Raw genomic sequence first — 54,465 nt, forward strand, 5'->3', positions numbered from 1 at the left:
GACCACGCGTGTCTCGCCGAACAGCCCGCGAAGGTCGTCGAGGTCGCGTTCGCGGCCCACGAACCGATTGGGCTCTGCTGGAAGGTTGTGCCGGGGGGCCTCTGGCATGTGTTCACCCTGCGTCGCCGAAGGATCACACTCTTCCACAGTGTCGCACTTTTCACAGGCCAAGCGAGCTGACGATCGCCCTTTCGTCCACAACGCGCAGAATGGGGTTGCCCAGCAGCCGCCTGGCGACGTCGTACGGCGCCACGACCATGGTGGCCCTGCGCTCGGCGGCCAGCACGCGGCAGCCGATGACGGTCGGCTCGTTGGCGGCGATCACCACGTGGGCGCCGGACATCAGGGCCAGGTCGAGCACCCGCAGCCCTTTGAGCAGGTCACCGGCCGCGTTGACGACGACGTCGTCCTTGCCGATCACCAGGCGGGCGGCCAGGTTGCGCAGGTCGGCGGCGAGCTCGTCGTGGTCGAGGACGCGTCCTTCGCCCAGCGCCAGCGCCGCGCCCGCCAGCGGGCCGAACTCCACCGGGTTCGCGTTGAGCAGCCCGGCGAACGGGAGCGTGCCGGGCGAGGGACGGAAGGCGTAGACCCGGTCGGCGGCGACCGCGCCGAGGTCGCGAGGGCCGCGGGTGATCATCATGCGGGCCGGGCCCGAGCCGTTCAGCACGGCGACGCCGCCCGCCCAGGACACCGCGTGGACCGCCACCGTCAGGGACACGCCGAGCGGGAGATCGATGAGGACGCGGTCGCCGTAGGTCAGGCCGTCGCGCCGCAACCCGCCCGCCGCCCGGGTGACCCGCCTGGCGAACTGCGCGTACGACAGCACCTCGCCGGTCCTGACGTCGCTCACCGCCGGCTGGTCGCCCTTGCTCGGGGCCGAGCTCATCACCAGCTCTGTCCACGTCATGACGACAATGTAGGGATCGCTGCGGCTCCTGCCATGCACACAAATGTGCAACCTGCTATGTACGTCCCGGCTCGCGCTCGTACAGCTCGGTGAGGGGGGCGAGCCGGTCGGCGGGCACGTTCAGGCGCAGGCCGGCGGCGGACTCCTCCTGCCAGGTGCCGTGTTCCCAGGCGATCTGGTCCCAGGCCACCAGCCTGCCGCCCTTGAGCGTCGTGGTCGTCCCAGGCGGGGCTCACGCAACCGGCCACGAGCAGTGCGAGCAACACGAGGACGGCCGCGGCCCGCTTCACGTACGCCCTCGGAGCAGGAAGTAGGCCAGCAGCCCGAGAAGCGCGGCGAACTGCCCCCACGCGGCGAGCAGCACCAGTCCCTCGTCCCTCACGGTCGCTCACTGCCCGGCCGCCCGTGATCCATGCGGGAGGGCGGGAATCAGACACCCCGGGCGGAACGTTCACCCGTACAGCGCCGCAGACGCGTTGTCCCGCTCTTGCCACGAGAGGGGATCAACTAGACTTGGTGGGTCGCGACTTCGCGCGGCCGCCCCCACGACACAGAGCGAGAAGTCATCATGCCTTTGAACAGCCGCGACGACCTGCGGAACATCGCGATCATCGCGCACGTCGACCATGGCAAGACCACACTGGTCGACGCCATGCTCTGGCAGTCCGGGGCCTTCCGCGCGAACCAGGACGTCGACGACCGGGTCATGGACTCCAACGACCTGGAGCGCGAGAAGGGCATCACCATTCTCGCCAAGAACACCGCCGTCCAGCACGGCGGCATGACCCTGAACATCATCGACACCCCCGGCCACGCCGACTTCGGCGGCGAGGTCGAGCGCGGCCTCTCCATGGTCGACGGTGTGGTGCTGCTGGTCGACGCCTCCGAGGGCCCGCTGCCGCAGACCCGGTTCGTGCTGCGCAAGGCCTTCGCCGCCAAGATGCCGGTCATCCTGTGCATCAACAAGGTCGACCGCCCCGACGCCCGCATCAAGGAGGTCGTCGACGAGGTCTACGAGCTGTTCATGGACCTCGACGCCACCGAGGAGCAGATCGACTTCCCGATCGTCTACGCCTCGGCCAAGGCCGGCCGCGCCTCCATGAACCGTCCCGACGACGGCGGCATGCCCGACTCGGAGGACCTGGAGCCGCTGTTCGACATCATCAAGTCGACGATCCCGGCCCCCACGTACGACCCCAACGCGCCGCTGCAGGCGCACGTCACCAACCTCGACGCCTCCTCCTACCTGGGCCGCATCGCGCTGTGCCGGATCCACCAGGGCGTCATCCACAAGGGCCAGCAGGTCGCCTGGTGCCGCACCGACGGCACGATCCAGAAGGTGAAGATCACCGAGCTGCTGATGACGGAGGCGCTGGAGCGCAAGCCGGCCGAGCAGGCCGGTCCCGGCGACATCATCGCCATCGCGGGCATCCCCGAGATCATGATCGGCGAGACGCTGGCCGACCCGGAGGACCCGCGCCCGCTGCCGCTGATCACGGTCGACGAGCCGGCGATCTCGATGACGATTGGCACCAACACCTCGCCGCTGGTCGGCAAGGTGAAGGGCTCCAAGGTCACCGCCCGCATGGTCAAGGACCGGCTCGAGAAGGAGCTGGTCGGCAACGTGTCGCTGCGCGTGCTGCCCACCGACCGTCCCGACGCCTGGGAGGTGCAGGGCCGTGGTGAGCTGGCGCTGGCCATCCTGGTCGAGCAGATGCGCCGCGAGGGCTACGAGCTGACCGTGGGCAAGCCGCAGGTGGTCACCAAGACCATCGACGGCAAGGTGCACGAGCCGGTCGAGCGCCTGACGGTCGACTGCCCGGAGGAGTACCTCGGCGCGGTCACCCAGCTCCTGGCCGTCCGCAAGGGCCGCATGGAGCACATGACCAACCACGGCACCGGCTGGATCCGCATGGAGTTCGTGGTCCCGGCCCGCGGCCTGATCGGCTTCCGCACCGAGTTCCTGACCGAGACCCGCGGCACCGGCCTGGTCCACCACGTGTTCGACTCCTACGAGCCCTGGTTCGGCGAGCTGCGTACCCGCAACAACGGTTCGCTGGTGGCCGACAGGTCGGGCCCGGTCACCGCGTTCGCCATGCTCAACCTCCAGGAGCGCGGCACGCTGTTCGTCTCGCCGACCACCGAGGTCTACGAGGGCATGATCATCGGTGAGAACTCGCGTTCCGACGACATGGACGTGAACATCACCAAGGAGAAGAAGCTCACCAACATGCGCTCGTCCACGAGCGAGGAGACCGAGAAGGTCATCCCGCCGCGGACGCTGTCGCTGGAGCAGGCGCTGGAGTTCATCCGCGAGGACGAATGCGTGGAGATCACGCCCGACGCGGTCCGCATCCGCAAGGTCGTGCTCGACGGCGCCACCCGTGGCCGGGCCGCCGCCCGCGCCAAGCGCGCCTGATCCGTCCAGCACGTCCCGCATCACGGCCGCGTGTCACCTTCCCGGTGACACGCGGCTTCTGTGTAGACGGAGCCGGTCACGAAGGCCGGCGATGCGCTCAGCGGCGCGGCAGCTCGCTGCCCCTGACGTGCGCGCACTGCCACTCGACCAGCGCCGCGCAGTCGCGCCAGGCCCGCTCGACGCGCCCGCGCACCTCGGCCGTGTGCACCCACGGCTCGGGCTCGTAGCGGACGCCCGCGAACAGGGACCTGTGGCGCAGCAGCTCGATGCGGGGATGGTCCTCGTCGAAGCCGCGCGGCCTGGTCTTCAGGCGGTCGCCGCCGATCGTGTAGCCGGCTTCGGCGAGCCTGGCCGTGATCGACTCCAGCGGCTTGCCGGTCAGGTCCTCGTCCACGGCCGCGCGGTAGCGGGCGACCTGGTCGGGGGCCTGGGTGTAGCGGCCGCCCGCGACGTACAGGCCGGCGGCGCTGATCTCGACGTAGAAGCCGATGCCGGGCATCAGGTCGACGAACGCGCCCTGATGGGTCTTGTACGGCGTCTTGTCCTTGGAGAAGCGCACGTCGCGGTAGGGCCGGAAGAGCTGGGCCGGGCCGAACTCGTCGGCCAGCTCGTCGGTGAGCTCCGTCATGGGCGCTCGGACGGCGTCCTCGTACAGGTGCTTGTGGCGGGTGAAGTAGGTCTTGGAGTTGTCCGCCTCAAGACCCTCGTAGAAGATGAACGCCTCGTCGGGGAAGCCGGTGAAACCCATGGCCCAAGGGTGCCATGCCGCTCACCGTGCGGTGTACGTGCGGCCCGGCGTGGGCGGACGGCCGTACAGCTCCGAGACGGTCACGAACGTGTAGCCCTTCCTGGCGAGCGTGTCGAGCACCTTCGGCACGGCCTCGATCGTGGTGGGGTGGATGTCGTGCATGAGCACGATCGACCCGGCCTTGGCGGTGTCGGCGCGCCTGACCACGGCGGCGGGCTCGCGGTGCAGCCAGTCAAGGGTGTCGACGTCCCACAGGATCTGGGCCAGGCCCTCGCGGCGGGTCTCGGCGGCCACGGCGTCGTCGGTGCTGCCGTACGGCGGGCGCATCACCCGCATCCTGACCCCGGTCAGCCGGTGGACCAGCTCCTGGGTGTGCCCAAGCTCGTGCTGCACCCCCTCGCGCGACAGGCCGGTCAGCGACGGGTGGGACCAGGAGTGGTTGCCGATCTCGTGCCCCTCGTCCACGATGCGGCGGGTGATCCGGCCGCCGGTGTCGGCCGCCACCATCTCCCCCAGCACGAAGAACGTGGCCTTGACCTGGCGTTGACGCAGCAGGTCGAGCAACTTGCCGGTGTAGGGCCCGGGACCGTCGTCGAAGGTCAGGGCCACACACTTGATCTTGCCGCAGTCGAACCTGCGACTGCGCGGCCAGTCGGCCTGCTGCGCGACCAGCCGCTTGGCCAGGACCTCAGGACTGACCGGCGGCCGGACCGCGGCGGAATGCCGGCGCGGCACCGGTTGAGCGGCACAGCCCACAAGAACGAACAGAACGAACGGCAAAGCCCAAATGCGCATGTTTTCCCCCGAAACACCGCACGCGGGGGCCTCACGGATAGTCCTGAACCGGTCTCCCCCGTAGTTCCCTGGTCAGGTCGTCCCACCAGGGTGGGATGTCCGCGTGCAGCTCCTTGTAGCGGCGCGCCACACGCATGGCACATCCAACCGGATCCGTACCCAGATGACGACGTTTAACCGGACCTTCCTGCCAACGGTAAAACCCGTCCCTGTAATGCACGACGAGACCTATCCAGACCGAGATGGTCGCTCCGTCCCCCACCTCGTACGCGCTGGTGACACCCAGCCCGTGCAGCTCCGCCTGGAGTTTCTCCGTCGCCGCGCGGGCTTCGGTCACACGCCACCCCCTGCCGACGTTCGCATACACATGCGGTGTACCCAGCAACGGGCATCAGTCGTCCAAGACATGGAGTAATCATCAAACTCCGGGGGGTCATCCGCAGGCGATCGACGTTATTGGTCCGGTTGCGCGGCCGGGCCGGCCCTTGTTACGTTTCCGCCGTGCGCCGGGAGCGGGCACAGTCGCTGAAGCACGTCGCGGTACCGTACGACTCGGATCGGGCCTTCCTCGACCTCGTCGTGCCGCGCGTGCGCACCGCGCTGGACGAAGACAGGCGCGTGCTGGTCGTCAACCGTCCCGACCGGCTGGCGCTGCTGTCGGAGGCCCTCGACGGCGACGCGCGCCGCATCGACAGCCGCCTTTCCAGCTCCTGGTACGGCCACCCCCACCGGATGCTGGCCGCCTACCACGAGTACACGCGCGGGCGGCCCACGCTCGTCATCGGCGAGCCCGTCTGGACCGATCTGAGCGAGCCGCGGATCCAGGACCTCATCCGCTACGACTCGGTCGTCAACGCCGCCCTCGCCGCGGCCCCGTCCGTCATGATGTGCCTGTACGACCTGCGCCATGTGCCCGAGCCCGTCCGGGAGCTCACCTCGGTCGTCCACCCGCTGGTGCTGGGGGCCGGGGGCGAGACCGCGAGCGGCCGCTTCGTGGAGCCCCACGAGCTGGTGCTCGACGGCGACGACGCGCCGTTCCCCGAGCCGGGCCCGGGGGCCTGCCTGGTGCGTTTCACGGCCCGCGAGCTCAAGCGCCTGCGTCAGAGCGTCGGCGACTACGCCAGGGCGGCCGGAATGGACCGCAACCTCATCTCGTCGCTGGTGCTGAGCGTCTCGGAGATCGCCGCGAACTCCGTCGAGCACGGCGCCGGGTTCGGCACGATCACGATGTGGGTGGAGGAGCGCGACCTCGTCTGCGAGATCGCCGATCCCGGCGGGACGCTCGACGACCCCTTACCGGGCTACATACCGCCGGAGCCCGAGGCCCCACGGGGGTACGGGCTCTGGATCAGCCGGCAGCTCTGCGACCGGGTGCAGATGCGCGACGAAGGCGGCGTGTTACGCGTCCGCCTTCGTCTGTCCCTGGACTCGCCCGGTTCCTCCTAGGCGGCCGCGCGGGGGGCGGGAAGGCGCACGGCGCCCTCCTCCCGCGCGTAGTCCTCCAGCATGCCGCGGAGCTGGCGGCGGCCACGGTGCAGGCGGGACATCACGGTGCCGATGGGCGTCCCCATGCGCTCGGCGATCTCCTTGTACGCGAACCCCTCGACGTCGGCCAGGTAGACGGCCACGCGGAAGTCCTCGGGCAGGGAGCGCAGGGCGTTCATCACGACGCTGTCGGGCAGCCGGTCGAGCGCCTCGGTCTCGGCCGAGCGCAGGCCCGTGGAGGTGTGGGACTCGGCGGCGTGCAGCTGCCAGTCCTCGATGTCCTCGGCGGCCGACAACTTCGGCGAGCGCTGCTTCTTGCGGTAGTCGTTGATGAAGTTGTTGGTGAGGATGCGGTGCAGCCACGCCTTGAGGTTGGTGCCCTCGCGGAACTGGTGATAGGACGTGTACGCCTTGGCGACCGTCTCCTGCACCAGGTCCTCGGCGTCGGCGGCGTTACGGGTCAGGCGCATGGCGGAAGCGAACAGCTGCGACGTCACGGGCACGACATCGCGCTCGAACCAGTCCTGACGCTGCTCATCGGTCATAGTGATCAATTTCATTCCCCCTTGCGCTATCCCCCGTTCGGCACAAGCCGCCTGACAGCGTTCCTCATCCTCGCAACTCCCGAGTAAGGGTGGCGTTAGGAGAGTTCGCCTAGGTCAGAAGGGGTTTCAGTCCATCTGGCTCGCGGCGTGCGTGGTCACGTCCACGGCCGGACAAGTCTCATTATCATAACACTACCCACCCAATATCGTAGGAATAGTGGTCAGAGTCACAGGGGATAGCGTATGGGCATGGAATCTGTGGACCGTCACGACACGGGGACACGCCGGTGGGTGGCGGAGGCCATCCGCAAGGTGGAGGCCGACGCCAACCGGAGTTGTGACACTCACCTGCACGTCTTTCCGCTTCCCTCGGACTGGGGTGTAAACCTCTACCTGAAAGACGAATCGGTGCACCCGACCGGTTCACTCAAACACCGGCTCGCACGGTCCCTGTTCCTGTACGGCCTCGCCAACGGCTGGATCGGCCCGGCCACCACGATCGTGGAGGCGTCCAGCGGTTCGACCGCGGTCAGCGAGGCGTATTTCGCCCGATTGCTCGGCCTGCCGTTCATCGCCGTCATGCCCGCGTCCACGTCGCCTGAGAAGTGCCACCTCATCGAGTTCTACGGCGGGAAGTGTCATCTGGTCGCCGACCCGGGGGCGATCTATGACGAATCTCACCGGCTGGCCGCCGAGACCGGGGGCCACTTCATGGACCAGTTCACCTACGCCGAACGCGCGACCGACTGGCGAGGCAACAACAACATCGCCGAGTCGATCTATTCCCAGATGTCCATGGAGCCGCATCCCGAGCCCGCCTGGATCGTGGTGGGCGCCGGCACCGGCGGCACGTCGTCCACGATCGGCCGCTACATCCGCTACCGCCGCCACCCCACCCGCCTGGCCGTGGTCGATCCGGAGGGCTCGGCGTTCTACCCGGGCTGGGTCTCGGGCGACACCTCGGTGACGGCGTCCGGGTCGCGGATCGAGGGCATCGGGCGTCCGCGGGTGGAGCCGTCGTTCCTGCCCAGCGTGATCGACCGCATGATCGCCGTCCCCGACGCCCGGTCGATCGCCGCCATGCACTGGACCCGCGAGGTCACCGGTCTAGACGTCGGCGGCTCCACGGGCACCAACCTGGCGGCCTGCGTCGACCTCGTCAGGGAGATGCGCGAGGAGGGCCGCCAGGGCAGCATCGTCACCCTGGTCTGCGACCGCGGCGACCGCTACAAGGGCACCTACGACAACCCGGAATGGCTGGCCGGCCAGGGGCTGGACCTCGAACCCCATCTGGCCGACCTGCGGGCCTTCCTGCCGCGCTGAGCGTCCGCGCGGGTCAGGAGGCGGGCTTGGCGGGGTCGACCGAGAACGTCTGGGCCAGGTCGTCCAGGATGGCGTGGGCGCCCTGGATGCCCACGGCGCTCATCCACGTCAGGTCGCTGACCTCGTGTTTTTCTCCCTTGAGCCGGCCCCACAGCGGGTTGCCGACGAACTTCTCCTTGGGGCCGTCGCTGGCCGGGTCCGGGTAGGTGGCGACGAAGATGTGGTCGGCGTCGAGGTCGGCGATGCGTTCCTGGCTGACGTCCACGGCGATGGCGTCGTCCTTGGTGGGCTGGCCCTCAGGACGCGGGAAGCCGACGTCCTTCAGCACGACCCCGGAGTAGGACTTCTCGACGTACAGCCGGACGGTGGGCTCGCCGGCGAAGCGCACGATCGAGATCGTCGGCAGCTTCCCGCCCTGCTTGTCCTTGATCGCGGTCCCGATCTTGCCCGCGCGCTCCTCGAACGCCTTGATCCTGGAGTCGGCCAGGTCCTCCTTGCCCAGGGCGCGGCCCATGAGCCGCAGGTTGTCCTTCCAGATGGCGCCGGTCGTCTCGCTGAAGACCGTCGGCGCGATCTTCGACAGCTTGTCGTACAGGGCCTCGTGCCGGACCTTGGCCGACACGATCAGGTCGGGCTTGAGCGCGGCGATCTTCTCCAGGCTCGGCTGCTCCAGCGTGCCGACCGAGGTGGCCTCCTTGCCGTACTGGGCGACGAGCGGGCCGAGGTAGTCGGGCAGCTTGGTGTCGATCGACCGGTAGGTGGTGTAGCCGATCACCGGGGTCTCCAGCGTGAGCACCGCGTCCACGAAGCTCTGGTCGAGCGCGACGACCCGCCTGGGCTGGCCGGAGATCTTGGTCGAGCCCATCGCGTGCTCGATCGTCCTGGCGGCCGGGTCGGCCGACGACGCGGCCGAGGATCCCGCCGGGGTCTCCGTCGAAGTCCCTGTCGAGCCGCACGCGGCCACCCCCGCCACCAGCAGTGCACCGGCCAGCAACCGCCACGCTCTCATCAGAACCCTTTCCCTAGGTAAGGCGAACCTAAATTAGGTTAGCCCTGCCTAACCTGGCATACTTCACCACGATCGGGCAAACAAGGGGAGGAAATCTGGTGACCGCGCTCGCGCCCCGCCTCATCGGCATCCGGCGCCGGCGGCTCGTCCTCCTGCTCGTCCTCCTGGCCGCCGTCGCGGTCGCGGTGGTGCTGAGCATCACGGTCGGCTCGAAGCCCGTACCGCTGGGCGCCGCCTGGCAGGCCCTCACCGCGCACACCGGCAGCGAGAACGACATCATCATCCGCTCGCTGCGCGTCCCGCGTACCGTGCTCGGGGTGCTGGCCGGGATCGCGCTCGGCGTCGCGGGCGCCCTCATGCAGGGCCACACGCGCAACCCCCTCGCCGACCCCGGCCTGCTGGGCGTCACGCAGGGAGCGGCGTTCGCCATGGTGGCCTCGATCATCCTGCTCGGCGCCTCCAGCCTGCTCGCCTACATCTGGTTCGGCCTGGCGGGCGCCCTGGTGGCCAGCGTGGCGGTGTTCGCGCTCGGCATGACGGGCGGCAGAGGCGGCCCCACCCCGGTCACGCTGGCCCTGGCCGGCACCGCGGTCAGCGCCCTGCTGTACGCCATGACCTCGGCCATCGTGCTCCTCGACGAACAGGCCATGGACGTCTTCCGCTTCTGGCAGGCCGGCTCCATCGCCGCCAGGGGTCCCGACGTGGTCTGGCAGGTGCTCCCGTTCGTCCTCGCCGGCCTGCTGCTCGCCCTGGTCAACGCCCCGGGCCTGAACGCCCTGTCGCTCGGCGAGGACGTCGCCCGCTCGCTCGGCCAGAACATCGCCCTGACCAGGACGGTCGGCGTCGCCTCGATCACCCTGCTGTCGGGCGCGGCGGTGGCGGCCTGCGGCTCGCTGGCGTTCGTGGGCCTGATCGTGCCGCACCTGGCCCGGCCGCTGTCGGGGACCGACCACCGGTGGCTGCTGCCGTACTCGGGGCTGGTCGGGGCGGCGTTGCTGCTGGTCGCCGACGTGATCGGACGCGTGGTGGCCCCTCCGGGCGAACTGGAGGTCGGCGTCGTCCTCGCGCTGATCGGCGCCCCCTTCTTCGTCGCCCTGGTCCGCCGCAGAAAGCCGGTACGGCTATGACCGCGCTCCCCCTGCGCCTCGGCGCCCTGTCCTGGCGGCTGCGCCTGCGTGCCGTCGCCGTCAGCGTGACCGGGCTGGTGCTCCTGGTCGTGCTCATGGCGCTGAACATGCGCATCGGCGACCTCCCGATGAGCCTGACGGAGGTGCTCCAGGGCACCTTCGACGTCAACAGCGCGGCCCACTTCGTCATCATGGAGCTGCGCCTGCCGCGCGCCCTGACCGGCGCCCTGGTCGGCGCCGCGCTCGCGCTGTCCGGCGCGATCATCCAGTCCATCGCGCGCAACCCGCTGGCCAGCCCGGAGATCCTCGGCGTCACGACCGGCGCCTCGGTCACCGTCGTGGCCGGCGTGGTGGCCAGCGGCAGCGTCTACGGCGGCACCAGCGGCCTGCTGGCCAGCCTGGGCGTCCCCGCGCTCGCGCTGCTCGGCGGCCTGCTCGGCGCGGCCGTCGTCTATGGCCTGGCCTGGCGGCGCGGCCTGGACGGCTACCGCCTGGTCCTGGTCGGCATCGGCGTGGCCGCCGTGTTCACGAACGTGAAGTTCTGGCTGCTGACCGTCGGCGACGTGAACGACACCGGCCGGGCCATGGTCTGGATCAGCGGCTCCCTCAACGGGCGCGGCTGGGAGCACGTCGTCCCCGTGGCGCTCGCGCTGGCCGTGCTCATCCCGGCCACCCTGCTCGGCACCCGCTCGCTCGACGCCCTGCGCTTCGGCGACGACGTGGTCACCGCCCTCGGCGTACGCGTGAACGCGGCCCGCGCCCTGCTGATCCTGGCCGCCGTGCTGCTGGCCGCGGTGGCCACCGCCTCGGCCGGGCCGATCGCGTTCGTGGCGCTCGCCTCACCGCAGATCGCGCTCAGGCTGGCCCGCTCGGCCCGGCCGCCACTGCTGTGCTCGGCGGTCACCGGGGCCGTGCTCACCGCCGGGGCCGACCTGATCGCGCGGACCGTCTTCTCGCCGATCGAACTGCCCGTCGGCATCGTCACGGCCGTGCTGGGCGCACCGTACCTGATCCACCTGATCTGGAGGGCACGCAAATGAGGCTGCAGGCCGCGGGCGTCAAGCTCGGCTACGGCGACCGGACCATCGTGGACGGCCTCGACCTCGGCATCGAGGCCGGCACGGTGACCACCATTATCGGCCCGAACGGCTGTGGCAAGTCCACCCTCCTGCGCGCGCTGGGCCGCCTGCTCAAACCCCAGGGCGGCCAGGTCCTGCTGGACGGCAAGCGCATCGACGCCATCCCCACCCGCGAGGTGGCCAAGGTCCTCGGCGTGCTGCCGCAGGCGCCCTCGGCCCCCGAAGGGCTCACCGTGGCCGACCTGGTCGCCAGGGGACGCCATCCGCACCAGACGTGGTACCGCCAGTGGTCCTCCGACGACGAGTCGGCGGTCGCCGCGGCGCTGTCCATGACCGGCCTGGCCGACCTCGCCGAACGTCCGCTCGACGAGCTGTCGGGCGGCCAGCGGCAGCGGGCGTGGATCTCCATGGCCCTGGCCCAGGGCACCGACCTGCTGCTGCTCGACGAGCCCACCACGTTCCTCGACCTGGCCCACCAGGTGGAGGTGCTGGAGCTCGTCCGGCATCTGCACGAGCAGGCGGGCCGCACGGTCGTCATGGTCCTGCACGACCTCAACCTGGCCGCGCGCTACGCCGACCGGCTGGTGGCCATGCGCGCCGGCAAGGTCGTGGCCGCGGGCGCCCCGCACGAGGTGCTGACCGAGGAGCTGCTGCGCGAGGTGTTCGAGCTGGACGCGAAGATCATCGAGGACCCGGTCGCGGGGACGCCTCTCGTGGTGCCGATCGGGCCGCTCGCGGCTCCGCGAGCCTGACCCGCCGCACCGGCGACAGCGCCACGCCCGCCGCGATCACCGGCCGGCCCGCCCCGGCGAAGGCCGCGCATCCCCTCAGACCTCGGCCAGCGCCCGTCCGACGTCCTGGTCGTCCGGGGCCAGCTCGGCGGCTCGGAGCAGGTCCTGTCTGGCCTCCTTCGCCCGGCCCAGCTCCCGGTAGACCATCGCCCGGTTGAACAGCAGCTCGGCCGTCTCCGTCAGCTTCAGCGCGCGGGTCAGGTCGGACAGCGCGCCGTCGTGGTCGCCGCGTTCGAAGGCGGCCACGGCCCGGTTCCCCCACGCGGCGGCCAGGTCGGGGTCGATCTCCAGCGCGCCGTCGAAGGCCGCGTACGCCTCCGGGTAGCGCCCCTGGGCCGTCTCCACCTGGCCGAGCACGCACAGCAGGTGGGCGTCGCGCGGCCGGAGCGCCAGGCCGCGCTCCACGTCGCGTCTGGCCTGCTCGTACTCGCCGTGGAGGGCGAGCAGGCCGCATCTGTTGACGTACGCGGGGGCGAAGCCGGGGTCGAGCTCCAGCGTGCGGTCGAGGTCGGCGCGGGCGCCTTCGAGGTCGCCGGCCGCGAACCGCAGCTCCGAGCGGTTGTAGTACGCCTCGGGGAAGGGCGGGCTGAGCCGCATGACGGCCTCGTAGTCGGCCAGGGCCTCGGCCGGTCTGCCGAGCTTGTTCAGCAGGTTGCCGCGGTCGAGGTAGTAGTCCGGATAGCCGGGGTCGGCGTCGATCGCCGCGGTGTAGTCCGCCAGCGCCTCGTCGTACCGGCCGGCCTGGGCCAGCAGCTGGGCCCTGTTGGCGCGCAGCACCAGCAGGTGGACCGGGTGCTCGCCCGCCAGGTGCTCCTCGGCCAGCGCGACGGCCTGCTCGACCAGCCGCAGCGCGGCGTCGGGACGCCCGGCGCGCAGCTCGACCAGGGCCTTGCCGTTGAGGTCGAAGCCCAGGTGGAAGGCCCGTTCGCGGACGTCGGGCAGCAACGACGTGATCGTGACGGCCTCGTTGATCCACGCCATCGCCTCGCCGGGGTCGCGGCGGGCGGGGTCGTGGTGGCGTACCAGGATCATGGCGGTGGCGTAGGCGATCGTGGCCCGGTGCTTGGGGTCGGTGCTGACGCGCCTGGCCCGGTCGTAGAGCTCGCGGGCCTCCTCCTCGCGTTCCACGGCCTCCAAGGCGGCGGCGACGCGCTGCACGAGCGTGCGCCACCCTTCGGGGTCGTCCTCGTACGCCATGCCGCGCAGCGCCTCCGTGCCCGACTCCGCCATCGCGTGATGGAAACCTTCGTCGCGGTAGCGGTCGAAGTCCCCGCACAACGGGCCCTCACCGGGCGACGACGGGCCTTCCTCGACGCGCAGCAGCCCGGGGTCGAGCCGGCGGCGCAGCACCTCGACCAGCTCGGCGTCGGTGTGGTCGGCCTCGCCCAGGTTCGACACGACGAGCGTGAGCGGCCCCGTGACGGTCAGCAGCTCGCGGACGAACTCGGCCAGCCCGTTGGCGATCCTGAGGCTGCGGCGCGCCCCCGGGATGAGGATGCGCTGCGCCCTCGGCAGGTCGTCGGCCAGCGAGCGCCTGCGCGCCGGGACGAGCGGCCGCAGGCGGGGCGCCGCGACCCGGAGCTCCACGTCGTGGGCGGCCACCAGGTCGGGCCGCCGGTCGAGCGCCTCGGGGACCAGCAGGTCGAGCAGCGCGGCGGCCATCGTGTAGGGGCCGGCGGCCCGGCGGTCGGCGTCCAGGGCGATCGTCCTCACGACCGCCCCCTTCCCAACGGTCGGCGTTCCCGTGCGGAAACGCCGACCCAGAGACAGGTCAAACGCAGTGCCGCGGTGAGGCGAGCGTGGTGGGCCTGACAGTCCCGGGACGATGGACGACGATCTTCTTCATGGGCATCCCCTTGGTGATCGCGGATAACCCGAACATGTCAGCACAAAGCTAACTAACGACTCAAGACTTTTCTGGTAACGGCTATTTCGGCATGAATTAGGACATGACCGATAAAAGCGGTCAGTCGCCCAGGATCGCGTCCACGAAGACCTCGGGGTCGAAGGGCGCCAGGTCGTCGGGCCCCTCGCCGAGCCCCACGAGCTTGACCGGCACGCCCAGCTCGCGCTGCACGGAGATCACGATGCCGCCCTTGGCGGTGCCGTCGAGCTTGGTGAGCGCGATGCCGGTGATGTTCACCACCTCGGCGAACACCTGGGCCTGGCGCATGCCGTTCTGGCCGGTGGTGGCGTCGAGGACGAGCAGCACCTCGTCGACCGTGGCCTTCTTCTCGATGACCCGCTTGACCTTGCCCAGCTCGTCCATCAGGCCGGTCTTGGTGTGCAGGCGGCCCGCGGTGTCGACGATGACGACGTCGACCTTGTCCTCGATGCCCTTGGCCGTGGCCTCGAAGGCCACCGAGGCCGGGTCGCCGCCCTCCGGGCCGCGCACGGTCTCGGCGCCGACCCGTTCGCCCCACGTCTGGAGCTGGTCGGCCGCCGCCGCGCGGAAGGTGTCGGCCGCGCCGAGCACGACCTTCTTGCCGTCGCCGATGAGCGAGCGGGCGAGCTTGCCCGTGGTGGTGGTCTTGCCGGTGCCGTTGACGCCCACGACGAGGACCACGGCGGGCCGCTCGCCGTGCTTCTGGACATGCAGGCCGCGGTCGAGGTCGGGGTTGACCTGGGCCAGGAGCTGCTCGCGCAGCAGGGCCCTGACCTCCGTGGGCGTGCGGCTGCCCAGCACCTTGACCTTGGTACGCAGCTCCTCGACCATCGCCTGGGTCGGGGCCACGCCCACGTCGGCGGTGATCAGGCTCTCCTCGATCTCGTCCCAGACGTCGTCGTCGAGCCGGTCACGCGACAGCAGCTCCAGCAGCCCGCGGCCGAGCGCGCTCTGCGAACGCGCCAGACGCGAACGCAGCCGCACCATCCGCCCCGCAGACGGCGGCGGCACCTCGACCTCGGGCGCGATGACCATCGGCTCGGCCGGCGCGACCGGCGGCGGCACCGTGGTGACCGCGCCGTCGACCTCCTCGACCGGGCCGGCCGGCCGCTTCTCCTCCTCGGGAAGCGGCGGCGCCTCCGGCGGCGGCACGGGCGGCGCCGCCTTGCCACCCGGCTTGAACAGCAGGAAGAGGCCGCCGGCCGCCAGCAGGGCGACGACGACCACGATCACTATGACGCCGAGGTAACCATCCACAAGATGTCAGTTTTCCAGATCGACCGGCATGGTCATGCCCAAGGCACACGGATGATGACAGGCCGGATCAGGCGGATTCGCGCTCCCGCAGGCGCTGGCTGACCACCTGCGTCACGCCGTCACCGCGCATCGACACGCCGTAGAGGGCATCGGCGATCTCCATCGTGCGCTTGTTGTGGGTGATGACGATGAGCTGGGAACTCTGCCGCAGCTCCTCGAACAGGGTCAGCAGGCGCTGGGTGTTGGTGTCGTCGAGGGCGGCCTCGACCTCGTCCATGACGTAGAAGGGCGAGGGCCGGGCCTTGAAGATGGAGATCAGGAACGCCACCGCGGTCAGCGAGCGCTCGCCGCCCGACAGCAGGGACAGCCGCTTGACCTTCTTGCCCGGCGGTCTGGCCTCGACCTCGATGCCGGTGGTGAGCATGTCGGTGGGGTCGGTGAGCACGAGCCGCCCGTCGCCGCCCGGGAAGACCCGGGTGAAGATCTGCTCGAACTCGCGGGCGACGTCCTCGTACGCCGAGGCGAACATCTGCTCGACCCGATCGTCGACCTCCTTGACCACGGTCAGCAGGTCGCGCCGGGTCTTCTTGAGGTCCTCCAGCTGCGAGGTCAGGAACGCGTGGCGCTCCTCCAGCGCGGCGAACTCCTCCAGCGCCAGCGGGTTGACCTTGCCGAGCTGGGTCATCTGCCGCTCGGCGGCCCTGGCCCGCTTCTCCTGCTCCTCCCGGACGTACGGGACGGGCGGGTCGCCGGGCACGAGGGCATCGGGGCCGTACTCGGAGATCAGCGTCTCGGCCTCGACGCCGAACTCCTCCATCGCCCGCTCCTGGAGCTGCTCCAGCCGCAGACGCTGCTCGGTGCGGGCCACCTCGCTGCCGTGGGCGCGGTTGACCAGCTTGTCGAGCTCCTGGCCCAGCTCACGCACGCGCACGCGGACCTGCTTGAGCTCGGCGTCGACGGCGACACGGGCGAGGTCGGCGTCGTCGCGCTCGCGGGAGGCGAGCTGGATCGAGGAGGTGAGCGCCCTGAGCACCTGTTTGGCGCCCTTGCTGACCGCCTCGGCCAGCACGGCCTGCCGCCTGCGCCTGGCCCGCTGTGCGGCGGCCTGGGCACGTTCCTGGCGCTCGCGCTGGGCGGCCCGCAGCAGGCCGTCGGCGCGGCCCTCGATGCTCTTGACGCGCTCCTCGGCGGTGCGCACCTGCAGGCGGGTGTCCATCTCGCGGTGCCTGGCCGTCTCGCAGGTGGCGGCCAGCTCGTCGCGCAGGTCGGTGGTGGGCTCGGTCTCCAGCTCCTGGGCGTATTCGGCCTCGGCCAGCCGGATCTCCAGCTCCGCCAGCTCCTCCAGCCCCTCGGTGCGCGCGTCCTGGGCCGCGGTGACGCTGCGGGCCAGGCGTTCGGCCTCGGCGTGCGCGGCCTGCGCGGCGGCCTCCAGCTGGGCCAGCCGCTTGGCCGCCGCCGCGTTGCGCTGGTCGGCCTCCCGCTGGCGGGCCCTGACCTGGTCGAGCACGCCCTGGGCGGCGCTCACGCCCGCCTGGGCGGTGGTGACCGCGCTCTGGGCCTCGTTGACGTGCGCCTGGGCCGCCTCGACGGCGGTCTGGGCCGCTTGCTCTGCCTCGATCGCCTGGTCGAGCGCCTCGGCCGTGGCCTCCGCCCTGGCCTCGGCCTCCCGCAGGTCGTGGACGGCCTCGTCGAGCGCCGCCCGCACCTGCAGGACGGAGGTGCCGCCGGCCGACCCACCGCTGGCCAGATGGGCCCCCAGCACGTCGCCGCCCTCGGTCACCACGCGCAGGTCGGGACGCAGCCCCACCAGCTCGCGGGCCGCTTCGAGGTCGCCGACCACGACGACCCCGGCCAGCACGTGGTCGAGCGCGGGCCGCAGCTCGTCGGGCACGGTGACCAGATCGGCGGCCCACCGCCCGCCCTGCGGCGCCTCGGGCCGCGATCGCGCAACCTGGGAGTGATCGGCGCTGTCCGAAACCCCGGCCTGGGCCACCAGCAGCGTGACCTGCCCCGCGTCGGCGTCGCGCAGCAGGCCCAGCGCCTCGACGGCGCTGTCGAGCGTCTTGACGGTGACGGACTCGGCGACCGGGCCGAGCACGGCGGCCACGGCCAGCTCGGCGCCCGGCGTGACCTGCATCGAGGCGGCCAGCGGGCCGAGCACCCCGGCCAGGTCGGCGTCGAGCAGCGCGGCGCCGCCGTCGCCCTTGGCCAGGCCCAGCTCCAGGGCGTCGCGGCGGGCCTGGAGCGCGGCCACGGACCGCTGGGCCTGCTGGTCGGCGGCACGGGCCGTGGTGACGCCCGCCTTGGCGGCCTGGACGGCGGCCCGTGGCCCGTCGAGCCCGGCCTTGGCCTCGTCGGCGGCCACGCGGGCCTCGTCGGCGGCGGCCCTGGCCTCCTCGACCACGGCCTGCGCAGTGGCCAGCTCCTCGGCGAGCGCCGGATCGACCGCGGGCTCCTCCTCCTGCTGGTTCTCCAGGTCGATCAGGGCCTGCCGCTCGCGCTCGGCGGCGTCGGCCACGGCCTTCTCCAGCCGCCCGATCTCCTCCTCGGCCGCCCGCGCCCTGCTGCGTACGGAGTCGACCTGCCCGCGCAGCCTGGCCAGGCCCTCGCGGCGGTCGGCGGCGGCCCGCGCGGCCATCGCCAGGCGCTGCTCCTCCGCGCTCAGCTCGGCCTCGGCCGCGGCCCGCCCCTGGACGGCCTCCGCCAGCAGCTCCTGGGCGTGTTCGAGCTCGGCTCCGAGGATGTGCTCCTGCTCGCGCACCTCGCCCGCCTCGCGTTCGAGGTCTTCGGGGTCGCGGCCGCGGCGTTCGATGGCGGCGGCGTCGAGGGCGTGGCGGTGGCGTTCGGCGGCGAGCTGTTCGAGGCCGGTGATGCGCTCGCGCAGGGAGGAGAGCCTGAAGAAGGTCTCCTGGGCGGCGCTCAGCCGCGGCTGGGCCTCGGCCTCGGCGGCCTCCAGGGCGGCCTCGCGCTGCTGGCCCTCGGCCAGCTCGGTCTCGACCTGGTGGCGCCTGGTCGTGACGGCGGCCTCGTCGGCGGCCTCGCGTTCGAGCGTGGCGCGCAGGATGCCCAGGTCGTCGGCGAGCAGCCGCAACCGGGCGTCACGCAGGTCGGCCTGGATGACGGCGGCCTTGCGGGCGATCTCCGCCTGGCGGCCGAGCGGCTTGAGCTGGCGGCGCAGCTCGGTGGCGAGGTCCTGGACCCGGGTGAGGTTGGCCTGCATGGCGTCGAGCTTGCGCAGCGCCTTTTCCTTGCGCTTGCGGTGCTTGAGCACGCCCGCGGCCTCCTCGATGAAGGCGCGGCGATCTTCGGGGCCGGCGTGCAGCACGGCGTCGAGCTGGCCCTGGCCGACGATGACGTGCATCTCGCGGCCGATGCCCGAGTCGGACAGCAGCTCCTGGATGTCGAGCAGGCGGCAGGTGTCGCCGTTGATGGCGTATTCGCTCTGCCCCGACCGGAACATCAGCCGGCTGATCGTGACCTCGGTGTAGTCGATCGGCAGCGCGCCATCGGAGTTGTCGATGGTCAGCGTCACCTCGGCGCGGCCCAGCGGCGGCCTGGAGGAGGTGCCGGCGAAGATGACGTCCTCCATCTTGCCGCCGCGCAGCGACTTGGCGCTGTGCTCGCCCATGACCCAGGCCAGGGCGTCGACGACGTTGGACTTGCCCGAGCCGTTGGGGCCGACGACGCACGTGATGCCCGGTTCGAGACGCAGGGCGGTCGCCGAGGCGAAGGACTTGAAGCCGCGCAGGGTGAGGGCCTTCAGGTACAAACGCCGACCCCCTGTCTTCCCGGCCTCCGGCTGAACGGGCTTCGGAAAAGCCTACTGGTCCCCGCCGCCCGTCGTGGGCATGTCGGTGACCAGCGCTTTTTCACCAGGGAAAATAACAAGGGACGCCTCTTCGAGACGTCCCTGGGTCTTGCGCTCCGATCACTCTCAGGTGAGTGCCGGCTCGCGCTCCTGCAAGCGACTGAGCGCTTCGTCGCGGGTCTGCGCCGCAAGAGCGTCGTTCGTGGCCTGAAGTCGGATGAGTTCTGCCTCCAGATCCCGGATACGCTGCTGCAAGCGGCGCATCTCCGAGACCATTCGAGGGTCAGGACCGCCGACGTGGCCGAGTAGAGCCTTCGCCATGGTAAAGGGTCCTCCACGCTGAGTGACCAGACTGGTTCGCGCACTTCTATTCCGCGGGAGGGGTGCGCGTGGTACTTAACAAGAGTCGCACCGGCAGTGTGGGCGGTCAAGTCGATCCAACCGCAACGCCCCACTGATAGGCACTCCCGACATATAACTATACCCTATTTGGGCCGTTTAGCAAAAGCGACTATCGCTCTACAAAACCGCTCAAACTACCTCGGGGTTCACTCCATCGTTCCACTACTCCATCGACCCTTCCCGGCGTGTCGCAACCCTTGAGCAGCTCCAACAGCTTGACGCACGCCTCCTGCGGCCCCTCGGCGACGACCTCGACCCGGCCGTCGTCGGTGTTCCGCGCCCAGCCGGTGAGGCCGAGCTCCAACGCCCGTGCGCGCGTCCACCATCGGAAGCCCACTCCCTGGACCCTCCCCCGCACCCAGGCGGTTACTCGGACGTTTCCCGAAGCTTTGTCGCCATTACTCTTCGTATCCGTCATGCCGCCACCGTCTCATGCCGCCGTACGACTTCCATGGCCAACTCGTTGAAGGCCAGGATCGAGGCCGTGCGTCCGGCCCGCAGCCAGGCCAGGCCCAGGATCGACGGAGGCAGGCCGGTGACCGGCACGAACGCGATGTCGGGCCGGCGGTGGTGGTCGGCGCTCGGCTTGCAGAAGAGCATGCCACCGCGGTTCAGGGCGACCTGCGTCAGGCCCTCCTGGGTGGTGGCCACCGAGCCGGCCCGCGCGATCGGCCGCCCGGAAGGGGTGAGGGTGGGGGCGATGTGCTCCTGCCAGCGGCGCGGGGCGGGGTCGTCGAGGCCGAACAGGGCGACCGAGGCCAGCTCCTCGGCGTCAACGCCGGCGCGGGCGGCCAGCGGATGGCGTACGGACAGGCCCAGCTCGACCGGGCAGTGGTTCAGCTCCGCGCCGCCCTCCAGGTCGGGCTCTTCGAGGGGCAGCAGCGTGAACGTCAGGTCCACCCGCCCCTCGCGCAGCTTGCTGAACGGGTCGGAGAGCGGCACCTCCACCAGCTCGACCATGCAGCCCGGATACCGGCGCTCGAACGCCGCCACGCTCCCGGTGACGATCTCGGTGGGCGTGGCCAGGAACCCCACCCGCAGCAGGCCCGCGACCTCCCGGGCCGAGGCCGTCGCCCGCGACACGGCCGCCGCCATGCCGTCGTAGGCGGGCCGCAGGTCGGCCAGGAAGCGACGGCCGAGCGGCGTCAGGCGCACCCGCCTGCTGGTGCGGTCGAACAGCCGGCCGCCGATCCGGGTCTCCAGCGCGCCGATGAGCTGGCTCACCCGGCCGGGCGACAGATACAGGCGCTCGGCCGTACGCGCGAAGTGCAGCTCCTCGCTCAGCACGACGAAGCACTCCAGTTCCCTGAACTCCATGCCACTCCCCGGGACGCGATCGCTTAGCCTGCCTAAAGCAAGGCTTCGAGCTTCGTCATTGTTCCGCCCCCGGCCGATGACGAGGCTGAACGGCATGACGACTCTTGAGACCTCCACTGTCGCGCGGGCCCGCTGGCTCGCCGTGCTCGCGGTCGCGGTGGGCACCTTCACCGTCGTGACCAGCGAGATGTTGCCCGTCGGCCTGCTGACCTCGATCGCCTCCACCCTGGGCGTGTCCGACGGCACGGCCGGGCTGATGATGTCGCTGCCGGGGCTGGTCGCGGCCGTCTCGGCGCCCGTGCTGGCCCTGGCCACCCGGCGGCTGGACCGCCGCGTCCCCTTGCTCGGCCTGATGGCGTTGCTCGCGGTGGCCAACCTGGCGGCGGCGTTCGCGACGAGCTTCCCCGTCATGCTGGGCGCGCGGGTGCTGACCGGGATCAGCATCGGCGGGTTCTGGGCCTTCGCGGCCGGGCTCGGCCTGCGGCTGGTGCCCGAGCGTTCGGTGGGCCGGGCCACGTCGGTCATCCTGGGCGGCGTGTCGGTGGCCTCGGTGCTCGGCGTGCCCGCGGCCACGCTCATCGCCTCGGCGGCCGGGTGGCGCACGTCGTTCGGGGTCATGGGCGGGGTGGCGCTGGTGCTGCTCGGGGTGCTGGCCGCCGTGCTGCCGCCCATGCCGGGCGAGGACGCCGCCGGTGGCTCGCGCGCGCCGCTGCCGGGGGCGCTGCGGGTCGTGCTGGCGGCGACCGTACTGATCATCACCGGGCACTTCGCGGCCTACACCTACGTCCGGCCGTTCCTGGAGCAGGTCTCCGACGCCGGTCCCGCCCTGGTCAGCGTGGCCCTCCTGGTGTACGGCGCGGCCGGCGTCGTCGGCAACTTCGTCGCGGGCGCCAGGGCGGCCAGGAACCCCAAGCCGGTGCTGATCGTCCTGGCCCTGCTCATCGCCGTGTCCACGGCGGCGCTGGCGCTGGTCGGGCTGCCCCTGGTGATGCTCGTCGTGTGGGGGCTCGGCTACGGCGGCGTCGGCGTGGCGCTGCAACTGTGGATCATGCGCTCGGGCGGGGGCGAGCTGGGCACCGCGCTGTTCGTGGGCGCGTTCAACGTCTCGATCGCGCTCGGCTCGTTCGTCGGCGGCCGGGTGGTGGACGGCGTGTCGATCTCGTCGGTGATGTGGCTGGGCGCCGCGCTGGCCCTGCTCACCGCGGCTTTCGCTGGCATTTGGGGCAGGAGTACGACGACCGGTTCATGAACGCCTCCCGCCTGATGGGCGTGCCGCAGCGGGAGCACGGCAGGTCGCGGCGGCCGTAGACCTCCAGGGAACGGTCGAAGTAGCCGCTCTCGCCGTTGACGTTGACGTAGAGGCTGTCGAAGGAGGTGCCGCCCTGCTGCAGGGCGGCGCCCATCACCGTGCGGACGCCGGCCAGCAGCTCGGCGACCTTCGGACGGGTGAGCGTCTCGGTGGGACGGGCCCAGTGCAGCCGGGCGATCCACAGCGCCTCGTCGGCGTAGATGTTGCCGACGCCGCTGATCAGCGACTGGTCCAGCAGCGCCCGCTTGATCTCGGTGCGTCTGGCCCTGAGCCTGCGGGTGAACTCCGCCTCGTCGAACGACTGCTCGAACGGGTCGGGCGCGATGTGCGCGATCGGCGCGGGCACGCCGCCGACGAGCGGGGTCAGCATGACGTGGCCGAACGTGCGCTGGTCGACGAAACGCAGGTCGGGGCCGCCGTCCTCGAAGCGGAGGCGTACGCGCAGGTGCTTCTCGGGCGGCGTCTGCGGATCGACGACGAGCAGCTGGCCACTCATGCCCAGGTGGGCCAGGAGGGCCTCCTCGGCGCCCGACAGGGGCAGCCACAGGTATTTGCCGCGCCGCTCGGCCGACAGGACCGTACGGCCCTTCAGGCGGGCGGCGAACTCGTCGGCCCCGGGGACGTGCCGCCGGATCGCCCGCGGGTGCAGCACCTCCGCGGCGGCGATCTCGCGGCCGACGACCCATTGCGCGAGGCCGCGCCTGACGACCTCGACCTCCGGCAGCTCAGGCACCGTGCACCAACCGTCCTCTCGACTTCCCCGGCCGCCGGGCATGCCGCGGCGGAGACGGATCCGCAGTCACAACGCCGGACGCGGGCCAAGGCTTCCCGTGTGCCGGGGTCAGCTCGCGGGCTGGCTCTCGCGCTGCTCGCGGCGGGCCCGGATGCGCGTCCAGGCCGCCTCGGCCGCCTGCTGCTCGGCCTCCTTCTTGCTGCGCCCGGTGCCCGAGCCGTAGGACTCGCCGCCGACGCGGACCATCGCCGTGAACGACTTGGCGTGGTCGGGCCCGCTCTCCTCGACGTGGTACTCGGGCACGCCGAGCGCCTCGGAGGCGGTGAGCTCCTGAAGGGAGGTCTTCCAGTCGAGCCCCGCGCCCAGCGAGGCCGAACGCACGATCAGCGGGTCGAACAGCAGGTGGACGACCCGGAACGCCTCGTCGAGGCCCTTGTCCACGTAGATCGCGCCGATCAGCGCCTCAAGCGTGTCGGCCAGGATCGAGGACTTGTCGCGCCCGCCGGTGCCCTCCTCGCCCCTGCCGAGCCGCAGGAACCGGCCGAGGCCCAGGTTGCGGGCGACGTCGGCCAGCGCGCGCATGTTGACCACCGCGGCGCGCAGCTTGGCGAGCTGCCCCTCGGGCAGGTCGGGGTGGTTGCGGTAGAGGGTGTCGGTGACCACGAGACCCAGCACCGAGTCGCCGAGGAACTCCAGGCGCTCGTTGGTGGGCAGGCCGCCGTTCTCGTACGCGTACGAGCGGTGCGTCAGGGCCCGCTCAAGGATGTCGGGGTCGAGGCCGACGACCAGGACCCGCTGCAGCTCTTCCCGGGCGACCTCCACGGCCACCGGCTTAGGACCTGCGCCCACGTGTTTCCTCCTCGGACATCTTCACAAGGCGGCCGCGGAAGATGCCCGAAAACGTGGTGGGCGTCGGGGTAACACGTTAGCCCCGGCGTCCACCACGGCCGCGGGCGAACCGCCGCCGTACGCTTCTACAGACGTTAACGCCGACCGAGGCACAATGGCACCCGGTCGGCATCACGTCAACTGCTGACGGTGAGCCCGCCGCCGGCGTGACGGGCGGGCCGGCTGTCAGTGTGATCAGGCGGACGGCTCGATGACCTGACGACGGTTGTAGGTGCCGCAGGTGGGGCACGCGATGTGCGGCTGCTTGGGCGAACGGCACTGCGGGCAGCTCACCAGGGCGACAGCAGTCGTCTTCCACTGGGAGCGACGGGCGCGGGTGTTGCTCCGCGACATCTTTCGCTTCGGGACGGCCACGTCACTTCTCCTGATCGTTATCGTTCTCGGAAATCAGACCTTGCAACGACGCCCAGCGGGCATCGATCTTCTCGTGCCGGTGATCGGCGCCGGCCTCGGCCAGCTTGATCCCGCACTCCGTGCAGAGCCCCTCGCAGTCCTCGCGGCACACGGGGCTCAGCGGCAGTGCGAGCACCACCGCGTCACGGAACGTCGGCTCGAGGTCGAGCAGCTCCCCGTCGAGCAGCGAGTCCTCCTCCGAGGCGTCCTCGTCGGAGTAGAAGAACAGCTCCTGCAGATCGACCTCGATGTCCGAGGTGATCGGGTCAAGGCACCGCGCGCACTCCCCGGCGAGCGGGGCGTGCGCCGTGCCCGAGACGAGCACGCCTTCCATCACTGCTTCGAGCCGGAGGTCCAGCTCGACTTCGGCGTCTTTGGGGACACCGATCATGTCGACGCCGAGGTTAGCCGGTGCCGGAAGGGACAGGGTCATCTGCCGCATCGTGCCCGGTCGCTTCCCCAGATCATGAGTGGAGAGCACCCAAGGGGAGCGGGGGTCGAGGTGCTGAGTCATCCTGCTCTCGCTAGGCATGGCGAAGACGCTCGCCGTCGTACAAGGCCGAAATGAAAGGATACCAGGTCGCGGTCAGCCCCTGAGACGCTCGATGAGCAGCTTGTGCACCAGGTCAGGGACCAGGCCGGACACGTCGCCACCATACCGCGCGATCTCCTTGACCCGGCTGGAGGACAGGAAGGAGTACTCGGGGTTGGTGGGCATGAACAGCGTCTCGACGCCCGAGAGACGGTAGTTGAGCTGGGCCATCTGCAACTCGTAGTCGAAGTCGCTGACCACCCTGATGCCCTTGACGATGGCGGGGATGTCGTTGTGCTTGCAGAAGTCCACCAGCAGGCCGTGGAACTTCTGCACCTTGACGTTGGGGTACTCCTTGGTCACGGTCTGAAGGATCTCGATCCGTTCGTCGACCGTGAACAGGCTGCTCTTCTCGATGTTGATGAGGACCGCCACGACCACCTCGTCGTACAGGCGGGCGGACCGGCCGATGATGTCGAGATGGCCATTGGTGATGGGGTCGAACGACCCCGGGCAGACAACGCGGCGCAAGACGCCTCCCAGGTCTACGGGTTCCCGGCGGCGCGACCGTACCAAACGGATGCTTCGCCGTATCTACGGACCCTCTCCTCAACATAACCTTCCGGCCATATCAAGGACTTTCCCCTGGTTTCCCGCTCGAACGCCACCAGCCCGTCGTCCACCAGCCAGCCGTGGTCGCGCAGCAGCTCCAGGACCCGCGTCACCTCCCCGTCGCCCAGCGCGTACGGCGGATCGGCGAAGACGATGTCGTACGGCTCCTCCGGCGGCTTGGCCAGGACCCGTTCCACCTTGTCGCCCACCAGCTCGGCGCCTTCGAGACCGAGCGACTGGATGTTGGCCCTGATCGTCCGGATCGCCTTGGCGTCGGACTCGACGAGCAGCGCGTGGGCCGCACCCCTGGACAGCGACTCCAGCCCCACGGCGCCCGAACCGGCGTACAGGTCGAGCACGCGGGCCTCGCGCAGGCCGTAGAGGGAGTCGAGGGTCAAGAAGATGCCTTCCCTGGCCCTGTCGCTGGTCGGCCTCGTGCCGCGCCCCGGCGGCACGGCCAACCGCCGCCCGCCCGCGCTCCCCGCGATGATCCGAGTCATAAGGGCCATTGTTCCGCATGTTCGCGCAGGTCAAGAGTGGACAAGTGTCGGCCTCGACTGCGCAAGGGTGATTCACATCGGGCGGATCGGCCCGCATGATGAATCTGCGGCCTTCAAGGTGACCCACATGAAGGCCGACCGGCGTGATCGTGAGCCCTTCCGCACGCCGGTTCCCTCGGCACCTGACCCGAGGGTGGGCCCAGCCGGGGACGGCATTCGGGGGGAGGCCGTCCCCGCGGCTGGGCCTTGTAAGACCTTCATCTCTTACGGCTTCGCGTGGTTCCTCCACTCGCCGTACTTCGGCTGACGGCCCTCCACGTAACGGCCTCTGACCCTTCACCGGCTTGCCGCCGTTACGCGAGCCCCCGTCGACCTGCTTCGTGGTTCTCCCCGCCCCTCACGTCTTCTCCAGGTATTCGGCCTTCTCGTCCTCCAGCAGGCGGGCGATCTCCGCGCGCAGGCCGTCGTGGGTCGCGAGCTCCGGGTCCTCGGCCAGCAGGGCGGCCGCCTCGTCCCTCGCCGTGGTGATGACGTCTTCGTCGCGGAGCAGTTGCAGAAGCTTCAGCGAGCTGCGTTTGCCCGACTGGGCCGCCCCCAGGACGTCGCCCTCGCGGCGCTGCTCCAGGTCGACGCGGGACAGCTCGAAGCCGTCGAGCGTGGCGGCCACCGCGTCGAGGCGGGCGCGGGCCGGGGTGCCCTCGGGGAAGTCGGAGACCAGCAGGCACAGGCCGGGCAGGCCGCCCCGGCCCACCCGCCCGCGAAGCTGGTGGAGCTGGGAGACGCCGAAGCGGTCGGCGTCCATGATGATCATGACCGAGGAGTTGGGCACGTCGACGCCCACCTCGATGACCGTGGTCGCGACCAGCACGTCGACCTCGCCCTTGGTGAAGGAACGCATGATCGCGTCCTTCTCCTCCGGCGGGAGCTTGCCGTGCAGGGTCTCGACCCGCAGATCCTGGAAGGGGCCCTGGGTCAGCAGCTCGGCGACCTCCAGCACGGCCAGCGGCGGACGCCGCTCGTCGTCGCCCCCCGACGCCAGGTCGCCCTCGTCGCCCTCCAGATCGCCGATCCGCGGGCACACGATGTACGCCTGCCGGCCCAGCTCCACCTCCTCGCGCACCCGCTGCCAGGTGCGTTCGAGATAGTGGGGCTTCTCGGCGGCGGGCACGACGTGCGTGGTGATGGGCGCGCGCCCCGACGGGAGCTGCGACAGCGTCGAGACCTCCAGATCGCCGAAGACCGTCATGGCGACCGTGCGCGGGATCGGGGTCGCGGTCATCACCAGCACGTGCGGACGGCCGCCGCCCGCCTTCTCGCGCAACGCGTCACGCTGCTCCACGCCGAAGCGGTGCTGCTCGTCGACCACCACCAGGCCCAGGTCGGCGAACTGGACGTGCTCCTGGAGCAGGGCGTGCGTGCCCACCACGATGCCGGCCGTGCCCGAGGCCGCGTCGAGCAGCGCCGAACGCCGGGCCGCCGCGCCCATCGAACCCGTCAGCAGGGTGACCGCCGTGCCGCCGAACATGCCGCCCTGGGCCAGCTCGCCCAGCATGTTCGTGATCGAGCGGTGGTGCTGCTGGGCCAGCACCTCCGTGGGTGCCAGCAGCGCGGCCTGGCCGCCCGCGTCGACCACCTGGAGCATCGCGCGCAGCGCCACGACCGTCTTGCCCGCGCCCACCTCGCCCTGCAACAGCCGGTGCATCGGGTGCTCCAGCGCCAGGTCGGCGGCGATCTCCTCGCCCACCTGTGCCTGCCCCTCGGTGAGCGTGAACGGCAGCCGCCCGTCGAAGTCGGCCAGCATGCCGTCGGAACGCCTCGGACGCGCCTTGGCCGGCCACGCCGTGGCCGCCTGACGCCGCTGGAGCAGCACCGCCTGCAGCACGAACGCCTCGTCGAACTTCAGCCGCTTGCGCGCTTTCCCCACCTCGGCGAAGTCCTTCGGCCGGTGGATGGCCACCAGCGCCTCGGCCAGCGGCTGGAGGCCGTGCCGGGCCCGCAGTTCGGCGGGCAGCGGGTCGTCGAGCGGGCCCAGCGTGTCGAGCACCACGCCGACCGCCCGCCTGATCGCCCACGGCGTCAGGTCCTTGCCCGCCGGGTAGATCGGCACCGGCGCCGACGCGAACTCCTCGGCGCTCGCCTCGCCCTCCTCGAACAGCTCGAACTCCGGGTGCGAGAGCTGCCAGCGCGGCTTGGACCGCGCCCCGAACAGCCCCACCTTGCCGGCGAACATGCCGCGCCGCCCCGGCTTGAGCCGCGACTCGGCCACATGGGAGCCCTTGCCGAAGAACGCCAGGTAGATCCGGTTGCCGTTGCCGTCGACGACCTCGGCCTCCAGCCACGTGCCGCCGCGGTTGCGCATCGGCTTGCGCATCAGCCTGGTCACCTCGCCGACCACGGTGACGTGCTCGTCGACCTCCAGCGCGTCGAGCGAGGTCAGCTCGCCGCGCTCGGCGTAGCGGCGCGGGTAGTGGCGCAGCAGGTCGCCGACCGTCTCCAGGCCGAGCACGCTGTGCAGCAGCTTGGCGGTCTTCGGGTCGAGCGCTTTGGTCAGGGGCTCGTCGAAACGGCTCACGGGATCCAGTTCTACCGCCTGCGGCCGACAGGAATCCCGCATCGGGGCCTGGAGTCGCCCCCGGAAGGGGCCCATGCCGCTACTCGACTGCCGCTACTCGACGCCGATCAGCAGCGGGTAACCGCCCTGCTCGCCGTCGTAGACGACCAGGTCCACGTCCGGCCGGGTGCGCCGCAGGTGGTCCTCCAGGTGGACGGCGAGCCGTTCTGGCAGGCCGGAGCCCGTGACCAGGGTCACCAGCTCGCCGCCGCCCGCCAGCATCCTGTCGACGATCAGCCTCGCCACGCGTTCCAGGTCGCCGCCGATGACCGCCACGTCGCCGTCGATCAGGCCCAGCACGTCGCCCGGCCGGCACACGCCCGCGCTGGTGAACGCCTCCCTGTCCGCCACCGCCAGATGCCCGTGCCTGGTGTGGCCGGCCGCGTCCGTCATGGCCACCACGTCGTCGTCGAACCGGCGCAGCGGGTCGTGCACGGCCAGCGCCGACAACCCCTGCACGGTCGCCCTGGTCGGCAGGACGCTCACGGCCACGCCGTCCTCGCGGGCGATCTCGGCCGCCGCGACGGCCACCGCGAGCACGCCCTCGTCGTTCGGCAGCACGGCCACCTCCGCGCCCGCCTGCCTGATCGCGGCCAGCAGCTCGGGCAGCGCCGGACGGGTGCCGGGCTCGCGGCGCACCACGACCGCGCCGCTCTCCTCGAACAGCGCCGCGATCCCGTCGCCCGCCGCCACCGCCACCACGCCGCTGCCCGCCCTGCCCCGGTGCGTACGCTCGGCCAGGTACGTGATCCTGATCCGGTACGGCCGCCCCGCCCGCAACCCCGCCTCCACCGCCGCCCCCGCGTCGGCCACGTGGACGTGCACGTTCCACAGCCCCTCGCCGCCGACCACGACCAGCGACTCGCCCATGGCGTCGAGCTCGGCGCGCAGCCCGGCCACGGCGCGCTCGTCGGCGTCCAGCAGGTACATCACCTCGTAGCCCGCGCCCACCTCGGTCATCGGCGTCACCCGGGCGGTCGGCGCGGGCACGTCGTAGTGATCGCTGTAGGAGTCCGTGAGCACGGCGGCCAGGGTCTCCAGCACGATCGCCGCCCCCGCCCCGCCCGCGTCCACGACCCCGCTGCGGGCCAGCACCTCCAGCTGCCCCGGCGTACGGCGCAACGCGGCCCGCGCCTCCCGCGCCGCCTGCCGCGCCACCTCGCCCGCGTCGCCGTCCACGTCCTGGGCGGCCCGCGCGGCCGACTCCAGCACGCTCAGCACCGTGCCCTCGACCGGCCTGGCCACGGCCTCCCTGGCGAGCGTGGCCGCCCTGAGCAGCCCGGCACGCAGGTCGGTACCGTCCTTGAGCACCTCGGCCAGCCCGCGCAACGCCTGGCTGACGATGACCCCCGAGTTGCCGTGCGCCCCGACCAGCGCGCCGTACGCGAGCGTCTGCCACACCACGGCCGCGTCGACGTCGTCGGGCAGGGACTCGACGGCCTCGGCCGCGGACAGCATGGTGAGGTGCAGGTTCGTGCCGGTGTCGCCGTCGGCCACGGGGAACACGTTGAGGGCGTCGATCTCCGACCTCGCACCGCCGAGCGCGTCGGCGGCCAGGCGGGCCCAGCGGCGCACCGCGGGCGGGTCGAGGGCCTTCATCTGCGCTCCTTCGACCTCCCCGTATGCGCTACCTTGTTGGAGGAGAATATCCCCGCACCGGTCACCGTCCAGTGCTCTGGTTCGCGCCCAATGGTGTGGATCAGATATTCTCGTCTGGCTGGCCGGTTGTCCCGGCATGCCCTCCGCCCGGAAAGCATCAGCGGACAGGGCTACATCGACTGTTTTAAGGAGCGATACCGTGGCTTCCGTCTGCGATGTCTGCCGCAAGGGGCCGACCTTCGGCAACAACGTGTCCCACTCCCACCGCCGTACCCGTCGTCGTTGGAACCCCAACATCCAGACGGTCCGCGCGGTCATCGGCGGCACGCCGAAGAAGCTGAACGTGTGCACCTCGTGCATCAAGGCGGGCAAGGTCACCCGCTAGTTCTCGTCTTTCGCGAAGCCCGTCGCTCCCGGTGAGGGAGCGGCGGGCTTTCGTCGTGCCCGCCGCCGCCCCCACCGATCCTCCGTCACCCCACCCGCTCCCCCGCTGCCCCCAGGCGATTCCCCCACTGGTCCCGCTGGGGAACGGGGGGCGGGGGGCGGGGCTGAGCACGCCGGGGGGCGGGGGTTGGGGCGGGGTGGGGCCCTGAAAAAAGCGGGGAGGGTCAGTGCCAGAGCCAGGCGTGGTCAACCGGGCCGATGCCGTCGCCCAGGGGGAAGCCGTGGGCGATCGCGCCCGTCACGTACTCCTTGGCCTTCCCCACCGCCGTCGGGACGTCGTCGCCCAGCGCGAGGCGGGAGGCGAGGGCCGAGGCCAGAGTGCAGCCCGTGCCATGGGTGTGGCGGTTGTCGAGGCGTTCGGCGGCGAAGCGGTACTCGGTCGCGCCGTCGGTCAGGAGGTCGACGGGAGCGCCGGGCAGGTGGCCGCCCTTGATGAGGGCCCAGGCCGGGCCGAGCGCGAGCACCGCGTCGGCGGCCCGGCGCAGGTCGTCCTCGCCCTCGACCTTGACGGAGGTGAGCTGCTCCACCTCCCACAGGTTGGGCGTCACGACGGTGGCGACGGGCAGCAGACGGGTCCTGAGCGTGTCGACGGCCGCGGGGGCGAGCAGGGAGTCCCCGTGCTTGGAGACCCCGACGGGATCGACCACCACCGGCGCGCCGTACGCCCCCAGCACCTCGGCCACCGTCTCCACCAGCACCGGCGAGGCCAGCATCCCGGTCTTGACCGCCTGCGCCCCGATGTCGCCCAGCACGGAGTCGAGCTGCGCGCGTACGGCCTCCGGCGGCAGCTCCCAGTAGCCCTGGACACCCAGCGAGTTCTGGGCCGTGACGGCGGCGATCACGCTCATGCCGTGCACGCCCATCGCCATCATGGTCTTCAGGTCGGCCTGGATGCCCGCGCCGCCTCCCGAATCGGAGCCCGCGACGGTCAGCACACGTGGAGGGGTCGTCATGAACCCCATCCAACCACTCGACCCGGACTTGTCCGGCACTCAGCCGATGGCGCACTCCCCGCCGACCAGCCCGCACGCGCCCGGCTCCTGCGCCTTCCCCGTCGCCGAGTACGTGACGTCCACCGAGTCGCCGGCGGCCAGCGAGCCCGACAGGTCGATGATCAACAGGTCGCCGTCCTGGGTCCAGGCGCCGCCGTTCACGTTCGTGACGCGACCCTCTACCGGCAGGGAGAAGGTCGCGTTGTCCAGCGGAGCCTGCGACTGGTTGGTGACGCGCAGCGTGGCCGAGTACGCGGTGAGCCGCTGCTTGACCGTCTGCCGCACGTTCACCGAGCCGCCGCTCCCGCCGTAACCGGCCGTCGAGGTGGGCTCGGGCACGGCGCTGCTGCCCACCGTGGGCACCACGCCGCCGTCGGTGTTGCCCGTGGTCGTGGCGTCGTCGGTCGGGGTCTCGGTGATCGCCTCCTCGGGGGGCGGCTCGGGGGCCCGCGTCGGCTTGGTCGAGGGCTTCGGCCTCGTCCTGGTGGGCGTGGGGGTGGGGGCCGAGCTGCGGCGCGGGGACCGGTTGCCGTACGTGGGGGCGGTGGTCGTCGGGGCGTCGGAGGGCGTGCTCGCGTCTTCGTCCTCCGACGGCTCGTCCGTCGGCTCCTCCGAGGGCTCCTCCTCGTCCGTGGGGTCGGAGACCGTGGCGGTCGAGGGGCTGGTGCTGGTGTGGACGGCGGCGCAGCTCGCGTCCGCGCACGTGCCGGGGTCGCCCGAGGAGCTCATGAGCTTCACGCCGGCGACCGTGCCGCCGAGCACGACGGCCACGGCGGCGACCGACAGCAGCGCCAGGCGTCCCTTGTTGTTGCCGTTGCCCTTGCCTCTGCCCCTGCCGCCGCCGGTGGGGGCGTTCAGGCCGTCGTCGTCGCCACCGCCGTCGCCGCCGGACGACCTGCGCCGTCCGCCGCGGCGGCGACCGCGGGACTCGTCGGTCTCGTCGAGTTCGTCGAGGTCCTGGTCGGAGGACCAGCCCGAGCGCAGGAAGCCGGTCTCGGCCTCCGCCCAGGCGGGGGTGTGCACGGCGGTCGGCTCCCCGGCCACCTTCACGTCACCGGGCTCCGGCGGCCTCCCCGGGAAGCCGCCGTCGGGGCCGCCGGGCACGTCGAACCTCGCGGTGCTGCCCGGCTCCGGCAGGTCGAACCTGGCCGTGCCACCGGGTTCCTGGGCGTCGAAGGGGCCGGTGTTCCTGCCCTGCCCGTCGAACGGACCCGTGTTGCGGCCGGAGGCGTCGAACGGACCGGTGTTCCGCTGAGGGGCGTCGAACGGGCCCGTGTTGCGCTGGGGCGCGTCGAAGGGGCCGGTGGTGCGGCCGGAGGCGTCGAAGCTGGGCGGGGCGCCGGGCTGGGACGGCGGCCCACCGGACGGCCCACCAGAGGGCCCGACGGCGTCCCAGTCGGCCGGGCGGGCGAAGGCGCCCGTCACCTCGAACGGCCCGGCCCCGTTCGGCTCAGGGTACGGAGCCTCGGGAAACCCGGGCCCGTTCGACTCGGAGTACGCAGACCCGGAGAAGGCGGGCCCGTTCGGCTCAGAGTAGGGAGACCCGGAGAACGCGGGACCGGACGGCGGCGGAAAGGAGCCGGCGGGGTCGTCAGACGGCGTGAACCCTGGGGCGGCGTCGGCGGGCACAGCGAAGGCCCCCGTGGTCTCGAACGGCTCGGGCTGCCTGCCGCGCTGCGGCGGGCCGTCCTCGCGGCGCGGCATCGGGGCCCACTGCCCCGTCACCTCGACCTGGTCCGGCAACGCCGGCCAGCCCGGCGCCTCGGCCGGGTCGTCGGGACCCCAGAAAGCGCTGCCGTTCCCCCGTTCATCCCCATCGTCGGATCCACCGGTGCCGTGGCGGCCCATGTGTGCCCTTTCTCGCGGTTACAGTGGCCGCCAATCTTCATAACACCTTTGCTACGTCCTTGTCACAACAATCCCGCTAGTGCTACCCCAAACCAGGAAAATTTCACGTAAATCAGGACAAGTCATCACCGAAAGTGATCCCAGCCGCCTTGTCCCATCTCGCGGCCGTACACCAGGACGCCTTCCCCCTCGACCACCCGGCCCACGACCTGCCACGCCGGCGGCAGCCGTACGTCAGAGGGGAAGACCGCGGCGAGCGCGTGATCCTCGCCACCCGTGAGCACCCATTCGAGTGGATCGTTCCCCAGCTCCTTGGCCGCCGCCGCCACCGGCTCCCCCACGGTGAACGCCTCGGGATCCAGCTCGACGCGTACGCCACTGGCCTCGGCGACGTGCCCGAGGTCCTGCACCAGGCCGTCGCTGACGTCGAGCATCGCGCTCGCGCCCAGTTCGGCCGCCCGCGGCCCCTCCTCGTACGGCGGGCAGGGCCGCCGATGGGCAGCCACCGCCTCCTCCAGCACGGCGGAGCCCGCGGCGACCCCGGCCCCCAGCAGGGCCAGCCCGGCGGCGGCGTACCCCAGCCGCCCGGCCACGGCCACCACCTCCCCCGGCCGCGCCCCGGACCGCGTCACCGGCGCCCGCCCGCGCAGGTCGCCCAGCGCGGTGACCCCGATGACCACCAGGTCGGAGCGGGTGATGTCGCCCCCGACCACGCTCGCGCCGACCACCGCACACTCCTCGCGGAACCCGTCGGTCAAGGCGTCGAGCCAGGCCACGGGCAGATCGGGCGGGATGCCGAGCCCGACCACGATGGACGTCGGCACGGCTCCCATGGCGGCGATGTCGGCCAGGTTCTGGGCGGCGGCCTTGCGGCCCACGTCGCGCCCGCCGGACCAGTCGAGGCGGAAGTGCCTGCGCTCGACCAGCAGATCGGTCGACACGACCACCCGGCCGTCGGGCGCGGCGACCATGGCGGCGTCGTCACCGGGGCCGAGCATGACCCCCTCTCCCTGGGGCAGACGTCCGGCAATACGATTTACGACACCGAATTCGCCGAGATCTCCGACTGTGATGACGCACCTCCTGACGCACACAGGGTACGGTGGCCCTTCGGCGTGATCCAATCGCCCGGGAGGACGTGATGGTGCAGGCCTACATCCTTATTCAGACCGAGGTCGGCAAGGCCGCCGCCGTTGCCGAGGAGATCTCCGGAATTCCGGGGGTCACCCAGGCGGAAGACGTGACGGGGCCCTACGACGTGATCGTCCGCGCGGAGGCGCGCAACGTCGACGAGCTGGGCAAGCTGGTCGTGGCGCAGATTCAGGCGGTGGAGGGGATCACGCGTACTCTTACGTGTCCGATCGTTCATATCTGACACATTCGAGGTTCGGGTTCCATGCGCGCCGCCGCTGTTCTGCTTCTTCTTCTCGCACTCGCCGGCTGCGGCGGCGCCGTACAGGTCGATCCGCCCAAGCCTTCGGGGGAGGCGGCGGCGGCCTGTGACAGGCTCGCTTCCCTGCTGCCCAAGACGCTCGACGGCGCCGAGCGCGGCGTGTCGGAGCCGGCCTCGCCGTACGTGGCGGTCTGGGGGGAGTCGTCCATCGCGTTGCGCTGCGGCGTGCCGCGGCCTGCCCGGATGGCGCCGACCGACCAGCTCCAGGAGATCAACGGGGTGGGCTGGTTCGCCGACCCGGACAAGCCCATCCTGTTCACCGCCGTGGCCGCGCCCACGTACGTGGAGGTCACGGCCGGCGGCGACCACTCGGCGCCCGACGTGCTCGCGCAGCTGTCGGGGCCGATCGGGCGGGCGCTCTCAACGCAGTCCGGCTGAGCGCGACAGCGCGAGCTGGATCAGCCGGTCGACCAGCGCCGGGTAGGACAACCCCGAGGCCGCCCAGAGCTGCGGCGCGACCGACAGCGAGGTGAACCCGGGCATCGTGTTGATCTCGTTGAAGACCAGCCGGCCGTCGGGCGTGTAGAAGAAGTCGACCCTGGACAGGCCCTCGCAGTCGAGCGCCTCGAAGGCCCGTACGGCCATCGCGCGCAGCTCTTCGGCGGTCTCGGCCGGGATGTCGGCGGGCACGGTGAGCGACATCTGGTCGGGGTAGTACTTGGCCTCGAAGTCGAAGAAGTCCTGGCCGCCCTCGACCTTGACCTCGCCGGGGATCGACGCGGCGGCGGGCTCGTCGCCGAGCGACTCCAGCACCGCGCACTCGATCTCGCGGCCCTCGATCGCGGCCTCGATGAGCACCTTGGGGTCGTGCAGCCTGGCCGACTCGACGGCCGACTCCAGCTCGGCGCGGTCGTGGGCCTTGGAGATGCCCTGCGAGGAGCCGGCCCGGGCGGGCTTGACGAACACCGGGAAGCCGAGCTCCTCGGCCTCCTTCAGCACGCACTCGCGGTTGAGCCGCCAGTCGCGGTCGCGGACGACGACGTATCGGCCGATCGGCAGCCCGGCGGCGGCCATCACGGTCTTCATGTGGGCCTTGTCCATGCCGACGGCGCTGGCCAGCACGCCGGAGCCGACGTAGCGGACGCCGGCCATCTCCAGCAGGCCCTGGATGGTGCCGTCCTCGGCGAACGGGCCGTGCATGACGGGGAAGACCACGTCGACCGAGCCGAGCTCGACCGGGATGCTGCCGGGGTCGTAGGCGACCAGCCCGGTGCCGCCGCTGGGCAGCGCGAGCGCGGCGCCCGAGGTGTCGACCTCGGGCAGTTGCCCGGCCTCGATGGCGAACCGCTGGTCGGACGCGGCGAGCACCCACCTGCCGTCCTGGGCGATCCCGACGGGGATCACCTCGTACTTACTCCTGTCGATCACATCCAGCACGCTGCCCGCGCCCATGAGGGACACGGCATGCTCAGAATTGCGACCTCCGAAAACGACGGCGACGCGTGGCTTGCTCATGACGTCCGAATCTACCGGGGTGTCCCCCTGACAGCGAGTCGAGCGCGCGGTGACGTCCGGATTCACACGCCGTACCGTTCGGGTTTGGGCGAGCGGGACATGAGCAGCATGCCCGCCTCCGACGGCGACATGCCGTCGTGCACGACCCCGACGACGACCTCGGTGATCGGCATCTCGACGTCGTGCTTCCTGGCCAGTTCGAGGACGGACTCGCAGGACTTCACGCCCTCGGCGGTCTGCTTGGTGGCGGCGACGACCTCGGCGAGGGTCATGCCGCGGCCCAGGTTCTCGCCGAAGGTGCGGTTGCGCGACAGCGGCGAGGTGCAGGTGGCGACCAGGTCGCCCATGCCGGCCAGGCCGGCGAAGGTGTGGGGGTCGGCGCCGAGCGCGGCGCCCAGGCGGGAGATCTCGGCCAGGCCCCTGGTGATGAGCATGGCGCTGACGTTGTCGCCCATGCCCATGCCCGCCGAGACGCCCACGGCCAGCGCGATCACGTTCTTCACCGCGCCGCCCAGCTCGACCCCGACCACGTCGGTGTTGGTGTACGGCCGGAACCACGGCGGCAGGTGGCAGGCCGCCTGGAGGCGTTCGGCGACCGACTCGTCGGTGCAGGCGACGACCGTGGCGGCGGGCTGCCGGTGGGCGATCTCCTTGGCCAGGTTGGGGCCGGACACCACCGCGACCCGCTCCTCGGGCACCTCGGCGACCTCGCGGATCACCTCGCTCATGCGCTTGGTCGTGCCGAGCTCGACGCCCTTCATGAGGCTGACCAGGACCGCTCCGGACGGGATGTGCTCGCGCCAGGCGGTCAGGTTGGGCCGCAACATCTGCGAGGGCACGGCGAGCACCACGAAGTCGGCGCCGTCGAGCGCGCGCACCGGGTCGGTGGTGGCGCGCAGGGCCTCGGGCAGCGTCACGCCGGGCAGGTAGTCGGGGTTGGCGTGGTCCTTGTCGATCGCCTCGACCAGCTCGGGCCTGCGCCCCCACAGCGTCACCTCGTTGCCCGCCTCGGCGAGGACCATGGCGAACGTGGTGCCCCACGAACCCGTGCCGAAAACGGCTGCCTTTGTCATGCCATCACCGCCTGGCGGGGTCGTAGGGAGTTTCGGGGGCCTTCTCGCCGCGCAGCTCGGTCAGTTGCTCGGTGATGGCCGCCATGATGTCGGCGGTCGCCTCCCGCAGCACACTGGCCCGCAGGGGCTGCCCCTCGTACTTGGACAGGTCGACCGGTGGGCCGACGGTCACGTGGAAGGTCTTGCGCGGGAACAGCCTGGGCTTCTTCGCGCCGTACGGGAGCAGCTCCTGGGCGCCCCAGTGGGCGACGGGGATGACCTGCACGCCGCTCTCCAGCGCCAGCCGGGCCGCGCCGGTCTTGCCCACCATGGGCCACAGGTCGGGATCGCGGGTGCAGGTGCCCTCGGGGTAGAACAGGATGGCGGCGCCGTCGCGCAGCCGCTGGGCCGAGGAGCTGAGCGACCTGGCCGCCTCGCTGCTGCCCCGCTCGACGGGGATGGCCAGCAGGCCGTTGAGCGCCCTGCCCAGGAAGGGCACCTTGAACAGCGCGGCCTTGGCCAGGATGACGGGCCAGCGGCCGTTGTTGAACAGGAAGTGCGACAGCAGGACGGGATCGGTCCAGGACAGGTGGTTGGCCGCGATGATGATGCCGCCGGTGCGCGGGAGACGCTCGCCGTTGCGCCAGTCCCTCTTGACCAGGAGCGTCGACAGCGGCTTCACCACCGCTACGGCGAATGACTCCCAGAAACGCGAAGGTCGCGTGGGGCGGCTCATGCTCTCCTCCAACCCGTACGGTATTCGCCCCAAGTCTCCCGGTTGGCCGCGTGGGATGTCGAGGCGAGATGCTTAAGCCTATGAGCAACCGCTGGTCTCTGGTCATTCCGGTGAAGACGCTGGTCGCGGCGAAGACCCGGCTGGCCGCCGCCACGGGGCCGCATCGTACGCGGCTGGCCGTGGCCGTGGCCTGCGACACCGTGGCGGCGGCGCTGGCGTGCCCGATGGTGGCGCGGGTGGTCGTGGTGACCGCCGATCCGGCCGCGGCGGGGCCGCTGGGGGCGCTGGGGGCGGAGGTGGTGCACGATCCCGACCGAGGGCTCAACACCGCGCTGCGCACGGGCGCGGCCCATGCCGTACGCGTCGCGCCCGGTGACGCGGTGGGCGCCCTCCAGGCCGACCTGCCGGCGCTGCGACCGGCCGAGCTGGCGACGGCGCTGACGGCGGCGGCCGAGTTCGACCAGTCGTTCGTGCCGGACGCGCAGGAGGTCGGCACGACGTTCTACGGCGTTCTTCCCGGCCGGCCGTTCACGCCGCGGTTCGGCGGCGAGTCGCGGGCCAAGCACCTGGGCGGCGGCGCGAAGGAGTTGTGCCCGCCGGGGATCGACTCGCTCCGGCGGGACGTGGACACCCCCGACGACCTGCGCGCGGCCCTCGTCCTGGGGCTGGGCCGGCACACGGCGGCGGTGGTCGCCGACCTGTGGCCGGGCGCGTGATCCTCCGGGCCGCCTCTCGCCCGCCGGGCGGCGATCGGCTTAGGCTGGTCGGCGTGCAGGCGACGGTACGCAGCTTCGACGAGGTCACCCGTTCCGGCTCGGTCTTCCTCGACGACGGGACGGTGCTGGAGTTCGGCACGCGCGCCTTCGACGCGGGGCCGCTGCGGCTGCTGCGCACGGGGCAGCGGGTGAATCTCGCCACCGACGGCGGGGAGATCACCTACATCACGCTGTCGACGTTCCCGATTCCCGCGCCCGAATGATGACGCGGTCCCGGAAAACAGCGAACGCCCGGGCGTGGGCCGCCCGGGCGTGATGTCCGCTGAGACTATTTCTTCTTGCCGATCTGCTTGCCGCCCTCGTTCACCTGGTCCTTGAATTCAGAGCCGGGACGGAACTTGGGCGCCCAGCTCTCGGCGACCTTGATCTCGGCGCCGGTCGACGGGTTCCTGGCAGTGCGGGCGGGCTTGTTCACCATCTCGAACGCGCCGAAGCCCGTGATGGAGACCTTGTCCCCGCTCGCCACAGCCTTCTGGATGGCCTCGATGACCGCGTTGACGGCCTCGGTGGCCGTCCTTTTGTCGCCCACCCGATCGGTGATGGCGTCGACGAGCTCTCGCTTGTTCATGAAAGTCCTGCTCCCCCAGTGACGGCTCGGGGTTCCAGCTCTCGAGTTCGACGTAGAAACCCCTTACGCGCTCGAAAGTAGGCGGGATCGCGGGGGAACTCAATCACCCTGCGTGTTTTCCCCCTCGCGTGGCGTGTCGAGAGCGCTCAAAAAGGCGTCGAGGCGGGCGGCCGCCCTTTCCGGATCGCGCTTGGCGAGATCGCAGATGGACAGGTAGCGGCGGGCCGCCCGTTCCTTGTCGGCGGCGGGGAGCATGCGGACGCGGCGGTGCGCCTCGCGCAACCGCCGCGCCAGTCGGTCGTCCTCTAGACGGTCGTCGGCAGCCATGGCTGCCGACCATTCTCGTACGTGGCCACATCGTCGGCGTGACGCAGGGTCAGCCCGATGTCGTCCAGGCCTTCGGTGAGCCGCCAGCGGGTGTAGTCGTCGATCTCGAACGGCACGACCTCGCCGGCCCAGCGGACCTGACGTTCCAGCAGGTCGACGGTCACCTGGAGCTTGGGGTCGGCCTCGACGGCGGCCTGCAGGGCCTCGACCTTCTCGCCGGGCAGGACGACCGGCAGCAGACCCATCTTGGTGGAGTTGTTGCGGAAGATGTCGCCGAAGCGGGCGGCGATCACGGCGCGGAAGCCGTACTGCTGCAGGGCCCAAACGGCGTGCTCGCGGGAGGAGCCGGTGCCGAAGTCGGGGCCGGAGACCAGGATCGAGCCGCCCTCGTAGGAGGGGTCGTTCAGGACGAACGTCGGGTCCTCGCGCCAGGCGGCGAACAGGCCCTTCTCGAAGCCGGTGCGGCTGACCTGCTTGAGCCAGACGGCCGGGATGATCTGGTCGGTGTCGACGTTGCTGCGGCGCAGCGGCACCGCCGTACCGGTGTGGGTGGTGAAGGCGTCCATCGGTCTGGTTCTCCCTTACAGGTCGGCGGGGGCGGTCAGGCGGCCGGTGACCGCGGTCGCGGCGGCGACCTGCGGCGACACCAGGTGGGTGCGTCCGCCCTTGCCCTGGCGGCCCTCGAAGTTGCGGTTGGAGGTGGAGGCGCTGCGCTCGCCGGGCTGGAGCGTGTCGGGGTTCATGCCGAGGCACATCGAGCAGCCGGCCTCGCGCCACTCGGCGCCGGCGGCCTTGAACACCTCGTGCAGGCCCTCCTGCTCGGCCTGGAGCTTGACCAGCATCGAGCCGGGCACGATCAGCGTGCGGGTGCGGACCTGGCGGCCGCGCAGGATCTCGGCGGCCGAGCGCAGGTCCTCGATGCGGCCGTTGGTGCACGAGCCGACGAACACGGTGTCGACCTCGATCTCGCGCAGCGGCGTGCCCGCGGTCAGGCCCATGTACTCCAGCGCGCGCTCGGCGGCCGAACGCTCGACCGGGTCGGCGAAGCTGTCGGGGCTGGGCACGGACCCGCCCAGCGGCAGGCCCTGGCCGGGGTTGGTGCCCCACGTGACGTACGGGGTCAGGGTCGTGGCGTCGATCTCCACGACCTTGTCGAACACGGCGTCGTCGTCGGTGCGCAGCGACTTCCAGTACTCGACGGCCTGGTCCCACAGCTCGCCCTTGGGGGCGTGCCGGCGGTCCTTGAGGTAGGCGAAGGTGGTCTCGTCCGGGGCGATCACGCCGGCGCGGGCGCCCGCCTCGATGGACATGTTGCAGACGGTCATGCGGCCCTCCATGGAGAGCTTGCGCACGGCCTCGCCGCGGTACTCGACGATGTAGCCCTGGCCGCCGCCGGTGCCGATCTTGGCGATGATCGCCAGGATCAGGTCCTTGGCCGTGACGCCGGCGGGCAGCTCGCCCGAGACCTCGATGGCCATCGTCTTCGGCCGGTAGGCGGGCAGCGTCTGGGTGGCCAGGACGTGCTCGACCTCGGAGGTGCCGATGCCGAACGCGATGCCGCCGAAGGCGCCGTGGGTGGAGGTGTGCGAGTCGCCGCACACGATCGTCATGCCCGGCTGGGTCAGGCCGAACTGCGGGCCGATGATGTGCACCACGCCCTGGCCGGCGTCGCCCATCGGGTGCAGCCTGATGCCGAACTCGGCGGCGTTCTTGCGCAGCGTCTCGACCTGGGCCTTGGAGACGGGGTCGGAGATCGGGCCGAGGACGGTCGGAACGTTGTGGTCCTCGGTGGCGATGGTGAGATCGGGCCTGCGCACCTTCCGGCCGGCGAGACGGAGTCCGTCGAACGCCTGCGGACTGGTCACCTCGTGAATGAGGTGCAGGTCGATGTAGAGCAGGTCGGGTTCGCCCTCCGCACGGCGGACGACGTGCTGCTCCCAGACCTTCTCGGCCAGTGTGCGGCCCATGATCTCCTCCTTGAGATTGCCTCCGACTTGCTTTCTCATATGTCGAGACGGCAGTATCGGTGTATGGACAACTCTAGCGGAGTCGGAGTACTCGACAAGGCCGTTCTTGTACTCAATGCCCTCGAAGCGGGTCCCGCTTCCCTGGCTCAGCTCGTCCAGGCCACCGGCCTGGCCCGCCCCACGGCCCACCGGCTGGCCGTCGCACTTGAGCACCACCGCATCGTGAGCCGCGACACGCAGGGCCGATTCGTGCTCGGGCCGCGGCTGTCGGAGTTGTCCACGGCGGCCGGCGAGGACCGGCTGCTCGCGGTGGCCTCGCCCGTGCTGACGCAGTTGCGCGACCTGACCGGCGAGAGCGCGCAACTCTACCGGCGCCAGGGTGACGAGCGGGTCTGCGTGGCGGCGGCCGAGCGGGCCAGCGGCCTGCGCGACACCGTCCCGGTGGGCTCTGCGCTGCCGATGACGGCGGGCTCGGCGGCCCAGATCCTGCTGGCCTGGGAGGAGCCGGACCGGCTGCACAGGGGCCTGCGCGGCGCCAAGTTCACCGCCGCCACCCTCGCCTCCGTACGGCGCCGCGGATGGGCCCACAGCGTCGGCGAGCGGGAGCAGGGGGTGGCCAGCGTGTCCGCCCCCATAAGGGGCAGCGGAGGCAAGGTGATCGCCGCCGTCTCGGTCTCCGGGCCCATCGAGCGGCTCACCAGAGCGCCCGGCCGGCTGCACGCCGTACCCGTCATGGCGGCCGCAGAACGCATCACCGAGGCCATGCGCCGCACGTCATGATCGGCGAAAGCTCGTATTTCGGGGGCCGACTGCCTCGTGGGCGCACTAGCCTGAGTGCGTGACAGATCGCATCGAGGTAGCCGCCACTGAGCTGCGACCCCTGCTCGAAGAGTTCATCATGTGGGCGCGCTCCAACGCGCCCGGAAGCGACCCCGAGCTCGTGGGGCCTGCCGCACTCTGGCACCGTCTCGCCTTCTCGCAGGACCTCGGCACGTGGAAGCGTGCCGACCTGCGCAACCTGCTGCTCGACCGCATGCCGAAGGTCGTGGAGGATCCCGACGCCGCCGCCGACGGCATGCTGCCCGCCGTCGACGCGTACCTGACGTTCCTCTCCCAGACCGGCAGGCTCGCCAAGGGCTCCGACACCCTCGCCGATCTGCAGGCCGAGCTCGACGACGTCGAGGACGAGTTCGTCGAGCTCATGGAGGAGCTGCTCGACGACGACGGCGCGGGTGACGACGAGGACGAGACCGGCGACCTGGGCGACTTCGAGGCGTTCGCCGACGAGCTGGCCGAGCTCGACACGATCAGGCTGCGGCCCGACTCCGAACTGGCCGCGGCCGCCCGCCAGGCGCCGCTGGTCGGCAAGGCCCGCGACCTGGCGCTGTGGGTGGGCTCCGGCCGCCGCGTCGGCGAGGACACCCTGCTCACCGACGCCGAGGTGGAGGAGGCGCTGGCCGTCGTGGGCCTGCCCAGGCCCGAGACCGACGGCCCGGTGGCCGAGGCGGTCCCGCAGCTCTGGAACATCTGGAACCTCGCCGTCGACCTGGAGTTCCTCGAACCGGGCGAGGGCAACACCGTGGCCGTCCAGGACGACACCTCCGAGTGGCCGTTCGACGACGACGAGGACGTCCTCGACGCCTGGATGCTCGGCCTGCACTCCGTCGACTACGGCGACCCCGAGCTCGACGACGACGACCTGACGATGGCGCTGGCCGGCCTGACCCGGGGCCTGCTGGTCAGGCTGCTGCTGGCCGGCGGCTCGCGCGAGCGCGACGACCTGGCCCGCGAGCTGGCCGAGGCCGCCGCCGACCTCGACGAGCTGGGCGGCGACGCCTGGGAGGCGGCCGGCGACCCGCTGGCCCCCGCCATCGACTGGCTGGTCGGCTACGGCATGATCGAGGTCGAGGGCACCACCGTGCGTCTCACCCCGCTGGGCACCGAGGGCGTCGTCCACCTGGTCGACGACGCCGACATCGAGGTCGACGCCCGGCCCGCGATCGAGTCGATGAGCGCCCACGAGCTGCTCGCACTGAGCGCCGAGCTGCCCGAGGACGAGGCCGACGCCGAGTTCGCGGCCTGGATGCGGCTCAGGGAGCCGGCCAAGGCCGCCGAGGAGCTGCTCGACGCCGCCGCCGAGGACGAGAGCGACGCCCTGATCCGGGTGCAGGCCGCCAGCGTGGTCGGCACACTGGGCGAGGCCGCCGTCCCGGCCTGGCAGGAGGCGCTCAAGCAGCCGTCGCTGCGGCCGTACGCGGCGACGCACCTGAGCCAGCTGGAGATCGAGGGGGCGCCCGAGCCCACCCAGGACGACACCCACTGGCTGATCCTCGACATGTGGACGATCTCGGCCGGGCTGGGGCGTTCCGAGTTCGTCAGCAGCCTGCAGGACATCGGCCCCGACATGGTCAACGGGCTGCTCGAAGTGATCTGGAAGATCCCGCACGCGCACGTGGAGGAGCTGCTCGACCTGATCTCGCAGGTCCACCCCGACAAGCAGATCGCCAAGGCGGCCCGCCGTGCCCTGTTCAAGGCCCGCTCCTCGGCCTGACCCCGCTACGGCCAGGGCTCCACGCTATCGGCGTGGGGCCCTGTTCCCGTTCGCGGGCGGGCCCGTGCAACGCAAAAACGCCCCGGTGCTTGACGCACCGGAGCGTTTTGAGTGAACGTAGTCCCGACCGGATTCGAACCGGCGCTACCGCCTTGAGAGGGCGGCGTCCTGGGCCACTAGACGACGGGACCTTCGCTCAGCTTGTGACAGTGGTAGTCCCGACCGGATTCGAACCGGCGCTACCGCCTTGAGAGGGCGGCGTCCTGGGCCACTAGACGACGGGACCCTGTTCACAAGCTGGTGTGCCGGGTCTCCCCGGCGACGCAGGTAACTCTACCGCACCCCGCAGACCACAACCAACCCGCTTGTCAGCGCATGAGATCAGGCCGGTGGCGGCGGACCCAGTCGCCCATCGGCCCCCGTTCCCACAGCGGGTCGATCTCGCCGAGCGGGATCGCCACCTCGGGCCGTCCGGTGACGGGGTCGGCGGGCATCCGGGCCAGGCGCTCGCGCATCCACCGCGGCGCCCGCGGCGGGAGCGTGCGCTCGCCCCACCCGACCAGCCCCACCGAGCGCAGGGCCTGGACGCGTACGCGGACGCCGCCGGGCCGGCCCAGGAGCCGGGGGTCGGCCGGCCGGGTGTCCACCACGCCGATCCGGGCGATGTCGGGCCAGCGCAGCCGCACCCTGAAGCCGCGGGCGTCGGCCAGCTCCACGCCCTCCGGCGAGAAGCGCACGACCGTGCCCGCGACCAGCCGGCGGTGCTTGACGACGAGCACGCCGGTCAGGGCCGCCGTGGCGAGCGCGCCGAGCACGACGCCCAGCGCCGAGCTGCCGGTGAAGATGGCCCCGAGCAGCAGGCAGACGGCGAAGAAGAGCGCCAGCGGCGCGGCGAACGGGGCGACGAAACGGGCAAGGCCGCCCTCGCGCATGCGGAATTCGTCCATGAGGCGAGGGAGGCTACCCGCCGAGCAGCCCGCGGCGGAAGGCCTCGGCCACGGCGGCGGCGCGGTCGCGGACGTCGAGCTTGGCGTAGGCGTGCAGCAGGTGCGTCTTGACGCTGGCCTCGCTGATGAACAGCTCGGCCGCCGCCTGCCGGTTGGTCGCTCCCCCGGCCACCAGCCGCAGCACCTCCAGCTCACGTCTGCTCAGGTCGCCCCGCCTCGGCCTGCGCACGTGGTCGGCCAGCCGTCCGGCCACGGCGGGGGCGAGCACGGTCTCCCCGTCGTACGTGGCCCGCACGGCGCGTGCCAGCTCCTCCGGGTGGGCGTCCTTCAGCAGGTAACCGGCCGCCCCGGCCTCCAGCGCGGGCAGGACGTCGGTGTCGAACGTCGTGAGCACCAGCACCCGCGGCCCGCTCCCGCTCAGCTGCCTGATCGCGGCCAGGCCGTCCATGCCGGGCATGCGCAGGTCCATGAGGACGACGTCGGGCCGCAGCTCGGCCGCCAGCCGGACGGCCTGGGCGCCGTCGGCCGCCTCGCCCACGATCTCCATGCCGGGCTCGGCGCCCAGGGCGGCGCGCAGGCCGTCCCGGACGATCGGGTGGTCGTCCACGATGAGCAGTCTCACGGTCGTTCGCCTTCCGCGGGTATGACGGGGACGGCCGCGGCCACGGCGCTCCCCCGGCCCGGCTCGGACTCGACCTCCAGCGTGCCACCCACCGCGCGGGCCCGCCGGCGCATGCCTTCCACCCCGAAGCCCTCAGCAGCCTCCTGCGGAACGAAACCGCGCCCGTCGTCACGGATGTCGAGCATGACGACTTCGTCCGTGTACGACAGGGTGAGGGCCGTCCTGGTGGCATCGGCGTGCTTGGCGACGTTGGCCAGTGCCTCCTGGGCGATGCGGAACAGCGTGGCCTCGACGTCGGCGGACAGGGCGACGGGGGTGCCGGTGACCTCGACGGCCAGGCCGACGCCCGCCGTGGCGGCCCACGAACGGGCCATGCGGCCGAGTGCGTCGGGGAGTCTGGAGTCCTCCAGGGGGCCGGGGCTCAGGGCGCGTACCGACCGGCGGGTCTCGGCCAGGCTCTGGCGGGCCAGCCGAGCCGCCTGGTCGAGGTGGCGGCGGCGGTCGGCCTCGGCGGTGGCGCGGCCGGCCGCGCCGAGCTGGCCGATCAGGGCCGCCAGGTCCTGTGCGACGGTGTCGTGGATCTCGCCCGCCACACGCTGCCGCTCGTCGAGCACGCCCGCCCGCCTGGCCTGGCGCAGGAGCCGGGCGTGCAGGTCGGCGTTCTCGTCCATGGCGGTACGCAGTTCGCCGATCAGGCGGCGGCGCCTGTCGCTCTCGGCGGAGACATACCAGCCGGCCAGGGCGAGCGGGACGGCGATGCCGCCGGCCACCGTGAACAGCCCGGTGGGAGCGCCGGGACCGGCCTGGGCCACGACGACGACCACGGCGGTGAGCGTCACGCCCGCCATCACCAGGCGGGTCGGCAGCAGGGCGACGGCCAGGGGGTAGCCGAGCGAGGCGAACACGACGAAGGCCGGGTTGCCCGCCACCAGCGCGCCCGCGAGGCCCATGAGCAGCACGTAGTACGGGACGACGAGAACGGCCTGCCGGTGCCGCCGGGAATGCAGCCACGGGACGGCGGCCAGCCACACCGCCGCGACGGCGGCCAGGACGGGCCAGGGCGCGACGATCCAGGGCGCCGCGGCGGCCAGGGCGTTGCCGCCCTGCGGCGGGTCGCCCATGACGGCGGCGGCGACCACGGAGATCGCCAGCAACCCGTAGCCGAGCGCGACGTGGAGCAGACGCTCACGTCCTGGTGCCCGGCTCACGCCTCCAGCCTGGCACGCCGCCCGGGTCAACCGATCGGTGGATGGGCGGACTCAGCCGTACGGACCGCCGGACGGGCGATGTGCAGGCCTGCCGGCCTGGGCGAACATCGGCCCATGAGCGATCGAGAGAGCGGATCCCGGCCCGGCCGGGTGACCACGTTCGTGTTCGTCACCGGGGCCGGCGGCGTGGCACAGGGAGATCCGGAGCTGACGCTGCGCGGGCACCGGACCGTGGGCGTGGAGCTGCCGGGGCACCTGCCCGCCGAGCAGTTCAGCCGCGCCTACCAGGCCCCGCAGGACCTGGCGGCGCTGGCCACCGCGCCCTCGCCGGTGTCCGGGGTGACCCTGGACGACTACGTCGAGGCCACGGTGAACGTCGTGCGCAGGGTCGCCGCGTACGGCCCGGTGGTCCTGGTGGGCGGGAGCCTCGGCGGAGCGGCGGTCACCAAGGCCGCCGACGAGGTCCCGCACCTGCTCGACCGGCTGGTCTACGACACGGCCTTCTGCTGCACGCGGCTGCGCTCGCCGGCCGAGTACCTGGAGACACCCGAGGCCGCCACGAGCCTGGCGAAGGGGCTGGTGGCCGGGTTGATCGGCGACCCCACGGCGCTCATGGCGGTGCGGATGAACTGGCGGACGTCCGACCCGGCGTTCCTGGCCGCGGCCAAGGAGGCGTTCATGGCCGAGGCGGCCGACGGCGAGTTCCTGGCGCTGCTCAACACGTTGCTGCCGGACGAGAGCCTGCTGGTCTCCGCCGCGGACGCGCGCGGCAGGACGGACGCCTGGGGCCGGGTGCCGCGGACGTACATCAGGCACACCCGGGACCGGATGATCCCGCTCGCGCTGCAGGACCGGATGATCAGGGAGGCGGACGCGGCCACCCCGGGCAACAGGTTCGAGGTGCGCACGGTCGACACCGGGCACGCGGCCACGGCCGCGGAGTACCGGAGGATCAGCGAGATCCTGGACGCCCTGGCGACCTGACGGGCCGCCGACACGAAAAAACGGACGTCTCTCAGGGAGACATCCGTTTCGGTGACTTGCTGGGGTACCAGGACTCGAACCTAGACTAACTGAACCAGAATCAGTCGTGCTGCCAATTACACCATACCCCACCGCTGCGAACCCCTTCGAGGAGCGCGCTTGGCGACGTCCGAAAGAATAGCCCAGCTCGGGGGGTAAGACCAAAACGATTGCCGAAGCGGTCTCCGGCGGACTGCGGCACGGGCTCCGGCGTGCCAAGCTGAAGAGGACAAAACACCACGTGGAGGAGCCCCAGCGTTGGCCGAGAACCCGTTCTTCGCCCCTAGTAGCCTGCCGTACCAGTTGCCTGCGTTCGCGGACGTCCGCGAGGAGCACTACCTGCCCGCGTTCGAGCGCGGCATGGCCGAGCACCTGGCCGAGGTCGACGCGATCGCGAACAGCACCGAGCCGCCCACCTTCGACAACACGATCGCGGCCCTGGAGCGTTCTGGGCGCGTTCTCGGCCGTACGGCCACGGTCTTCTTCAGCATGGCCGCGTCCAACTCCAGCGACGGGATCATGGAGATCGAGAAGGAGATCTCCCCGAAGCTGACCGCGCACAACGACGCGATCCGCCTCAACCGGGCGCTGTGGGCGCGGATCAAGCAGGTCGGCACGTCCGACGCCGAGGAGGCGTGGCTGCTGGAGAAATACCGGGAGGACTTCGTCCGGGCCGGGGCCGACCTGTCGGAGTCGCAGCAGGACCGGCTGCGCGAGCTCAACGGCGAGCTGTCGAAGCTCTCGACCGAGTTCGCGCAGACCCTGCTCAAGGCGTCCACCGAGGAGGCCCTGGTCGTCACGGACGCCAAGGAGCTCGACGGCTTCGACGAGGCCAGGATCGAGTCGCTGCGCCAGGACGACGGCACGTACGCGCTGCCGCTGCTGAACTTCACCAACCAGCCCGGCCTGGCCCAGCTCACCGACCGCGACGTGCGCCGCCGCCTGTACGAGCTGAGCGTCGGCCGCGCCCCCGCCAACTTCGGGCGGGCGGTCCAGATGGCCACGCTGCGGGCCGAGCGGGCGGCGCTGCTCGGCTTCCCCGACCATGCCGCCTACTCGGTGGCCGACCAGACGGCCAAGACCGTCGAGGCGGTCGAGGAGATGCTCGGCCAGCTCGTCGGCCCGGCCGTGCGCAACGCCGGCAAGGAGGCCGAGGCGCTGGCCGGGCAGGCCGGGTTCGCGATCGAGCCGTGGGACTGGTCGTACTACTCGGAGAAGGTGCGGCTGGCCCGCTACGACTTCGACGCCGACGCCATGCGGCCCTACTTCGAGCTCAACCGGGTCTTCAGGGACGGCGTGTTCTTCGCCGCCACCAAGCTCTACGGCCTCACCTTCACCGAGCGGCCCGACCTGGACGGCTACCACCCCGACGTGGCCGTCTTCGAGGTGTTCAACGAGGACGGCGCCCCGCTGGGCCTGTTCCTGCTCGACCCCTACGCCAGGGCGAACAAGCGCGGCGGCGCGTGGATGAACAACCTGGTCGACCAGTCGTACCTGTTCGACGAGCTGCCGGTGGTGATGAACAACCTCAACATCACCAAGCCGGCCTCGGGGCCGACGCTGCTGACGTACGACGAGGTGAACACCGCCTTCCACGAGTTCGGGCACGCGCTGCACGGGCTGTTCTCGGAGGTGCGCTACCCGCGCGTGTCGGGCACCAGCGTGCCGCGTGACTTCGTCGAGTACCCCTCGCAGGTCAACGAGATGTGGGCCACCTGGCCGGAGGTCCTGACCAACTACGCCAAGCACCACGAGACGGGCGAGCCGATGCCCGCCGAGCTGGTGGAGAAGCTGCACGCGGCCGAGAAGTTCAACCAGGGCTTCACGACGGTGGAGTACCTGGCGGCCACGCTGCTCGACTGGGCCTGGCACCGGCTGGCGGCCGGCGAGCAGGTGGCCGACGCGCAGGCGTTCGAGCAGGCGGCCCTGGAGGCGGCCGGGATCGACGTGGCGCTGGTGCGCCCCCGCTACCGGACGAACTACTTCGCCCACATCTTCTCGGGCGGCTACAGCGCCGGCTACTACTCCTACATCTGGAGCGAGGTGCTCGACGCCGAGAGCGTGGAGTGGTTCAAGGAGAACGGCGGCCTGACCAGGGCGAACGGCGACCACTTCCGCCGCGAGCTGCTCTCCAGGGGCGGCAGCCTCGACCCGCTGACCGCCTTCCGCAACTTCCGCGGGCGCGAGCCGGGCATCGGGCCGCTGCTGGCCCGCCGCGGCCTCGACTGACCGTCCCCTCCCCCGGGGAATCGTCTCCCCTACGGCTCCGGCAGCTCCTCGATGCGCTGCCGGAGCCATTCCTTCTCCGCCCGGCTCGACGCCCGGGCGATCTCCAGCATGCCCCGCCGGTACGGGTCCGGCTCGTCCTTGATCCGGACGGGCCGGCCGCCCTCGTGGAAGAAGCTCGCCGGGGCCTCCAGGAAGGCCAGCCTGAGGCGCAGCACCCTTGACCGGTCGGCGGGGTCGGGCAGCGCCGACAGGAACGTCAGCAGGGCGAAGAAGCGCGTCTGGTCGCTGATGTCGAGCTCGCTCGGGTCGCGCAGCCGCCGCAGCAGCTCCTGGCGGCCCTCGCCGGTGAGCGTGAGCACCTGCCTGCGGGCCGCCGCCGCGCCCGCCTCCTCGTGCCGTTCGACCAGGCCCTTGGCCTCCAGTCTCGATATGGCGGGGTAGAGAGCGCCGTCGCTGACCGGGCGGAGGTGGCCGGTGAGCGCGGTCAGGCGGGCCTTGAGCTCGTAGCCGTGCATCGGACGCTCGTTCAGGAATCCCAGGATGGTGAGGGACAGATCCCCGCCGCTTGCCATGGCCCGCATCGTAACGCTATACCTCTAAAAGAGGTACAACGAAACGAGGTATTGGCATGTTCAGGCTGGCTCTCCCCATCTACGTGGAGCTGCTCACGGCCGTGGTCGCGGTGGGCGTGATCGACCTGCTGTGGGTCTCGGGGCTCGGGGAGGGGGCCATCGCGGCCGTCACCGTGGGCACCACGGCCGAGTACCTGGCCTACGGGCTGTTCCTGGCCGTCCCGACGGGGGTGACCGTGCTCGTCGGGCGGCGTGACGGGCAGGCGCCGATCGGGCCGGTGATCAGGACGGGGTGGATGTTGTGGGCCGCGTTCTCGGTGGCCGTCGCCGTCCCGGGGGTGCTGCTGCGCGAGCCGCTGGCGGCCCTGTTCACCGACGATCCCGGGCCGACGGCGGGGTTCTTCCTGATCTCACTGGGCGGGCTGCCGGTGTTCTTCGCCCAGACGGTCGTGGACGCGATCCTCAAAGGGCTGGGCGACACGAAGACCCCCATGCGGAACGCGCTGATCTGCAACGCCCTGGTCATCGTCCTGGACCCGCTGTTCATCTACGGCCTCGACCTGGGCGTCCAGGGGGCCGCGCTGGCCACCGTGGCGGCGCGGCTGGTCACGCTCGGGGTGGCGGTCACCTCCGTCGTACGGCTGCGCGTTGCCCCCGGCGACGGCCCGCTCCCCGGGGAGGTGCTGCGGACCGGCCTGCCCATGTCGGGAGACTTCCTGGCCCGTTCCCTGGTGGGCATGGCGCTGGTGGAGATCGTGGCCGGGTTCGGCACGGCCGAGGTCGCCGGGTACGGCATCGGTCAGAAGATCATGCTGGCGGGGGTCATGGTCTTCTACGCGCTGCGCCAGGCGGCGATGATCCGTACCGCGCGGTCGGAGCCGGTCGGGTCGCCGCTGCGGCTCGGGCTGGCGACCGGGGCGGTGGTCGCGGTCGTGCTCAACCTGGTGGCCGCGCCCGCGGCCGGGCTGTTCACCGGCGATCCGGCGGTGACCGTGGGCTTCCTGCGGTGGATGACGCTCTACCTGGTGCCGTTCGGCGGGCTCATCGCCGTCGGGGGGGTGCTCCAGGCAAGCGGAAGGGGCAGCCGCCTGCTCGCCGCCACGCTGGCGGGCTTCGCGGTGCAGCTGCCCCTCGCCTATCTGCTGAGCTCGTGGCTCGGCGTCACGGGGGTGTGGCTGTCGATGGCCGTCGGGTCGTCGCTCAGCCTCGCAGGCGCCCTAGCGCCGCTCGGATCCGCTCCGTGGCACGCTCGCGCCCGAGCACCTCGATCGACTCGAACAGCGGCAGGCCCACGGTCCGGCCGGTGATCGCCACGCGCACGGGGGCCTGGGTCTTGCCCAGCTTGAGCCCGAGCGGCGCGCCGACCTCCTCCAGGGCCTCCTTGAGCGACTCCGCGTCCCAGGGGACCGTCTCCAGGCGGGTGAGGTAGGCGCCGAGGATCTCCTCCGGGGAGTTCTTCATCGCCTTGTCCCAGGACGGCTGGTCGAAGACGGGCTCGTCGAGGAAGAGGAAGTCGACGTTCTGCCTGATCTCCGACAGCACGGCGATGCGGGTCTGGGCCAGCGCCGCGACCTTGCTGAACAGCTCGCGGTCCCAGGCGGGGTCGAGGTACGGAGAGCAGCGCTCCTCGAAGGTCTCCAGCGGCAGCGCCCTGATGTACTCGCCGTTGAAGGCCCGCAGCTTCTTCTCGTCGAAGAAGGCGCTGGCGGAGTTGACGTCCTCCAGCTTGAACAGCGGGACCATCTCCGCCCACGGCATGATCTCGCGGTCCTCGCCGGGGCCCCAGCCGAGCAGCATGAGGTAGTTGACCATGGCCTCGGCGAGGTAGCCCTCGTCGCGGTAGTCCTCCAGGGCCACCTTGTCGCGGCGCTTGGACAACTTCTTGCGCTGCTCGTTGACGATCACCGGCAGGTGGGCCCAGATCGGCGGGGTGGAGCCGAGCGCCGGCCACAGCAGCACCTGCTTGGCGGCGTTGCCCAGGTGCTCCTCGCCGCGCACGACGTGCGTGATGCCCTGGGTGATGTCGTCGACGGCGTTGGCCAGCACGTAGAGCGGCGAGCCGTCGGTGCGGGCGATCACGAAGTCTTCCTGGGCCTCGTTGGGGAACTCGACGTTGCCCCTGATCAGGTCTTCGACGACGGTGACGCCCTCGTCGGGGGTGCGGAAGCGCACCGCGCCCTCGGTCAGGCCGCGCTCGCGGCAGAAGCCGTCGTAGCCCTTGTGCTCGGAGCCGGTGCGGGCCACCAGGGTCTCACGGGTGCAGTCGCAGTGGTACGCCTTGCCGTCGGCCAGCAGCTTGGCCACGGCCTCGCGGTGCTGCGGCTCGTAGGCCGACTGGAAGTAGGGGCCCTCGAACACCGGGTTGGTGCCGTTGATGCCGATCCAGTCGAGCGCCGAGATGATGCCCTCGGTCCACTCCGGGCGGTTGCGCGTGGCGTCGGTGTCCTCGACGCGCAGGACGAAGCGGCCGCCGGACTGTTCGGCGAGGGCCCAGTTGAACAGCGCCGTGCGGGCGCCGCCGACGTGGAACATGCCGGTCGGGGACGGGGCGAAACGCACCCGTAGATCAGTCACGGGAGACCACCTTGTTCGTGAGAGTGCCGATGCCTTCGATGCCGACGCTGACCTCGTCGCCGATCTCCAGCGGGCCGACGCCCGCCGGGGTACCGGTCAGGATGACGTCGCCGGGGATCAGCGTCATGACCGCGCTGACGTAGGCGACCAGCGCGGGGATGTCGTTGATGAGCTGGCTGGTGCGGCCGCTCTGCCGGATCTCGCCGTTGACCGTGGTGGTCAGCGCCAGGTCGCTCGCGTCGAGATCGGTCTGGATCCAGGGCCCGAGCGGGCAGAACGTGTCGAAGCTCTTGGCCCGGGTGAACTGCACGTCCTTCTTCTGCAGGTCGCGGGCGGTGACGTCGTTGGCGCAGGTGTAGCCGAAGATGACGTCCTTGACGCGGTCGACGGGCACGTCGCGGCAGAGCCTGCCGATCACCACGGCCAGCTCGCCCTCGTAGTCGACCCGGTCGGACAGCGAGGTCGGGTAGGCGATGGCCTCGCCGTGGCCGATCACCGACGTGGACGGCTTCATGAAGATGAGCGGCTCGTCGGGCACCTCGTTGCCCATCTCGCGGGCGTGCTCGGCGTAGTTCCTGCCGATGGCGACGACCTTGCTCGGCAACATCGGGGCCAGCAGCTTCACCTGGGACAGCGGGAAGCGGTCACCGGTGAACTGCACCTGGCCGAACGGATGGCCGGAGACCGTGGAGACGAACTCCTCGCCAGGGCCGCCTTCGACCACGCCGAACGACACGCCTTCGCCTGTGGAGAACCTCGCTATACGCACCTGACAAGGCTATCGCCGCCGTCGCAGGGGTCCGCCCACCGCCGCAAAAGTCAGGAACCCTCCATAAATGCCCCCAGAGTCCGTTTTGTTGGGTATCGGAGGTGATTAACCGGATATCTCTGCCTATCTAGAGACTTCTAGGGGGTGATGGAACGTGCCGGACACGATGGTCAACCAGACCTCTGCCGTACCGCGGGCCAGAACACAGGACGGCGGATCGGCGAACCCGCTGGTTACCGACAAGGGCACGACGAGCA

Annotated in this window: 56 protein-coding genes and 3 tRNA genes (2 of these 59 running past the window's edge); 18 read left to right on the forward strand and 41 right to left on the reverse strand. The window is 71.3% G+C overall.

Annotated features, from left to right (window positions below; all coding sequences use genetic code 11):
* The 3 genes in view from ACWCSU_RS31925 to ACWCSU_RS31935 are tightly spaced (at most 55 nt apart) and all read right to left on the reverse strand, a layout consistent with a single transcriptional unit that may run on beyond the window.
* On the reverse strand, nt 1-108 hold the start of the coding sequence (locus ACWCSU_RS31925) for a LuxR C-terminal-related transcriptional regulator (RefSeq protein ID WP_449939955.1). It extends 2,313 nt beyond the left edge of the window; 108 of the gene's 2,421 nt are visible here — the first part of the coding sequence; its start codon is at nt 106-108; its stop codon lies off the left edge, out of view.
* A gap of 52 nt (nt 109-160) precedes the next feature.
* Nucleotides 161-907 (reverse strand): AMP-binding protein, encoded by a 747-nt coding sequence (locus tag ACWCSU_RS31930; protein ID WP_357697732.1) that lies wholly within the window; start codon nt 905-907, stop codon nt 161-163.
* Between the two features lie 55 nt (nt 908-962).
* On the reverse strand, nt 963-1,097 hold the full coding sequence (locus ACWCSU_RS31935) for a hypothetical protein (protein ID WP_449939957.1): 135 nt from the start codon (nt 1,095-1,097) through the stop codon (nt 963-965).
* Nucleotides 1,098-1,475: 378 nt separating this feature from the next.
* Here ACWCSU_RS31935 and typA point away from each other — a divergent pair, with 378 nt between their 5' ends.
* Nucleotides 1,476-3,326: a translational GTPase TypA gene (gene typA, locus ACWCSU_RS31940; protein ID WP_357697726.1), complete on the forward strand. Its 1,851-nt coding sequence runs from the start codon at nt 1,476-1,478 to the stop codon at nt 3,324-3,326.
* Between the two features lie 97 nt (nt 3,327-3,423).
* Here typA and ACWCSU_RS31945 read toward each other — a convergent pair whose 3' ends face one another.
* The 3 genes from ACWCSU_RS31945 to ACWCSU_RS31955 form a co-directional block, all read right to left on the reverse strand.
* Complete coding sequence (locus tag ACWCSU_RS31945) at nt 3,424-4,074, reverse strand: DUF2461 domain-containing protein (protein ID WP_364084976.1); 651 nt, start codon at nt 4,072-4,074, stop codon at nt 3,424-3,426.
* A gap of 21 nt (nt 4,075-4,095) precedes the next feature.
* Nucleotides 4,096-4,809 (reverse strand): polysaccharide deacetylase family protein, encoded by a 714-nt coding sequence (locus ACWCSU_RS31950; protein WP_449939962.1) that lies wholly within the window; start codon nt 4,807-4,809, stop codon nt 4,096-4,098.
* 91 nt (nt 4,810-4,900) lie between these two features.
* Nucleotides 4,901-5,206: a hypothetical protein gene (locus tag ACWCSU_RS31955; RefSeq protein WP_449939964.1), complete on the reverse strand. Its 306-nt coding sequence runs from the start codon at nt 5,204-5,206 to the stop codon at nt 4,901-4,903.
* A gap of 164 nt (nt 5,207-5,370) precedes the next feature.
* Here ACWCSU_RS31955 and ACWCSU_RS31960 point away from each other — a divergent pair, with 164 nt between their 5' ends.
* The gene (locus ACWCSU_RS31960; RefSeq protein ID WP_364084980.1) at nt 5,371-6,315 is read left to right on the forward strand and encodes a sensor histidine kinase; all 945 of its coding nucleotides are present in this window, start codon (nt 5,371-5,373) and stop codon (nt 6,313-6,315) included.
* On the opposite strand, the gene ACWCSU_RS31965 is transcribed toward ACWCSU_RS31960, so the two are convergent.
* Nucleotides 6,312-6,899, reverse strand: a complete 588-nt coding sequence (locus ACWCSU_RS31965) for a sigma-70 family RNA polymerase sigma factor (RefSeq protein WP_352324845.1) — start codon at nt 6,897-6,899, stop codon at nt 6,312-6,314. The genes ACWCSU_RS31960 and ACWCSU_RS31965 overlap by 4 nt on opposite strands.
* A gap of 249 nt (nt 6,900-7,148) precedes the next feature.
* Between ACWCSU_RS31965 and ACWCSU_RS31970 the strand changes: the two genes are divergently transcribed.
* Complete coding sequence (locus tag ACWCSU_RS31970) at nt 7,149-8,222, forward strand: PLP-dependent cysteine synthase family protein (RefSeq protein WP_449939967.1); 1,074 nt, start codon at nt 7,149-7,151, stop codon at nt 8,220-8,222.
* Nucleotides 8,223-8,235: 13 nt separating this feature from the next.
* Here the strand turns inward: ACWCSU_RS31970 and ACWCSU_RS31975 are convergent, their stop codons facing one another.
* Nucleotides 8,236-9,231, reverse strand: coding sequence for an ABC transporter substrate-binding protein (locus tag ACWCSU_RS31975; protein ID WP_449939970.1), 996 nt, complete (start codon nt 9,229-9,231; stop codon nt 8,236-8,238).
* A gap of 98 nt (nt 9,232-9,329) precedes the next feature.
* Here ACWCSU_RS31975 and ACWCSU_RS31980 point away from each other — a divergent pair, with 98 nt between their 5' ends.
* Genes ACWCSU_RS31980 through ACWCSU_RS31990 form a run of 3 tightly spaced genes read left to right on the forward strand, consistent with a single transcriptional unit; the run spans nt 9,330 to nt 12,189 of the window.
* Complete coding sequence (locus ACWCSU_RS31980) at nt 9,330-10,358, forward strand: FecCD family ABC transporter permease (protein ID WP_449939971.1); 1,029 nt, start codon at nt 9,330-9,332, stop codon at nt 10,356-10,358.
* A complete protein-coding gene (locus ACWCSU_RS31985) occupies nt 10,355-11,398 on the forward strand; it encodes a FecCD family ABC transporter permease (protein ID WP_397037760.1) in 1,044 nt (347 codons plus the stop codon). The genes ACWCSU_RS31980 and ACWCSU_RS31985 overlap by 4 nt, the downstream gene beginning before the upstream one ends.
* Nucleotides 11,395-12,189, forward strand: coding sequence for an ABC transporter ATP-binding protein (locus ACWCSU_RS31990; RefSeq protein WP_357697711.1), 795 nt, complete (start codon nt 11,395-11,397; stop codon nt 12,187-12,189). The genes ACWCSU_RS31985 and ACWCSU_RS31990 overlap by 4 nt, the downstream gene beginning before the upstream one ends.
* A 75-nt stretch (nt 12,190-12,264) precedes the next feature.
* Here ACWCSU_RS31990 and ACWCSU_RS31995 read toward each other — a convergent pair whose 3' ends face one another.
* From ACWCSU_RS31995 to ACWCSU_RS32020, 6 genes are all read right to left on the reverse strand, one after another.
* A complete protein-coding gene (locus tag ACWCSU_RS31995) occupies nt 12,265-13,941 on the reverse strand; it encodes a tetratricopeptide repeat protein (RefSeq protein WP_449939973.1) in 1,677 nt (558 codons plus the stop codon).
* Nucleotides 13,942-14,194: 253 nt separating this feature from the next.
* Nucleotides 14,195-15,370, reverse strand: a complete 1,176-nt coding sequence (gene ftsY / locus ACWCSU_RS32000; protein ID WP_357697707.1) for a signal recognition particle-docking protein FtsY — start codon at nt 15,368-15,370, stop codon at nt 14,195-14,197.
* A gap of 67 nt (nt 15,371-15,437) precedes the next feature.
* The gene (smc, locus tag ACWCSU_RS32005; protein WP_449939976.1) at nt 15,438-19,139 is read right to left on the reverse strand and encodes a chromosome segregation protein SMC; all 3,702 of its coding nucleotides are present in this window, start codon (nt 19,137-19,139) and stop codon (nt 15,438-15,440) included.
* A gap of 165 nt (nt 19,140-19,304) precedes the next feature.
* Nucleotides 19,305-19,499 (reverse strand): hypothetical protein, encoded by a 195-nt coding sequence (locus ACWCSU_RS32010; RefSeq protein ID WP_026214481.1) that lies wholly within the window; start codon nt 19,497-19,499, stop codon nt 19,305-19,307.
* Between the two features lie 190 nt (nt 19,500-19,689).
* Complete coding sequence (locus tag ACWCSU_RS32015) at nt 19,690-19,998, reverse strand: acylphosphatase (protein WP_357697705.1); 309 nt, start codon at nt 19,996-19,998, stop codon at nt 19,690-19,692.
* Entirely contained in the window at nt 19,995-20,897 is a 903-nt protein-coding gene (locus ACWCSU_RS32020; RefSeq protein WP_357697703.1) for a LysR family transcriptional regulator, read from the reverse strand. Before ACWCSU_RS32020 ends, ACWCSU_RS32015 begins: the two co-directional genes overlap by 4 nt.
* Before the next feature lie 94 nt (nt 20,898-20,991).
* Between ACWCSU_RS32020 and ACWCSU_RS32025 the strand changes: the two genes are divergently transcribed.
* The gene (locus ACWCSU_RS32025) at nt 20,992-22,146 is read left to right on the forward strand and encodes an MFS transporter (protein WP_364085010.1); all 1,155 of its coding nucleotides are present in this window, start codon (nt 20,992-20,994) and stop codon (nt 22,144-22,146) included.
* On the opposite strand, the gene mutM is transcribed toward ACWCSU_RS32025, so the two are convergent.
* From mutM to ACWCSU_RS32065, 8 genes are all read right to left on the reverse strand, one after another.
* On the reverse strand, nt 22,094-22,939 hold the full coding sequence (gene mutM, locus ACWCSU_RS32030) for a bifunctional DNA-formamidopyrimidine glycosylase/DNA-(apurinic or apyrimidinic site) lyase (RefSeq protein WP_357697699.1): 846 nt from the start codon (nt 22,937-22,939) through the stop codon (nt 22,094-22,096). The genes ACWCSU_RS32025 and mutM overlap by 53 nt on opposite strands.
* A 108-nt stretch (nt 22,940-23,047) precedes the next feature.
* Nucleotides 23,048-23,767, reverse strand: coding sequence for a ribonuclease III (rnc, locus tag ACWCSU_RS32035; RefSeq protein WP_357697776.1), 720 nt, complete (start codon nt 23,765-23,767; stop codon nt 23,048-23,050).
* A gap of 255 nt (nt 23,768-24,022) precedes the next feature.
* Nucleotides 24,023-24,202: a 50S ribosomal protein L32 gene (gene rpmF / locus ACWCSU_RS32040; protein WP_033409409.1), complete on the reverse strand. Its 180-nt coding sequence runs from the start codon at nt 24,200-24,202 to the stop codon at nt 24,023-24,025.
* 1 nt (nt 24,203) lies between these two features.
* Entirely contained in the window at nt 24,204-24,773 is a 570-nt protein-coding gene (locus tag ACWCSU_RS32045) for a YceD family protein (protein ID WP_397037770.1), read from the reverse strand.
* 54 nt (nt 24,774-24,827) lie between these two features.
* Nucleotides 24,828-25,304, reverse strand: coding sequence for a pantetheine-phosphate adenylyltransferase (gene coaD / locus ACWCSU_RS32050; RefSeq protein ID WP_352324821.1), 477 nt, complete (start codon nt 25,302-25,304; stop codon nt 24,828-24,830).
* A 14-nt stretch (nt 25,305-25,318) separates the two neighbouring features.
* Entirely contained in the window at nt 25,319-25,885 is a 567-nt protein-coding gene (gene rsmD / locus ACWCSU_RS32055; protein ID WP_357697695.1) for a 16S rRNA (guanine(966)-N(2))-methyltransferase RsmD, read from the reverse strand.
* 397 nt (nt 25,886-26,282) lie between these two features.
* Nucleotides 26,283-28,457: an ATP-dependent DNA helicase RecG gene (recG, locus tag ACWCSU_RS32060; protein ID WP_364085018.1), complete on the reverse strand. Its 2,175-nt coding sequence runs from the start codon at nt 28,455-28,457 to the stop codon at nt 26,283-26,285.
* A 93-nt stretch (nt 28,458-28,550) separates the two neighbouring features.
* A complete protein-coding gene (locus tag ACWCSU_RS32065) occupies nt 28,551-30,095 on the reverse strand; it encodes a DAK2 domain-containing protein (RefSeq protein ID WP_364085021.1) in 1,545 nt (514 codons plus the stop codon).
* A 199-nt stretch (nt 30,096-30,294) separates the two neighbouring features.
* Here ACWCSU_RS32065 and rpmB point away from each other — a divergent pair, with 199 nt between their 5' ends.
* Nucleotides 30,295-30,480: a 50S ribosomal protein L28 gene (gene rpmB, locus ACWCSU_RS32070; RefSeq protein ID WP_049556934.1), complete on the forward strand. Its 186-nt coding sequence runs from the start codon at nt 30,295-30,297 to the stop codon at nt 30,478-30,480.
* Between the two features lie 223 nt (nt 30,481-30,703).
* On the opposite strand, the gene thiD is transcribed toward rpmB, so the two are convergent.
* The 3 genes from thiD to ACWCSU_RS32085 form a co-directional block, all read right to left on the reverse strand.
* Nucleotides 30,704-31,501 carry a bifunctional hydroxymethylpyrimidine kinase/phosphomethylpyrimidine kinase gene (thiD, locus tag ACWCSU_RS32075; RefSeq protein ID WP_357697689.1) on the reverse strand — a complete coding sequence of 266 codons (798 nt, stop codon included), beginning with the start codon at nt 31,499-31,501 and terminating at the stop codon, nt 30,704-30,706.
* A gap of 30 nt (nt 31,502-31,531) precedes the next feature.
* Complete coding sequence (locus ACWCSU_RS32080) at nt 31,532-33,379, reverse strand: hypothetical protein (protein ID WP_449939981.1); 1,848 nt, start codon at nt 33,377-33,379, stop codon at nt 31,532-31,534.
* A 125-nt stretch (nt 33,380-33,504) separates the two neighbouring features.
* Nucleotides 33,505-34,473, reverse strand: a complete 969-nt coding sequence (locus ACWCSU_RS32085) for a thiamine-phosphate kinase (RefSeq protein WP_357697685.1) — start codon at nt 34,471-34,473, stop codon at nt 33,505-33,507.
* A gap of 47 nt (nt 34,474-34,520) precedes the next feature.
* On the opposite strand from ACWCSU_RS32085, the gene ACWCSU_RS32090 reads away from it, so the two are divergent.
* Entirely contained in the window at nt 34,521-34,754 is a 234-nt protein-coding gene (locus ACWCSU_RS32090; protein WP_125637145.1) for an Lrp/AsnC family transcriptional regulator, read from the forward strand.
* Between the two features lie 21 nt (nt 34,755-34,775).
* Nucleotides 34,776-35,210, forward strand: coding sequence for a DUF3515 domain-containing protein (locus ACWCSU_RS32095; protein ID WP_357697683.1), 435 nt, complete (start codon nt 34,776-34,778; stop codon nt 35,208-35,210).
* On the opposite strand, the gene ACWCSU_RS32100 is transcribed toward ACWCSU_RS32095, so the two are convergent.
* The 3 genes from ACWCSU_RS32100 to ACWCSU_RS32110 form a co-directional block, all read right to left on the reverse strand.
* On the reverse strand, nt 35,193-36,287 hold the full coding sequence (locus ACWCSU_RS32100; RefSeq protein ID WP_449939983.1) for a D-alanine--D-alanine ligase family protein: 1,095 nt from the start codon (nt 36,285-36,287) through the stop codon (nt 35,193-35,195). The genes ACWCSU_RS32095 and ACWCSU_RS32100 overlap by 18 nt on opposite strands.
* Before the next feature lie 62 nt (nt 36,288-36,349).
* Nucleotides 36,350-37,360, reverse strand: coding sequence for an NAD(P)H-dependent glycerol-3-phosphate dehydrogenase (locus ACWCSU_RS32105; protein WP_357697679.1), 1,011 nt, complete (start codon nt 37,358-37,360; stop codon nt 36,350-36,352).
* 4 nt (nt 37,361-37,364) lie between these two features.
* Nucleotides 37,365-38,021, reverse strand: coding sequence for a lysophospholipid acyltransferase family protein (locus tag ACWCSU_RS32110; protein ID WP_357697677.1), 657 nt, complete (start codon nt 38,019-38,021; stop codon nt 37,365-37,367).
* Nucleotides 38,022-38,155: 134 nt separating this feature from the next.
* Between ACWCSU_RS32110 and cofC the strand changes: the two genes are divergently transcribed.
* Nucleotides 38,156-38,791 (forward strand): 2-phospho-L-lactate guanylyltransferase, encoded by a 636-nt coding sequence (gene cofC / locus ACWCSU_RS32115; RefSeq protein WP_449939985.1) that lies wholly within the window; start codon nt 38,156-38,158, stop codon nt 38,789-38,791.
* Nucleotides 38,792-38,844: 53 nt separating this feature from the next.
* On the forward strand, nt 38,845-39,054 hold the full coding sequence (locus tag ACWCSU_RS32120) for a hypothetical protein (protein WP_357697673.1): 210 nt from the start codon (nt 38,845-38,847) through the stop codon (nt 39,052-39,054).
* Nucleotides 39,055-39,119: 65 nt separating this feature from the next.
* Here the strand turns inward: ACWCSU_RS32120 and ACWCSU_RS32125 are convergent, their stop codons facing one another.
* The 4 genes from ACWCSU_RS32125 to leuC all read right to left on the reverse strand — a co-directional run bounded on the left by ACWCSU_RS32125 (nt 39,120) and on the right by leuC (nt 41,713).
* Nucleotides 39,120-39,419 (reverse strand): HU family DNA-binding protein, encoded by a 300-nt coding sequence (locus ACWCSU_RS32125; RefSeq protein WP_357697671.1) that lies wholly within the window; start codon nt 39,417-39,419, stop codon nt 39,120-39,122.
* A gap of 99 nt (nt 39,420-39,518) precedes the next feature.
* On the reverse strand, nt 39,519-39,746 hold the full coding sequence (locus ACWCSU_RS32130) for an SCO5555 family protein (protein WP_449939988.1): 228 nt from the start codon (nt 39,744-39,746) through the stop codon (nt 39,519-39,521).
* Entirely contained in the window at nt 39,725-40,312 is a 588-nt protein-coding gene (leuD, locus tag ACWCSU_RS32135; protein ID WP_357697668.1) for a 3-isopropylmalate dehydratase small subunit, read from the reverse strand. The genes ACWCSU_RS32130 and leuD overlap by 22 nt, the downstream gene beginning before the upstream one ends.
* A 15-nt stretch (nt 40,313-40,327) precedes the next feature.
* Nucleotides 40,328-41,713: a 3-isopropylmalate dehydratase large subunit gene (gene leuC / locus ACWCSU_RS32140; protein ID WP_357697666.1), complete on the reverse strand. Its 1,386-nt coding sequence runs from the start codon at nt 41,711-41,713 to the stop codon at nt 40,328-40,330.
* A 63-nt stretch (nt 41,714-41,776) separates the two neighbouring features.
* Here leuC and ACWCSU_RS32145 point away from each other — a divergent pair, with 63 nt between their 5' ends.
* Both ACWCSU_RS32145 and ACWCSU_RS32150 read left to right on the forward strand, forming a co-directional pair.
* Complete coding sequence (locus ACWCSU_RS32145) at nt 41,777-42,493, forward strand: IclR family transcriptional regulator (RefSeq protein ID WP_357697664.1); 717 nt, start codon at nt 41,777-41,779, stop codon at nt 42,491-42,493.
* A gap of 58 nt (nt 42,494-42,551) precedes the next feature.
* On the forward strand, nt 42,552-44,264 hold the full coding sequence (locus tag ACWCSU_RS32150; protein ID WP_449939989.1) for a hypothetical protein: 1,713 nt from the start codon (nt 42,552-42,554) through the stop codon (nt 44,262-44,264).
* 118 nt (nt 44,265-44,382) lie between these two features.
* Here the strand turns inward: ACWCSU_RS32150 and ACWCSU_RS32155 are convergent.
* The 5 genes from ACWCSU_RS32155 to ACWCSU_RS32175 form a co-directional block, all read right to left on the reverse strand.
* Nucleotides 44,383-44,455: transfer RNA gene (locus ACWCSU_RS32155), tRNA-Glu, on the reverse strand.
* Nucleotides 44,456-44,474: 19 nt separating this feature from the next.
* Nucleotides 44,475-44,550: transfer RNA gene (locus ACWCSU_RS32160), tRNA-Glu, on the reverse strand.
* 82 nt (nt 44,551-44,632) lie between these two features.
* Nucleotides 44,633-45,211, reverse strand: coding sequence for a hypothetical protein (locus tag ACWCSU_RS32165; protein WP_449939990.1), 579 nt, complete (start codon nt 45,209-45,211; stop codon nt 44,633-44,635).
* Between the two features lie 13 nt (nt 45,212-45,224).
* Nucleotides 45,225-45,833, reverse strand: a complete 609-nt coding sequence (locus ACWCSU_RS32170; protein ID WP_357697658.1) for a response regulator transcription factor — start codon at nt 45,831-45,833, stop codon at nt 45,225-45,227.
* Nucleotides 45,830-47,041, reverse strand: a complete 1,212-nt coding sequence (locus ACWCSU_RS32175) for a sensor histidine kinase (RefSeq protein ID WP_449939993.1) — start codon at nt 47,039-47,041, stop codon at nt 45,830-45,832. The genes ACWCSU_RS32170 and ACWCSU_RS32175 overlap by 4 nt, the downstream gene beginning before the upstream one ends.
* Nucleotides 47,042-47,155: 114 nt before the next feature.
* On the opposite strand from ACWCSU_RS32175, the gene ACWCSU_RS32180 reads away from it, so the two are divergent.
* On the forward strand, nt 47,156-48,025 hold the full coding sequence (locus tag ACWCSU_RS32180; protein ID WP_449939995.1) for an alpha/beta fold hydrolase: 870 nt from the start codon (nt 47,156-47,158) through the stop codon (nt 48,023-48,025).
* Nucleotides 48,026-48,084: 59 nt separating this feature from the next.
* Here the strand turns inward: ACWCSU_RS32180 and ACWCSU_RS32185 are convergent.
* A tRNA-Gln gene (locus ACWCSU_RS32185) sits at nt 48,085-48,156 on the reverse strand.
* 166 nt (nt 48,157-48,322) lie between these two features.
* On the opposite strand from ACWCSU_RS32185, the gene ACWCSU_RS32190 reads away from it, so the two are divergent.
* Entirely contained in the window at nt 48,323-50,293 is a 1,971-nt protein-coding gene (locus ACWCSU_RS32190; protein WP_357697652.1) for a M3 family metallopeptidase, read from the forward strand.
* Between the two features lie 29 nt (nt 50,294-50,322).
* On the opposite strand, the gene ACWCSU_RS32195 is transcribed toward ACWCSU_RS32190, so the two are convergent.
* Complete coding sequence (locus ACWCSU_RS32195) at nt 50,323-50,865, reverse strand: PadR family transcriptional regulator (RefSeq protein ID WP_357697650.1); 543 nt, start codon at nt 50,863-50,865, stop codon at nt 50,323-50,325.
* A 56-nt stretch (nt 50,866-50,921) separates the two neighbouring features.
* On the opposite strand from ACWCSU_RS32195, the gene ACWCSU_RS32200 reads away from it, so the two are divergent.
* Entirely contained in the window at nt 50,922-52,172 is a 1,251-nt protein-coding gene (locus tag ACWCSU_RS32200) for an MATE family efflux transporter (RefSeq protein WP_449939998.1), read from the forward strand.
* Here the strand turns inward: ACWCSU_RS32200 and gltX are convergent.
* Both gltX and ACWCSU_RS32210 read right to left on the reverse strand, forming a co-directional pair.
* The gene (gene gltX / locus ACWCSU_RS32205) at nt 52,066-53,439 is read right to left on the reverse strand and encodes a glutamate--tRNA ligase (RefSeq protein WP_357697646.1); all 1,374 of its coding nucleotides are present in this window, start codon (nt 53,437-53,439) and stop codon (nt 52,066-52,068) included. The two genes, ACWCSU_RS32200 and gltX, sit on opposite strands and share 107 nt — an antisense overlap.
* Nucleotides 53,432-54,208 carry a fumarylacetoacetate hydrolase family protein gene (locus tag ACWCSU_RS32210; RefSeq protein ID WP_357697644.1) on the reverse strand — a complete coding sequence of 259 codons (777 nt, stop codon included), beginning with the start codon at nt 54,206-54,208 and terminating at the stop codon, nt 53,432-53,434. The genes gltX and ACWCSU_RS32210 overlap by 8 nt, the downstream gene beginning before the upstream one ends.
* A gap of 166 nt (nt 54,209-54,374) precedes the next feature.
* On the opposite strand from ACWCSU_RS32210, the gene ACWCSU_RS32215 reads away from it, so the two are divergent.
* On the forward strand, nt 54,375-54,465 hold the 5' portion of the coding sequence (locus tag ACWCSU_RS32215; protein WP_397038025.1) for an Asp23/Gls24 family envelope stress response protein. It continues 401 nt past the right edge of the window; only the first 91 of its 492 coding nucleotides appear in the window; it begins with the start codon at nt 54,375-54,377; its stop codon lies beyond the right edge, outside the window.

It is taken from the genome of Nonomuraea sp. NPDC001699, assembly GCF_053596455.1.

Bases quoted from the DNA above. Each gene is read 5' to 3' on its own strand.
- ACWCSU_RS31930 (WP_357697732.1), bottom strand. From the start codon at position 907: ATGACGTGGACAGAGCTGGTGATGAGCTCGGCCCCGAGCAAGGGCGAC.
- typA (WP_357697726.1), top strand. From the start codon at position 1,476: ATGCCTTTGAACAGCCGCGACGACCTGCGGAACATCGCGATCATCGCG.
- ACWCSU_RS31945 (WP_364084976.1), bottom strand. From the start codon at position 4,074: ATGGGTTTCACCGGCTTCCCCGACGAGGCGTTCATCTTCTACGAGGGT.
- ACWCSU_RS31965 (WP_352324845.1), bottom strand. From the start codon at position 6,899: ATGACCGATGAGCAGCGTCAGGACTGGTTCGAGCGCGATGTCGTGCCC.
- ACWCSU_RS31970 (WP_449939967.1), top strand. From the start codon at position 7,149: ATGGAATCTGTGGACCGTCACGACACGGGGACACGCCGGTGGGTGGCG.
- ACWCSU_RS31975 (WP_449939970.1), bottom strand. From the start codon at position 9,231: ATGAGAGCGTGGCGGTTGCTGGCCGGTGCACTGCTGGTGGCGGGGGTG.
- ACWCSU_RS31985 (WP_397037760.1), top strand. From the start codon at position 10,355: ATGACCGCGCTCCCCCTGCGCCTCGGCGCCCTGTCCTGGCGGCTGCGC.
- ACWCSU_RS31990 (WP_357697711.1), top strand. From the start codon at position 11,395: ATGAGGCTGCAGGCCGCGGGCGTCAAGCTCGGCTACGGCGACCGGACC.
- ACWCSU_RS32010 (WP_026214481.1), bottom strand. From the start codon at position 19,499: ATGGCGAAGGCTCTACTCGGCCACGTCGGCGGTCCTGACCCTCGAATG.
- ACWCSU_RS32015 (WP_357697705.1), bottom strand. From the start codon at position 19,998: ATGACGGATACGAAGAGTAATGGCGACAAAGCTTCGGGAAACGTCCGA.
- ACWCSU_RS32020 (WP_357697703.1), bottom strand. From the start codon at position 20,897: ATGGAGTTCAGGGAACTGGAGTGCTTCGTCGTGCTGAGCGAGGAGCTG.
- ACWCSU_RS32025 (WP_364085010.1), top strand. From the start codon at position 20,992: ATGACGACTCTTGAGACCTCCACTGTCGCGCGGGCCCGCTGGCTCGCC.
- ACWCSU_RS32045 (WP_397037770.1), bottom strand. From the start codon at position 24,773: ATGCCTAGCGAGAGCAGGATGACTCAGCACCTCGACCCCCGCTCCCCT.
- rsmD (WP_357697695.1), bottom strand. From the start codon at position 25,885: ATGACTCGGATCATCGCGGGGAGCGCGGGCGGGCGGCGGTTGGCCGTG.
- ACWCSU_RS32065 (WP_364085021.1), bottom strand. From the start codon at position 30,095: ATGAAGGCCCTCGACCCGCCCGCGGTGCGCCGCTGGGCCCGCCTGGCC.
- thiD (WP_357697689.1), bottom strand. From the start codon at position 31,501: ATGGGGTTCATGACGACCCCTCCACGTGTGCTGACCGTCGCGGGCTCC.
- ACWCSU_RS32080 (WP_449939981.1), bottom strand. From the start codon at position 33,379: ATGGGCCGCCACGGCACCGGTGGATCCGACGATGGGGATGAACGGGGG.
- ACWCSU_RS32090 (WP_125637145.1), top strand. From the start codon at position 34,521: ATGGTGCAGGCCTACATCCTTATTCAGACCGAGGTCGGCAAGGCCGCC.
- ACWCSU_RS32095 (WP_357697683.1), top strand. From the start codon at position 34,776: ATGCGCGCCGCCGCTGTTCTGCTTCTTCTTCTCGCACTCGCCGGCTGC.
- ACWCSU_RS32100 (WP_449939983.1), bottom strand. From the start codon at position 36,287: ATGAGCAAGCCACGCGTCGCCGTCGTTTTCGGAGGTCGCAATTCTGAG.
- ACWCSU_RS32105 (WP_357697679.1), bottom strand. From the start codon at position 37,360: ATGACAAAGGCAGCCGTTTTCGGCACGGGTTCGTGGGGCACCACGTTC.
- cofC (WP_449939985.1), top strand. From the start codon at position 38,156: ATGAGCAACCGCTGGTCTCTGGTCATTCCGGTGAAGACGCTGGTCGCG.
- ACWCSU_RS32125 (WP_357697671.1), bottom strand. From the start codon at position 39,419: ATGAACAAGCGAGAGCTCGTCGACGCCATCACCGATCGGGTGGGCGAC.
- ACWCSU_RS32130 (WP_449939988.1), bottom strand. From the start codon at position 39,746: ATGGCTGCCGACGACCGTCTAGAGGACGACCGACTGGCGCGGCGGTTG.
- leuD (WP_357697668.1), bottom strand. From the start codon at position 40,312: ATGGACGCCTTCACCACCCACACCGGTACGGCGGTGCCGCTGCGCCGC.
- leuC (WP_357697666.1), bottom strand. From the start codon at position 41,713: ATGGGCCGCACACTGGCCGAGAAGGTCTGGGAGCAGCACGTCGTCCGC.
- ACWCSU_RS32145 (WP_357697664.1), top strand. From the start codon at position 41,777: ATGGACAACTCTAGCGGAGTCGGAGTACTCGACAAGGCCGTTCTTGTA.
- ACWCSU_RS32165 (WP_449939990.1), bottom strand. From the start codon at position 45,211: ATGGACGAATTCCGCATGCGCGAGGGCGGCCTTGCCCGTTTCGTCGCC.
- ACWCSU_RS32180 (WP_449939995.1), top strand. From the start codon at position 47,156: ATGAGCGATCGAGAGAGCGGATCCCGGCCCGGCCGGGTGACCACGTTC.
- ACWCSU_RS32195 (WP_357697650.1), bottom strand. From the start codon at position 50,865: ATGGCAAGCGGCGGGGATCTGTCCCTCACCATCCTGGGATTCCTGAAC.
- ACWCSU_RS32200 (WP_449939998.1), top strand. From the start codon at position 50,922: ATGTTCAGGCTGGCTCTCCCCATCTACGTGGAGCTGCTCACGGCCGTG.